General features: G+C 39.7%; 58 protein-coding genes and 1 pseudogene (1 of these 59 running past the window's edge). 21 read left to right on the top strand and 38 right to left on the bottom strand.

Annotated elements, in window-relative coordinates; translation table 11 throughout:
• From P2W72_RS15125 to P2W72_RS15115, 3 genes are all read right to left on the bottom strand, one after another.
• On the bottom strand, positions 1-551 hold the 5' portion of the coding sequence (locus tag P2W72_RS15125) for an alanine dehydrogenase (RefSeq protein WP_276364314.1). 664 nt of this gene lie to the left of the window's left edge; only the first 551 of its 1,215 coding nucleotides appear in the window; it begins with the start codon at positions 549-551; its stop codon lies beyond the left edge, outside the window.
• 61 nt (positions 552-612) lie between these two features.
• A complete protein-coding gene (gene tsaE / locus P2W72_RS15120; RefSeq protein WP_276364310.1) occupies positions 613-1,029 on the bottom strand; it encodes a tRNA (adenosine(37)-N6)-threonylcarbamoyltransferase complex ATPase subunit type 1 TsaE in 417 nt (138 codons plus the stop codon).
• 25 nt (positions 1,030-1,054) lie between these two features.
• The gene (locus P2W72_RS15115) at positions 1,055-2,608 is read right to left on the bottom strand and encodes a PglZ domain-containing protein (RefSeq protein ID WP_276364307.1); all 1,554 of its coding nucleotides are present in this window, start codon (positions 2,606-2,608) and stop codon (positions 1,055-1,057) included.
• Positions 2,609-2,703: 95 nt separating this feature from the next.
• Between P2W72_RS15115 and P2W72_RS15110 the strand changes: the two genes are divergently transcribed.
• The 7 genes from P2W72_RS15110 to P2W72_RS15080 all read left to right on the top strand — a co-directional run bounded on the left by P2W72_RS15110 (position 2,704) and on the right by P2W72_RS15080 (position 9,267).
• The gene (locus P2W72_RS15110) at positions 2,704-3,933 is read left to right on the top strand and encodes an HD domain-containing protein (protein WP_276364305.1); all 1,230 of its coding nucleotides are present in this window, start codon (positions 2,704-2,706) and stop codon (positions 3,931-3,933) included.
• Positions 3,934-3,993: 60 nt separating this feature from the next.
• The gene (gene lpxD / locus P2W72_RS15105; protein ID WP_276364302.1) at positions 3,994-5,031 is read left to right on the top strand and encodes a UDP-3-O-(3-hydroxymyristoyl)glucosamine N-acyltransferase; all 1,038 of its coding nucleotides are present in this window, start codon (positions 3,994-3,996) and stop codon (positions 5,029-5,031) included.
• A 29-nt stretch (positions 5,032-5,060) separates the two neighbouring features.
• Entirely contained in the window at positions 5,061-6,473 is a 1,413-nt protein-coding gene (locus P2W72_RS15100; RefSeq protein ID WP_276364299.1) for a bifunctional UDP-3-O-[3-hydroxymyristoyl] N-acetylglucosamine deacetylase/3-hydroxyacyl-ACP dehydratase, read from the top strand.
• Positions 6,470-7,255 carry an acyl-ACP--UDP-N-acetylglucosamine O-acyltransferase gene (gene lpxA / locus P2W72_RS15095; protein ID WP_276364296.1) on the top strand — a complete coding sequence of 262 codons (786 nt, stop codon included), beginning with the start codon at positions 6,470-6,472 and terminating at the stop codon, positions 7,253-7,255. The genes P2W72_RS15100 and lpxA overlap by 4 nt, the downstream gene beginning before the upstream one ends.
• Positions 7,256-7,284: 29 nt before the next feature.
• A complete protein-coding gene (locus tag P2W72_RS15090; RefSeq protein WP_276364292.1) occupies positions 7,285-7,902 on the top strand; it encodes an ATP-binding cassette domain-containing protein in 618 nt (205 codons plus the stop codon).
• Positions 7,903-8,003: 101 nt separating this feature from the next.
• Entirely contained in the window at positions 8,004-8,564 is a 561-nt protein-coding gene (gene efp / locus P2W72_RS15085) for an elongation factor P (protein WP_276364290.1), read from the top strand.
• A gap of 130 nt (positions 8,565-8,694) precedes the next feature.
• Entirely contained in the window at positions 8,695-9,267 is a 573-nt protein-coding gene (locus P2W72_RS15080; protein WP_276364288.1) for a 5-formyltetrahydrofolate cyclo-ligase, read from the top strand.
• A gap of 56 nt (positions 9,268-9,323) precedes the next feature.
• On the opposite strand, the gene P2W72_RS15075 is transcribed toward P2W72_RS15080, so the two are convergent.
• Positions 9,324-10,091 (bottom strand): exodeoxyribonuclease III, encoded by a 768-nt coding sequence (locus P2W72_RS15075; protein WP_276364285.1) that lies wholly within the window; start codon positions 10,089-10,091, stop codon positions 9,324-9,326.
• 49 nt (positions 10,092-10,140) lie between these two features.
• Positions 10,141-10,479: a hypothetical protein gene (locus P2W72_RS15070; RefSeq protein ID WP_276364282.1), complete on the bottom strand. Its 339-nt coding sequence runs from the start codon at positions 10,477-10,479 to the stop codon at positions 10,141-10,143.
• Between the two features lie 122 nt (positions 10,480-10,601).
• On the opposite strand from P2W72_RS15070, the gene P2W72_RS15065 reads away from it, so the two are divergent.
• Positions 10,602-11,615, top strand: a complete 1,014-nt coding sequence (locus tag P2W72_RS15065; RefSeq protein ID WP_276364278.1) for a Gfo/Idh/MocA family oxidoreductase — start codon at positions 10,602-10,604, stop codon at positions 11,613-11,615.
• Between the two features lie 107 nt (positions 11,616-11,722).
• On the opposite strand, the gene P2W72_RS15060 is transcribed toward P2W72_RS15065, so the two are convergent.
• Entirely contained in the window at positions 11,723-13,060 is a 1,338-nt protein-coding gene (locus P2W72_RS15060; protein WP_276364276.1) for a gluconate:H+ symporter, read from the bottom strand.
• Positions 13,061-13,341: 281 nt separating this feature from the next.
• Positions 13,342-13,896 (bottom strand): energy transducer TonB, encoded by a 555-nt coding sequence (locus P2W72_RS15055; protein WP_276364273.1) that lies wholly within the window; start codon positions 13,894-13,896, stop codon positions 13,342-13,344.
• Positions 13,897-14,138: 242 nt separating this feature from the next.
• On the opposite strand from P2W72_RS15055, the gene P2W72_RS15050 reads away from it, so the two are divergent.
• The 3 genes from P2W72_RS15050 to P2W72_RS15040 all read left to right on the top strand — a co-directional run bounded on the left by P2W72_RS15050 (position 14,139) and on the right by P2W72_RS15040 (position 18,895).
• The gene (locus P2W72_RS15050; RefSeq protein ID WP_276364271.1) at positions 14,139-14,483 is read left to right on the top strand and encodes a hypothetical protein; all 345 of its coding nucleotides are present in this window, start codon (positions 14,139-14,141) and stop codon (positions 14,481-14,483) included.
• A gap of 82 nt (positions 14,484-14,565) precedes the next feature.
• The gene (locus P2W72_RS15045; RefSeq protein WP_276364268.1) at positions 14,566-16,872 is read left to right on the top strand and encodes a TonB-dependent receptor; all 2,307 of its coding nucleotides are present in this window, start codon (positions 14,566-14,568) and stop codon (positions 16,870-16,872) included.
• Positions 16,873-16,957: 85 nt separating this feature from the next.
• Positions 16,958-18,895 (top strand): CocE/NonD family hydrolase, encoded by a 1,938-nt coding sequence (locus tag P2W72_RS15040; protein WP_276364265.1) that lies wholly within the window; start codon positions 16,958-16,960, stop codon positions 18,893-18,895.
• 76 nt (positions 18,896-18,971) lie between these two features.
• Here the strand turns inward: P2W72_RS15040 and P2W72_RS15035 are convergent, their stop codons facing one another.
• The 3 genes from P2W72_RS15035 to P2W72_RS15025 are packed head-to-tail and all read right to left on the bottom strand — an operon-like array spanning position 18,972 to position 20,861.
• Positions 18,972-19,523 (bottom strand): YceI family protein, encoded by a 552-nt coding sequence (locus P2W72_RS15035; RefSeq protein ID WP_276364262.1) that lies wholly within the window; start codon positions 19,521-19,523, stop codon positions 18,972-18,974.
• Positions 19,520-20,395 (bottom strand): DUF5777 family beta-barrel protein, encoded by an 876-nt coding sequence (locus P2W72_RS15030; RefSeq protein WP_276364260.1) that lies wholly within the window; start codon positions 20,393-20,395, stop codon positions 19,520-19,522. Before P2W72_RS15030 ends, P2W72_RS15035 begins: the two co-directional genes overlap by 4 nt.
• Before the next feature lie 19 nt (positions 20,396-20,414).
• Positions 20,415-20,861 (bottom strand): Rieske (2Fe-2S) protein, encoded by a 447-nt coding sequence (locus P2W72_RS15025; RefSeq protein WP_276364257.1) that lies wholly within the window; start codon positions 20,859-20,861, stop codon positions 20,415-20,417.
• A 131-nt stretch (positions 20,862-20,992) separates the two neighbouring features.
• On the opposite strand from P2W72_RS15025, the gene P2W72_RS15020 reads away from it, so the two are divergent.
• On the top strand, positions 20,993-21,973 hold the full coding sequence (locus P2W72_RS15020; RefSeq protein WP_276364254.1) for an alpha/beta hydrolase: 981 nt from the start codon (positions 20,993-20,995) through the stop codon (positions 21,971-21,973).
• A 2-nt stretch (positions 21,974-21,975) separates the two neighbouring features.
• On the opposite strand, the gene hisS is transcribed toward P2W72_RS15020, so the two are convergent.
• The 5 genes from hisS to fumC are packed head-to-tail and all read right to left on the bottom strand — an operon-like array spanning position 21,976 to position 26,608.
• A complete protein-coding gene (gene hisS, locus P2W72_RS15015) occupies positions 21,976-23,364 on the bottom strand; it encodes a histidine--tRNA ligase (protein WP_276364251.1) in 1,389 nt (462 codons plus the stop codon).
• 26 nt (positions 23,365-23,390) lie between these two features.
• Positions 23,391-23,834 carry a low molecular weight protein-tyrosine-phosphatase gene (locus tag P2W72_RS15010; protein ID WP_276364248.1) on the bottom strand — a complete coding sequence of 148 codons (444 nt, stop codon included), beginning with the start codon at positions 23,832-23,834 and terminating at the stop codon, positions 23,391-23,393.
• A gap of 18 nt (positions 23,835-23,852) precedes the next feature.
• Complete coding sequence (locus P2W72_RS15005; RefSeq protein ID WP_276364246.1) at positions 23,853-24,650, bottom strand: S1/P1 nuclease; 798 nt, start codon at positions 24,648-24,650, stop codon at positions 23,853-23,855.
• A 7-nt stretch (positions 24,651-24,657) separates the two neighbouring features.
• Positions 24,658-25,161 carry a fumarate hydratase gene (locus P2W72_RS15000; RefSeq protein WP_276364243.1) on the bottom strand — a complete coding sequence of 168 codons (504 nt, stop codon included), beginning with the start codon at positions 25,159-25,161 and terminating at the stop codon, positions 24,658-24,660.
• A 49-nt stretch (positions 25,162-25,210) separates the two neighbouring features.
• Positions 25,211-26,608, bottom strand: coding sequence for a class II fumarate hydratase (fumC, locus tag P2W72_RS14995; RefSeq protein WP_276364240.1), 1,398 nt, complete (start codon positions 26,606-26,608; stop codon positions 25,211-25,213).
• A 188-nt stretch (positions 26,609-26,796) separates the two neighbouring features.
• On the opposite strand from fumC, the gene P2W72_RS14990 reads away from it, so the two are divergent.
• The 3 genes from P2W72_RS14990 to P2W72_RS14980 all read left to right on the top strand — a co-directional run bounded on the left by P2W72_RS14990 (position 26,797) and on the right by P2W72_RS14980 (position 28,790).
• Entirely contained in the window at positions 26,797-28,011 is a 1,215-nt protein-coding gene (locus P2W72_RS14990) for a serine hydrolase domain-containing protein (RefSeq protein ID WP_276364237.1), read from the top strand.
• A 74-nt stretch (positions 28,012-28,085) separates the two neighbouring features.
• A complete protein-coding gene (locus P2W72_RS14985; RefSeq protein ID WP_276364235.1) occupies positions 28,086-28,466 on the top strand; it encodes a response regulator in 381 nt (126 codons plus the stop codon).
• An 18-nt stretch (positions 28,467-28,484) separates the two neighbouring features.
• Positions 28,485-28,790, top strand: a complete 306-nt coding sequence (locus tag P2W72_RS14980) for a YbaB/EbfC family nucleoid-associated protein (RefSeq protein WP_276364232.1) — start codon at positions 28,485-28,487, stop codon at positions 28,788-28,790.
• A 14-nt stretch (positions 28,791-28,804) separates the two neighbouring features.
• On the opposite strand, the gene P2W72_RS14975 is transcribed toward P2W72_RS14980, so the two are convergent.
• From P2W72_RS14975 to trmB, 7 genes and pseudogenes are all read right to left on the bottom strand, one after another.
• On the bottom strand, positions 28,805-28,990 hold the full coding sequence (locus P2W72_RS14975) for a hypothetical protein (protein WP_346429780.1): 186 nt from the start codon (positions 28,988-28,990) through the stop codon (positions 28,805-28,807).
• Positions 28,991-29,019: 29 nt separating this feature from the next.
• Positions 29,020-29,106, bottom strand: a pseudogene (locus P2W72_RS14970) (glycogen/starch synthase); the annotation flags it as partial.
• 148 nt (positions 29,107-29,254) lie between these two features.
• Complete coding sequence (gene polA / locus P2W72_RS14965) at positions 29,255-32,068, bottom strand: DNA polymerase I (RefSeq protein WP_276364231.1); 2,814 nt, start codon at positions 32,066-32,068, stop codon at positions 29,255-29,257.
• Positions 32,069-32,079: 11 nt separating this feature from the next.
• On the bottom strand, positions 32,080-32,649 hold the full coding sequence (locus P2W72_RS14960) for a DNA-3-methyladenine glycosylase I (protein ID WP_276364229.1): 570 nt from the start codon (positions 32,647-32,649) through the stop codon (positions 32,080-32,082).
• A 40-nt stretch (positions 32,650-32,689) separates the two neighbouring features.
• Positions 32,690-33,034 (bottom strand): carboxymuconolactone decarboxylase family protein, encoded by a 345-nt coding sequence (locus P2W72_RS14955; RefSeq protein ID WP_276364226.1) that lies wholly within the window; start codon positions 33,032-33,034, stop codon positions 32,690-32,692.
• A gap of 41 nt (positions 33,035-33,075) precedes the next feature.
• Positions 33,076-33,411, bottom strand: coding sequence for an MGMT family protein (locus tag P2W72_RS14950; protein WP_276364223.1), 336 nt, complete (start codon positions 33,409-33,411; stop codon positions 33,076-33,078).
• Entirely contained in the window at positions 33,412-34,062 is a 651-nt protein-coding gene (gene trmB, locus P2W72_RS14945; RefSeq protein WP_276364221.1) for a tRNA (guanosine(46)-N7)-methyltransferase TrmB, read from the bottom strand.
• Positions 34,063-34,118: 56 nt separating this feature from the next.
• Between trmB and P2W72_RS14940 the strand changes: the two genes are divergently transcribed.
• Positions 34,119-35,045 carry a GDP-L-fucose synthase gene (locus tag P2W72_RS14940; RefSeq protein WP_276364218.1) on the top strand — a complete coding sequence of 309 codons (927 nt, stop codon included), beginning with the start codon at positions 34,119-34,121 and terminating at the stop codon, positions 35,043-35,045.
• 34 nt (positions 35,046-35,079) lie between these two features.
• Here the strand turns inward: P2W72_RS14940 and P2W72_RS14935 are convergent, their stop codons facing one another.
• The 6 genes from P2W72_RS14935 to P2W72_RS14910 form a co-directional block, all read right to left on the bottom strand.
• Positions 35,080-35,547, bottom strand: a complete 468-nt coding sequence (locus P2W72_RS14935) for a hypothetical protein (RefSeq protein ID WP_276364215.1) — start codon at positions 35,545-35,547, stop codon at positions 35,080-35,082.
• Positions 35,544-35,891 carry a phage holin family protein gene (locus P2W72_RS14930; protein WP_276364213.1) on the bottom strand — a complete coding sequence of 116 codons (348 nt, stop codon included), beginning with the start codon at positions 35,889-35,891 and terminating at the stop codon, positions 35,544-35,546. Before P2W72_RS14930 ends, P2W72_RS14935 begins: the two co-directional genes overlap by 4 nt.
• A 12-nt stretch (positions 35,892-35,903) precedes the next feature.
• Positions 35,904-36,221 carry a YtxH domain-containing protein gene (locus tag P2W72_RS14925; RefSeq protein ID WP_276364210.1) on the bottom strand — a complete coding sequence of 106 codons (318 nt, stop codon included), beginning with the start codon at positions 36,219-36,221 and terminating at the stop codon, positions 35,904-35,906.
• Between the two features lie 221 nt (positions 36,222-36,442).
• Positions 36,443-37,843 (bottom strand): sigma-54 dependent transcriptional regulator, encoded by a 1,401-nt coding sequence (locus tag P2W72_RS14920; RefSeq protein WP_276364207.1) that lies wholly within the window; start codon positions 37,841-37,843, stop codon positions 36,443-36,445.
• A gap of 110 nt (positions 37,844-37,953) precedes the next feature.
• A complete protein-coding gene (locus tag P2W72_RS14915) occupies positions 37,954-38,736 on the bottom strand; it encodes an enoyl-CoA hydratase-related protein (RefSeq protein ID WP_276364204.1) in 783 nt (260 codons plus the stop codon).
• A gap of 51 nt (positions 38,737-38,787) precedes the next feature.
• On the bottom strand, positions 38,788-39,207 hold the full coding sequence (locus tag P2W72_RS14910; protein WP_276364201.1) for a cobalamin B12-binding domain-containing protein: 420 nt from the start codon (positions 39,205-39,207) through the stop codon (positions 38,788-38,790).
• 140 nt (positions 39,208-39,347) lie between these two features.
• On the opposite strand from P2W72_RS14910, the gene P2W72_RS14905 reads away from it, so the two are divergent.
• On the top strand, positions 39,348-41,018 hold the full coding sequence (locus tag P2W72_RS14905; RefSeq protein WP_276364198.1) for a glutamine--tRNA ligase/YqeY domain fusion protein: 1,671 nt from the start codon (positions 39,348-39,350) through the stop codon (positions 41,016-41,018).
• Between the two features lie 4 nt (positions 41,019-41,022).
• On the opposite strand, the gene P2W72_RS14900 is transcribed toward P2W72_RS14905, so the two are convergent.
• From P2W72_RS14900 to P2W72_RS14890, 3 genes are all read right to left on the bottom strand, one after another.
• The gene (locus P2W72_RS14900; RefSeq protein ID WP_276364195.1) at positions 41,023-41,829 is read right to left on the bottom strand and encodes an N-acetylmuramoyl-L-alanine amidase; all 807 of its coding nucleotides are present in this window, start codon (positions 41,827-41,829) and stop codon (positions 41,023-41,025) included.
• Positions 41,830-41,961: 132 nt separating this feature from the next.
• Complete coding sequence (locus P2W72_RS14895; protein ID WP_276364192.1) at positions 41,962-42,417, bottom strand: Rrf2 family transcriptional regulator; 456 nt, start codon at positions 42,415-42,417, stop codon at positions 41,962-41,964.
• Between the two features lie 44 nt (positions 42,418-42,461).
• Complete coding sequence (locus P2W72_RS14890) at positions 42,462-42,857, bottom strand: group III truncated hemoglobin (RefSeq protein ID WP_276364189.1); 396 nt, start codon at positions 42,855-42,857, stop codon at positions 42,462-42,464.
• 102 nt (positions 42,858-42,959) lie between these two features.
• On the opposite strand from P2W72_RS14890, the gene ric reads away from it, so the two are divergent.
• Complete coding sequence (ric, locus tag P2W72_RS14885; RefSeq protein WP_276364187.1) at positions 42,960-43,685, top strand: iron-sulfur cluster repair di-iron protein; 726 nt, start codon at positions 42,960-42,962, stop codon at positions 43,683-43,685.
• The gene (locus P2W72_RS14880) at positions 43,685-44,008 is read left to right on the top strand and encodes a 2Fe-2S iron-sulfur cluster-binding protein (protein WP_276364184.1); all 324 of its coding nucleotides are present in this window, start codon (positions 43,685-43,687) and stop codon (positions 44,006-44,008) included. Before ric ends, P2W72_RS14880 begins: the two co-directional genes overlap by 1 nt.
• A gap of 9 nt (positions 44,009-44,017) precedes the next feature.
• Here the strand turns inward: P2W72_RS14880 and P2W72_RS14875 are convergent, their stop codons facing one another.
• Together P2W72_RS14875 and P2W72_RS14870 are read right to left on the bottom strand one after the other, a co-directional pair.
• Complete coding sequence (locus P2W72_RS14875; RefSeq protein ID WP_276364182.1) at positions 44,018-44,821, bottom strand: DUF4249 domain-containing protein; 804 nt, start codon at positions 44,819-44,821, stop codon at positions 44,018-44,020.
• Between the two features lie 36 nt (positions 44,822-44,857).
• Entirely contained in the window at positions 44,858-47,188 is a 2,331-nt protein-coding gene (locus P2W72_RS14870; protein ID WP_276364179.1) for a TonB-dependent receptor, read from the bottom strand.
• A 197-nt stretch (positions 47,189-47,385) separates the two neighbouring features.
• On the opposite strand from P2W72_RS14870, the gene P2W72_RS14865 reads away from it, so the two are divergent.
• Positions 47,386-49,029 carry a Zn-dependent hydrolase gene (locus P2W72_RS14865; protein WP_276364176.1) on the top strand — a complete coding sequence of 548 codons (1,644 nt, stop codon included), beginning with the start codon at positions 47,386-47,388 and terminating at the stop codon, positions 49,027-49,029.
• A 19-nt stretch (positions 49,030-49,048) separates the two neighbouring features.
• Here P2W72_RS14865 and P2W72_RS14860 read toward each other — a convergent pair whose 3' ends face one another.
• The 5 genes from P2W72_RS14860 to P2W72_RS14840 all read right to left on the bottom strand — a co-directional run bounded on the left by P2W72_RS14860 (position 49,049) and on the right by P2W72_RS14840 (position 55,922).
• The gene (locus tag P2W72_RS14860; protein WP_276364173.1) at positions 49,049-49,447 is read right to left on the bottom strand and encodes a response regulator; all 399 of its coding nucleotides are present in this window, start codon (positions 49,445-49,447) and stop codon (positions 49,049-49,051) included.
• A gap of 1 nt (position 49,448) precedes the next feature.
• Complete coding sequence (locus tag P2W72_RS14855) at positions 49,449-50,540, bottom strand: hybrid sensor histidine kinase/response regulator (RefSeq protein WP_276364170.1); 1,092 nt, start codon at positions 50,538-50,540, stop codon at positions 49,449-49,451.
• On the bottom strand, positions 50,541-52,688 hold the full coding sequence (locus P2W72_RS14850) for a 7TM diverse intracellular signaling domain-containing protein (protein ID WP_276364168.1): 2,148 nt from the start codon (positions 52,686-52,688) through the stop codon (positions 50,541-50,543).
• A gap of 42 nt (positions 52,689-52,730) precedes the next feature.
• Positions 52,731-55,043 carry an Rv1355c family protein gene (locus P2W72_RS14845; RefSeq protein ID WP_276364165.1) on the bottom strand — a complete coding sequence of 771 codons (2,313 nt, stop codon included), beginning with the start codon at positions 55,041-55,043 and terminating at the stop codon, positions 52,731-52,733.
• A gap of 69 nt (positions 55,044-55,112) precedes the next feature.
• The gene (locus P2W72_RS14840; RefSeq protein ID WP_276364162.1) at positions 55,113-55,922 is read right to left on the bottom strand and encodes a hypothetical protein; all 810 of its coding nucleotides are present in this window, start codon (positions 55,920-55,922) and stop codon (positions 55,113-55,115) included.
• A gap of 143 nt (positions 55,923-56,065) precedes the next feature.
• On the opposite strand from P2W72_RS14840, the gene P2W72_RS14835 reads away from it, so the two are divergent.
• Positions 56,066-56,530, top strand: a complete 465-nt coding sequence (locus tag P2W72_RS14835; protein WP_276364159.1) for a response regulator — start codon at positions 56,066-56,068, stop codon at positions 56,528-56,530.
• Positions 56,531-56,879 lie beyond the last annotated feature (349 nt).

The raw sequence follows: 56,879 nt of genomic DNA, 5'->3' as shown, positions 1-56,879 counted from the left end.
CCTTCAAAAACATTGCTCAGGTATTCAGCAGCAATCAGAACAGAAGTTGCTCCGACAATCTCGCTCATTGCCCGTACCACACTCAAAATATTGCCTTCATCACGCAGATATTCAAATGAAAGCGCAGTAATGTTTTTCTTCATTAGCGAATGAAGAAAATCAGGTTTCATGGTTGACATCTGCAAAGCTGAGAATAGAACCTGTCCGGTTTTCATCATTCCTACTTCATCAGGCGTTGGCGGAGCAATTTTGATGATCAGATCGGCTTTATAAACCTCTTTTTTATCGTAAACAATTCTTGCCCCCTGTTCGCTGTAATGATTATCATTGAAGTTAGCAGCAATTCCTGCACCGGCTTCAATAACTACTTCATGTCCGTTTTGAACAAGTAAGCCAACTGATAAAGGAGTTAAAGCAATTCTGTTTTCCTGAAAGGAAGTTTCTTTAGGAATGCCGATATAAAGACTGTTCTTCTTGTTTTTAACCTCTAACATCGCCTCCTGCGGTTGCATCATGGCCTGTTTTGCAATGTCAGAAAATTCACTCTTCATTTAGGTTTCAATAAGGAAATGGAAGGTACGAATTTTTTAAAAAAGCGGGGAAGAAAGAGGCTTATATTTTGTCAGCACAGATGATGCGGCTGCCATCTTCATCCTGATCAATTCTGATACGAATGTAATGCAGGGGCCAGAGGTTACTAATCATGTCAGGCCACTCTATAAAGCAATATTCTCCTGAGTCCAGATATTCTTCAAAACCGATATCGAATGCTTCAATTTCGTTTTTTATTCTGAAAAAATCGAAATGATAGACTTTGCCTCCGGGGTATTCATACTCATTGACAATAGAATAGGTCGGACTGCTTGCCGTATCCGAGACACCAAGATTCCGGCAAATTGTTTTAATCAATGTGGTTTTACCGGCGCCCATTTCTCCCTCCAGAAGAAAGACCTTTTCATCACCTGCAAAATTCAGAAGAGCAGATGCCGCTTCAGGCAATTCAAGCTCGCTGTTCAGTTTAATTTTCATAAACACAATAGTATTCCGGATGGCTTTATTTCGGACTATAAGTTGCGTAAGGAACGATCATTTCTTCCATAGAGATTCCGCCATGCTGAAAAGTTTCGTTATAATAGTTTACGAACTGATTATAGTTGTTTGGATAAACGAAATAGCTGTCTTCTTTGGCAAAGATAAAACTTGAACTCATATGAAGTTTTGGAAGTTTTGCTTCATGCGGATTTTTGATATGGAAGACTTCTTTGGCATTGAAATTCAGGTTTTTACCCTGCTTGTATCTTAAATTCGAATTGGTATTCCGGTCGCCGATTACCTTGCTCGGATGTTTTACCCTGATGGTTCCGTGATCTGTGGTAATAATCAGTTTTATATTTTTCTGAGAAAGTTTTTTCAGCGCCTCCAGTAATGGCGAATGTTCAAACCAGGAAAGAGTCAGGGAGCGATAAGCAGCTTCATCATTTGCCAGTTCGCGTATCATTGCCATATCTGTGCGGGCATGTGATAACATATCCACAAAATTATAGACGATCACATTCAGATCGTTACCCATCAGATTATTGAGATTATCTATAATATTTTTCCCTTGCTCAAAAGTCAGAATCTTATTATACGAGTATTTACAATCTTTACGCATTACCCGTTGAATCTGATCTGCAAGAAACTTCTCTTCAAACAGATTCTTTCCACCTTCATCCTCATCATTTTGCCACATATCCGGAAAACGCCGCTCCATTTCAAGAGGCATTAGCCCTGAGAAAATGGCGTTTCTGGCGTACTGAGTTGCAGTAGGCAAAATACTGTAATAACTATCTTCCTCCTCAATCCGGTAATAATCCATCAATAATGAATTGATCATTTTCCACTGATCGTATCTCAGGTTATCTATCAGAATAAAGAAAGTTGGTTTTTTAGGTTCAAGTGCCGGAAACACTTTCTTAACGAAAAGCTGATTGGATGTTACGGGTCCTTCTTCCGGTTTTTTGCACCAGTTGAGATAATTTTTTTCGATAAACTTTGAGAACTGAACATTGGCTTCTGATTTCTGCACGGTCAGGATTTCATGCATGCCCTCATCTTCCAGTTTTTCAAGTGAAAGTTCCCAGTATACCAGTTTTTTATATACATCAACCCATTCTGAAAAACTCAGTTTTTCGTTGAGTGTCATACCCAGGGTGCGAAAGTCCTGACGGTATGCCATAGAGGTTTTTTCACTGACCAGCCTTTTGTTGTCTATCAGTTTCTTGATGGTCAGAAGAATTTGCTTCGGGTTAACCGGCTTGATGAGATAATCATCGATTTTAAAACCGATTGCATCTTCCATCATGTATTCTTCCTCATTCTTGGTGATCAGAACAATGGGAACATCAGGGTCAATGGTTTTTATTCTGGCCAGAGTTTCCAGACCGGTCAGACCCGGCATATTTTCATCCAGAAAAACAAGGTCAAAATGTTCCTTATTGAAAATCTCCAAAGCATCATTACCGTTTGTTACAGTACTGATCTTATAGCCCTTTTCATTCAGAAATAATATGTGTGGCTTTAACAGATCGATTTCATCATCGGCCCATAATATCGTTGTTTCCTGCATTTCAATGTAAAATTAACAATTTCTGAACCTACTGACTCATAAATACACTCAATTGTCATTAAAATTAACAATTTTTGTGCCTTTAGATTCACATCTTGAATAAGAAGAAAATAATCAACGATCCGGTATACGGTTTTATTACCATTCCTTCCGAACTGGTGTATGACCTGATACAGCACCCTTATGTGCAGCGATTGCGTTATATCAAGCAATTGGGAATGACTCATCTGGTTTATCCCGGAGCTCTTCATACAAGATTCCATCATGCTTTAGGTGCTCTTCATTTAATGGGCCTTGCGGTTGAAACCATCCGAAGTAAAGGCCAGGCGATATCTTATGAGGAAGAAGAGGCTGTCAGTATTGCTATTTTACTTCATGATATTGGTCACGGGCCTTTTTCTCATGCCCTGGAACACACCATTGTAGACGGAGTTTCTCACGAACATATTTCCACTCTGCTGATGAATAACCTGAACCGTGAATTTGGTGGCAGGCTTTCAATGGCACTGGAAATTTTTAATAACAGATATCACAAGAAATTTCTCTATCAGCTTGTTTCGGGGCAGCTGGATATAGATCGTATGGATTATCTGAACCGGGATAGTTTTTTTACAGGTGTATCGGAGGGGGTTATCAGTTTTGACCGTATTATCAAAATGCTTGATGTGGTAGATGATCAGCTGGTTGTAGAAGAAAAGGGTATTTACTCAGTTGAAAAGTTTCTGATAGCACGAAGGCTGATGTATTGGCAGGTATATCTGCATAAAACAGTTATTGGTGCCGAGCAAATGCTGGTAAAGATTCTGGAAAGAGCAAAGGAACTTTCTTTAGAAGGAAGAAATCTGTTTGCGAGTCCGTGTTTCTCATACTTTCTGAAAAACTCGATCGGAAGAAATGAATTCAGTAATGATCCAGGGAATATTGAAAGGTTTACCAGACTTGATGATAATGACATTTTCACATCCCTGAAAGTTTGGGCTGACGATGAAGATGAAATACTTTCAACGCTTTGCAGTCACCTCATCAGCAGAAATCTTTACAAGGTGGAGATTACAAATGAGCCTCCCTCGTCAGAAAAGGTCAATGAATTATCAGAAAAGGTGATTAATGAGTTTGGAATTTCAGAAGATGACAGCTCATATTTCGTATTTACTGATACGATCAGGAATAATGCATATAGTGTAGGTGATGGAAGCATCAAAATCCTGATGAAAGACGGCTCCATTCAGGATATTACCAAAGCTTCAGATAATTCCAACCTGGAAGCTCTGGCCGGAACGGTGCAGAAATACATACTTTGTTATGTTAAGGAGCTAAAAAATTAATAAATGAACGGCGAACATTTCAAACTTTGTTCGTTAACTAATAACACATAAATTTGCCAGATGCAAATAACTGCACATCAGATTGGAATTTTACTCGAAGGAACTGTTGAAGGTAACCCTGAGGTGACAGTAAATAAGCTAGCCAAAATAGAAGAGGCAACCACAGGTTCTTTATCATTTCTGGCGAACTCTAAATATGAACAGTACGTTTACAGCTCAGGAGCCTCAATAATTATTGTAAATGAGGATTTTGTGCCGGCTCAGCCGATCAATGCAACACTGATCAGAGTTAAGAATGCATACAGTGCATTTTCTGTACTGTTAGAGAAATACGACGAATTAACCAAATCAAAAAAGGTCGGGATTGAAGATCCCAGCTTTATTCATCCTACAGCGAAGATTGGGAAAGATGTTTATATAGGTGCTTTTGCTTACATCGGGCCTAATGTTGAGGTTGGCGATGGCAGTAAAATTTATCCGAATACTTATCTGGCAGATAATGTGATCATAGGTAAAAATGTAACTTTGTATGCCTGTGTAAATGTATATTTTAACTGTGTCATTGGCGATAACAGCATCATTCATTCGGGTGTGATTATTGGCAGTGATGGTTTTGGTTTTGCAAATAATGGAGATGGTGCTTATCGAAAAGTTAGTCAGATTGGTAACGTTATTATAGAAGAAAACGTTGAAATAGGATCTAACACTACTATTGACAGAGCTACTATGGGTTCAACAATCATTCGTAAGGGAGTAAAACTTGATAATCTTATCCAGATTGCGCATAATGTTGAGATTGGCTCAAACACGGTTATCGCAGCTCAGACCGGAATTTCAGGCAGTACTAAGGTTGGTGAGAATTGTGTTATCGGAGGTCAGGTAGGTATAGTTGGGCATATCACTATTGCCAACGGTAGTAATATCGGAGCAAAATCAGGAGTAAATAATTCAATTAAGGAAGAGAATAAAAGTTGGAATGGCCATCCTCTGGCAACTTACAGAGACTCTTTAAAATATCTGGTAGTTACCAAGCGTTTGCCTGAGCTTGAGAAGAGGATTGAAGAACTTGAAAATATCTTAAAAGAACGTTTAAAATGATCAGTTTCTGACTAGATCAGATCAATGTTATGAATGTAAAACAAAGAACAATTAAATCTGAAATTTCTGTTAATGGGGTTGGTTTGCATACCGGTCAGCCGGCTACGATGACCTTCAAACCTGCACCGGAAAATCATGGTTATAAGTTTAAACGAATTGATCTTCCGGGTTCTCCGGTAGTTGATGCGGATGTTGACAATGTAACGGATACCTCCCGTGGTACAACCCTTACTCAGAATGGCGCAAGCGTACATACTGTTGAGCATGTACTTGCCGGTTTGGTTGGCGTAGAATTGGATAATGTACTTATTGAGCTCGATGGACCTGAGATTCCGATTATGGACGGTAGTTCTATCGAATTTGTTGAGGCACTGGAGAAAGTTGGTTTTTTAGACCAGGATGCAGACAGAGAATGCTACAGTATTCCACATAACATTCATTATTCTGAGCCTGACCGTAAAGTTGAAATGGTTGCTATGCCATTGGATGATTACCGTTTCACTTGCATGATCGATTATAACTCGCCTGTTCTTGGTAGTCAGCATGCAGCAATTACCACCATTTCGGAATTTAAGAAAGAGATTGCTTCATGCCGGACTTTCTGTTTTCTTCATGAACTTGAAATGCTTTTGAAGAATGACCTGATTAAAGGCGGAGACCTGAATAATGCAATTGTTGTTGTAGATAAGGAGGTGAGTAAGGATGAATTGAAGGGTCTTGCCAAGTTATTTAATCGCGATGATATAGATATTGCAAGAGAAGGAATTCTGAATAATATTGAACTTCGTTACCAGAATGAGCCTGCCCGTCATAAATTATTGGATATGATTGGGGATCTTGCTTTGGTTGGTGTTCCTTTGAAAGGGCATATCATGGCTGCAAGGCCCGGTCATGCAGCGAATGTTGCATTTGCGAAAAAGATCAAAGCACAAATCAAAAAAGACAGAACCAAAAAGCATGTTCAGATATATGATCCGGCTGCAACCCCATTATATGATGTGGTTCAGATCATGAATATTCTGCCACACAGGCAACCTTTTCTGTTCATTGATAAAATTCTTGAACTTTCTAAAACCCATGTTGTGGGAGTTAAGAATGTTACAATGAATGAAGAGTTTTTTAAAGGACATTTTCCGGGTGCTCCGGTTTTACCCGGAGTTGTTCAGATTGAGGCTATGGCACAAACCGGAGGAATTCTGGTTTTGAGTACTGTGCCTGATCCGAGGAACTACCTGACTTATTTCTTAAAAATAGATAAAGTAAGATTCCGTGCGCAGGTATTGCCCGGTGATACAATAGTTTTCCGTTGCGATTTAATGGAACCTATCAGACGAGGCATTTGTCAGATGAGAGGTACCGGTATGGTTGGCGAAAAGGTTGTAGTGGAAGCAGAAATGATGGCACAAATTATCAGAGTTAAAGAAACTGAAACAAAAGAATGATCCAACCCTTAGCATACATCCACCCTCAGGCCAGAATTGCTGAGAACGTAGTGATCGAACCATTCGTAACCATTTACAAAGACGTTGTCATTGGTGAAGGGACCTGGATTGGATCAAATGTAACTATTATGGACGGTGCCCGTATCGGCAAAAATTGCCGTATTTTTCCGGGCGCTGTAATTTCTGCTCCTCCCCAGGATTTGAAATACAAAGGTGAAGCATCTACCGTGACAGTGGGTGATAATACAATTATCCGCGAATGCGTTACCCTGAACAGGGGAACCGCGCTGGATAAAAACACTACTACAATAGGATCTAACTGCCTGTTGATGGCCTATGTTCATATTGCCCATGATTGTGTGATCGGAAATAATGTGATCATTGCCAATTCGGTACAGCTTGCCGGACATATTGAAGTACAGGATTATGCATTTATTGGCGGTACATCAGCTGTTCATCAGTTTGTATCAATCGGTGCACATTCTATCATTTCTGGTGGTTCTCTTGTGCGTAAAGATGTACCTCCCTATACTAAAGCCGGAAGGGAACCTTTGTCTTATGTTGGAATAAACTCAGTTGGTTTGAGAAGAAGAGGATTTACTTCAGAGCAGATCAATGAGATTCAGGATATATACCGGACTATTTTCCTTAAGAAATATAATATTACCAAAGCATTGGATATTATTGAGACTGATCGCGAGCCTACAGAAATCCGTGATGAGATCCTTGATTTTATCCGCAACTCGAACAGAGGGGTAATGAAGGGCTTTGGTAATTCCTAAACCCTGTTCCTGAAAGACCTGCCGCCGATATGAAAATTAGTCTGGAAAAAATTGGACGCCGGTTTAACCGCGAGTGGATCTTCAGAAATATAAGCTATGAATTTGAGAGCGGTAACTCATACGCTATTCTGGGTGCCAATGGAGCAGGTAAATCAACATTGCTGCAAATCATTTCAGGAAGCCTGAGCAGTTCTGAAGGAAGCATTAGTTACCATCATTCCGGAAAGGTAATAGAGCAGGAGAATATTTTCAGCAATTTAAGTCTTGCTGCCCCTTATCTGGAACTAATTGAAGAATTTACGCTTCATGAACTAATTGAATTTCATTTCAGGTTCAAAAATTATCGTGCAGGACTTGACAGAGATGGCCTTATTGAACTCCTTGGTTTCAAAAGCTCAGAATTTAAGATAATAAAAAATTTTTCTTCAGGTATGAAGCAAAGAGTTAAGCTTGCTTTGGCTTTTGCTTCAGATACCGATATTATTATGCTGGATGAGCCTGCATCCAATCTTGATAAGCAGGGTTCTGAATGGTATCTTGATCTTGTTTCAGAATTTTCTTCAGACCGTTTATTAATCGTATGCTCCAATCAGGAGCAGGAGTATAGCTTCTGTACTTCCAGCTTGAATGTAACAGACTTTAAATAAGCTCTGACCCTCAATAATTTACTGTATTCCGGAAATTAAATTCGCTGTTGGATTTTTTGTTTTTTGCCCTTATCTTTGCGGCTCGAAACCAGCATTACATTATGGCAAAAGCTTCAGAAATAAAATCCGGAAATATTCTACGTTACAATGGTGAATTAGTGACGGTTGATGAAATTATTCACCGTACGCCCGGTAAAGGTGGCGCTTTTTACATCGGTAAACTGCGTAACATCAAAACAGGAAAAATAGTTGAAGCCAGATTAGGAACAGATGAGCAGGTTGAAATTTGCCGTGTTGAGACTAATGATTATCAGTATTTATACGAAGAAGGTGATTACTTTATCGTAATGGATAATAATACTTTCGAGCAGATCAGTGTTGAAAAGAAATTATTCGGTCCTTCAGCTAAATTCCTGAAAGAAGGAATGAATGTGATTGTTTCTATGGAGAGTGATGAGCCGATCATGGCGCAGGCACCTACAAGTGTTGAATTGGAAATTACATATACAGAACCGGCGGTTAAGGGTGATACCTCAACCAATGCGTTGAAAAGTGCAACCGTATCAACGGGTGTTGAAATACGTGTGCCTCTTTTCGTAAATCAGGGTGATAAGGTTAGAGTTGATACCCGTACCGGTGACTATATTGAAAGAGTAAAATAGTTTAGTGTTTGGTTTAGGTTGATTAGACGGTCTTTTCAGAGGTGGAGAGGCCGTTTTTTATGTTCTGTTTTTTACAGGAATTTATCAGCTATCTTTATCCGAATTTCAGATTGTTTTTTACATTCGTATTGTGGACAAAGCTACCCTACGAAAACAATTTCTTGAAAGACGGCAAAATTTATCTCGCGCCCGCTACTGGATGCTGACTGAAGAGTTGATGGAACAGGTAAAGCTTGTGGATTGGTCACAATTCAGAACAATTCATGTTTTTCTGCCAATCAGAAAACATAACGAGATCGATACCTTTTCCATTCTGAATTATTTTAAACAAGCCTTTCCTGACTTAAGGATTCTGATACCAAGAACCAATTTTGAGAAGCTTGAAATGGAAAATGTTCTCTACGATCATGATTACACCATCCTCGGCCGGAATAAGTTTGATATTCCGGAACCAATTCACGGTAAAATTATTTCATCAGATCAGATTGATCTGGTATTTGTTCCTTTAATCGTTTTTGACAAAAAAGGCAACCGTGCAGGTTATGGTAAGGGTTTTTACGACCGTTTTCTAAGCAAATGCCGTCATGATGTACATAAAATGGGTCTTTCATACTTTGACCCTGTTGATGAAATAACCGGTTTGAATGAGTTCGACATTAAACTGGATTCCTGCATCTGTCCGGGAAAGATCTGGGAATTTTAAGTTTCTGTTAATCTCTATCCTGCAGTACCTTATTATCTGTTTCCTCAAATTCTTGTCTATAAACTCAGTTCCAGCAATACCGGACAATGATCTGAATGCCTTGCTTCCGGCAGGATAGCCGCACGTTTAAGTTTATCACGAAGTCCTTCAGATACCATATTATAATCAATGCGCCAACCCAGGTTTTTGGCTCTTGCATTTGCCCTGAAACTCCACCAGGTATAATTATGTGGCTCGGTGTTGAAATGTCTGAAAGAATCGATGTAGCCGGAGCTAATGAAATCTTCCATCCATTCGCGTTCTTCCGGAAGGAACCCGGAGGAGTTTGCATTCGATTTGGGGTTATGAATATCGATCGGACGATGGCAAATATTATAATCTCCTGATATCACCAGATTTGGATAATCAAGTTTCAATTTATCCGAATACTCCCTGAAATCTTCCAGAAAACGGAATTTAAAATCCTGACGTTCCTCTCCGCTTGATCCGGATGGGAAATAGGTGCTCATTACAGAACAACCTTCAAAATCGGCTCTGATTATGCGTCCTTCACGATCGTAGTCTTCCATTCCGGAGCCATATTCAACATGTTTAGGACTCACTTTGGTGAAGATGGCTGTACCGCTGTAACCTTTTTTTTCTGCCGGGTTCCAGTAATGTTCGTAGCCCATTTGTTCAAGCAGCAGAAGGTCTGTAAGCTGATCGGGTGTTGCTTTGATTTCCTGCAGGCAAACTACATCGGGATTAGCCGCCTGTAACCAGGAAAGCCAGTTCTTGCTTAATGCAGAACGAATTCCGTTGACGTTATAAGTAATGATCTTCATTTGTTAAATTTCTTTTCAATAAGCAGCTGATTCCCTTTTCTTTTTAATTCTAAAGTGTGTCAAAATAGGAAACCATCAGAGATTTCATAATCATTTCCTGCTCTAACAGAGTGTAGGCAGGAATAGGCTTTATCAGTTTCCAGTGAGGCCATCCATCCTGGTCTGTTCCTTCCAGTTCATAGAATCCCATCTCACCGAACAAACGGCAGGTAGCAATATGCATAAGCTCTTCTTTCTGACGTTTGCTGAATTTAGCGGGTCCTTTGCCAAGTTCCTGAACACCGATCAGGAAAAGCATGACTTTCATATCGGGAATTTCTGAATCAAAGTCGCTGGCTATGCGCTCCTGAAGTTGTTTCCATTTTGCATTTATTTCTGCTGGGGTCATGCACAAATGTCTGTAAAAAAAAGGAATATCAGCGGAGCATTTCTATCCTTAAAGTATAGTTTAGGCTGTAATGTTCATCGCTTAAATTGGTACAGTATTCCTCCCAAATACTATATTTGCTTATGCAAAAACCTATCGTTACCGCTATTTTATCGTATGGAATGTCAGGAAAGATATTTCATGCCCCTTTCGTAAACCTTCATGCAGGATTTCAGCTAAAGGGAGTACTGGAGCATAACACTAAGAAAGTTCATGCTGATTATCCTGATATTATCAGTTATGATACGCTTGACGAAGTATTAAGCGATCCTGAAATAGAGCTGGTGATTGTAAATACACCCAGTAATACACATGTAGATTATTCGCGCAGAGCCTTGATGGCCGGAAAAGATATTCTGGTTGAAAAGCCTTTTGCACCAACGGTTGAAGAGGCCCTGGAAGTTTTTGAACTGGGAAGAGAGCTTGGCCGAAAGGTGATGGTGTATCAGAATCGTCGTTTTTCAAGCGATTTTGCAGTAACACGCGATATTATTAACAGCGGCCGCCTGGGACAAATCATTGAGGTTCATTTGCGTTATGACCGCTATCGCGCAGAAATCGGTCCGAAAGTATTTAAAGAGACGCCAATTCCTGCTGCAGGAGTTGTTTATGATCTGGCTGCACATTTGCTCGATCAGGCGATATGTATTTTTGGTGAGCCGGAAGAATTTATTAAAACCACCGGGGTTTATCGTAAAAACTCTCTTGTTGATGATTACGGCCATATTCATTTGATTTATCCCAATCACACTAATGTATTCATTACAACCAGTTTGCTTGTAGCTGATCCTTTGCCGGGAATTATCATTAACGGGACTAAAGGCACATTTATCAAAGCATTCTGTGATACTCAGGAAGATCAGCTGCTTGCAGGAGGTAAGCCTTCTGATGAAGGTTTTGGAGTTGAGAAGCCCGGCATGGAAGCTAAACTGACCGTTTACAGTGATCAGGGAGAAAAGACCGTTGAATATATCCCGTCTGCTGTTGGAAAATATATGGATCTTTTTGATTGTGTGGTTCAGACTGTCAGAAATGATGCTGAGTTTCCGGTGAAAGAATTTGAAGTGCTGGCACAGATCGGAATTCTGGAGAGTTAAAAGAGGGTATCCTTAACTCAGCGATTTTATCACGAATGAGTAAAGACTGCTTTTATGCTTTTTTTATTGCTTCCAAAATGCATTTTTCTATCGATAAACGAATTTGATCAAACGATAAGAGTGGCGATATAAACAAATATTGCCGTTGAAACCCCCACCACTAATGTACCAAGTGTATAAGTACGATATCCTGTTTTTACATCGATTCCTGAGAACTGAGTAGTAATCCAGAATCCACTGTCGTTTGCATGGGATACAGACATTGCCCCGGCTCCAATGGCCATAACAATCAATGCCTTGTCAATTTCTGTTTCAAATCCCATACCCGGTAACATGGGAGCGATGATAGATGCGGTAGTAATCAGTGCAACAGTAGATGAGCCCTGTGCTGTTTTAATGGCAGCACACAATAAAAAGGGCAGCCATATTCCGATATTAGCTTCTGATAATCCATTAGCCATTGTGGCGGCTATTCCACTGTTCTGAAGGATGGCGCCAAAAATTCCGCCGGCACCCGAAATAATAATGATTGTTGAGGCATCATTGATTGCTTTCCCCACCCATCCCGTAGTTGAAAGTATTTCCTTATCCAGTTTCTTAGGTATCAGGAATACAAAAAGCATCCCGGCCAGTAGGGCAATTACCGGAGTACCCAGAAAGCCAATCAATTTAAACCACCAGTCATCCTGATTCTCTCCTGCAAAAGCTAACTCCACCACAGATTTTCCGATAATCAAAATTATTGGTGTTATGATTGGTAGAAATGATTTGAGTGCCCCCGGTGCATTTCTGATTTTTTCCTGTATAATTTCTTCAGATAACTCAGGACTGGGATCGATATAAGTTTTTGCAGCATACAATTTTGAGTAAATGATGGCTACTACCAGCGAAAAGGATCCTATGATAAGTCCCATGAGCATCACTAAACCCACATCAGCTCCAATAATGCCGGCGGCGGCAATCGGACCAGGAGTTGGCGGAATTAAAACATGAGATATCATCAGGCCAAGAATCAAAGCTACTGCCGTTCCAACAATTGAAAGGCCCGCTTTTTTAGTTAAACTTTTATTCAGCGGGCTTAGAATGATGAATCCGCTATCGGCAAATACCGGAATGGAAACAATAAATCCTGCAATACCCATAGCTTCGTGTACCCGTTTTTTACCAATTAAATTCAGGACAATTTCAGCCAGTTTGTAAGCTCCTCCTGAATATTCCAGAAACGCTCCGATGATTACCCCCAGGGCAATCACAATACCAATTTTACCCAGGGTATTGCCAAACCCATCATTTACAGACTTAATAATGGTATCTGCATCCATTCCTGAAACAAATCCAAAGAACAGGGCAACGAATAATAGTGCTAAAAATGGATGAAGGTGCCATTTTGCGGTGAGTAGAATAAGCAGTATAACACTGACTACGAGTAGTATAAATGATAGCATAACTGAATTTAACAAGATTATATTCAAATTCTGAAATTTATTTCCTGATCGGAGCTGCCGTGCATATCATCTGCTGACCAATATCAGTATTAAAAGATTGAGGTGAATTGATTCAAATCTTTATTTTCATTCCGCTCTTTCTTTTTATTAACCTGCTGATTGGCCATGCCTGTGCCTGATTTGCTGCTATCATTCGAAAACTCATATAGACGAAAAAACAACCTGATTGCATGCCTGAGACTAAATTATTCAGGTGAGACAACGGGCAAGACAGCTGAGTATTACCCTAACCTGAAAAACACCGGGATTGTATAAATAGTACTTACTCTTTTACCATTTAAGATACCCGGATACCATTTATTATGGATTAGTTTGATCACTCTGAGAGCTTCTTCATCGCAAGCACTTCCAATGCCCGTTTGGATCTTAAAATCAGAAGCCTTTCCGTCAGACGCAACCATAAATGAGATGATCACCCTGCCCTGAATTCTTCTTTCCCTGGCTTCGGGTGGATATTTAAGGTTATTTGTTAATGTTCTCATTACCACAGCTGAACCACCAATTAAAATCGGAGGAGTATCCAATTTTGTTAAAAGAGTATCAGATCCGGTTATTGCCCGATATTTTACATTAGAAGCCTGAGGAAAGGTTTTCTGATAAATAAGGCTATCCTTTGTAAAATCATAAGTTTGTTCTAACTCTCCCTTGAAGTCATAAAATTCCCATACGCCTGAAGGTTTTCGTGGAAAGGGATCTTTCCAGAAATTTTTTTGTACTTTTTGTCCAAATACCGGGCCTGAAAGCAGGACGAATAGAATGATTGCTTTAATTTTCATGTTTAGAATTCAAGACTTTGATGAAACTTTATCCCTTACGGTTTATTTCTCAGATTGCTGTAGTGCTTGTTCCCTGATACCCGAATTTTAATTAAATATGCCCATTATCATAGTCTTATCCAAATGCTTCAGAGGTATCCGATGTCAGCTTACATGCAGTCTCATATAGAAATGTTACAGCATACTTTTAGCATCATTATATAATTTCTCCCTTTTTTAGTAAATTTGTTTTGAAGACTGTAATGAAAGCATTTAAAAAGAAGTTTGGATTAAGCTTCTCGGTAATACTCTTACTGAGCTTTTCTACTGTGCTGCTTCCCCTCGATTTCTTTCACAATCACGATCCAATTCCTTCTTCCTCTTCAGCAGATCAGTTATATTCCAGTAGTAAGGAGAAGGTTAATGTTCAGAACAAAGCAGATTATTGCTGGGTATGTGCTGTACATATCGATAAGACTTTTACCAAAACATCATTTAATGAAAAGATCAGACTTACTCCAATGATGTCTGTTTTTCTGAATAATGAAGTTACTTCCTATTTTGCGGAACTGCTCCTCAGCAGTTTAAGGGGTCCCCCAACCGAATAAGTATTTCCTTTCTTTATTGTTATGCGGTGTTTTTGCACCTGCATGTTTGTTCAATTTATTTACTTATTCATATAAAATAGAAATGAAGTCTATTTTTTTATACTTTTTATTATTATTATCATATACAGGCGTTTATGCTAATTTAATTCCAATCGAAGGCAGGGTAATCGATGGGAATACCAGAGAGTCATTGCCTGCAGCTATTGTTACTATACCTGATCTTAAAATATCTGTATCTACAGATATTGATGGTAAATTTATGTTTCGTAATATGCCTGATAAGGGGAAGTTCCTGATCGAGATTAGATATGTTGGCTATAAGACCCTGATCCAAACCATTGATTTTTCGCAGAATCAGGCTCTTGAGTTTGAATTGTTCCCAAGTATTATTGAGGCTAAGGAAATTGTGGTTACCGGTACCGCATTCAGTTCTGATAACCGAAAAAACAGTACTGCTGTTTCTTCGGTTACCAAAGATCAGTTAATTAATCGTCCTTCCTCTAACCTCATTGATGCAATTGCCAGGATTCCTGGAGTTTCGCAGGTAAGTACCGGTGGTGGTATTTCAAAGCCGGTTATTCGCGGACTAAGCTATAACCGTGTGGTTACCCTTGTTGATGGCGCCAAACAGGAGGGTCAGCAATGGGGCGACGAGCATGGAATGGAGGTTGATCAGTTCAGTGCTGACCGTGTGGAGGTTTTGCGTGGTGCTGCCAGTTTATTATATGGTTCAGATGCTTTAGGGGGGGTTATTAATGTGCTTGAGCCATTGCCATCTCAGGAAGGACAAATTCGGGGTGAACTGATCTCAAGCTATCAATTAAATAATGGGCTTAGCTCAAGTACGGCTATGCTTCAGGGAAATAGTAAAGGCTTTATCTGGCGTGGACGTGCATCTTTAAAGAGCGCATATAGCTACAATGCTCCGGGTGGAAGAATTGCCAATACAGGATTTGATGAAACTAATTTCAGCGGACAGCTTGGATTCAATAAAAAATGGGGTTATGCACATCTTAACCTTTCAAGTTTTAACAGTAATGTTGGTCTGCCTGATTTTGCCAGAAATGCAGATGGCCAGTTTGAAGATGAGAATGGATCTGTTCTCACAGATAATCAATTAAAAGATCGTTCCCTTTTATTGCCTTTTCAGGATATCCGTCATAACAAAATAGCACTGAACAGTCATGTTTTGCTTGGAAACGGAAGATTGAGAACAATAATGGCTTACCAGAATAATCAGCGCAGAGAGCTTGAAGATGACAGAAGCAGCCCTTCCCTGTTTTTTGATCTGAAAACGTACAGTACTGATTTCAAATATTATTTCAATGAAAATAATGGCTGGGAACCGGTAATTGGTTTGGCGGGCTCATTGCAATACAATAAGAATAAAGCAGAAGAGCTATTGATTCCTGATTATAAATCTAAAGAACTCGGACTTTTTGCTTATGCAAAGAAATCATGGGAAAGCATTACGTTTAATCTTGGATTACGTTTTGATACCCGTAGTATCAGTGCTGATCAGATGATGGAAGATGGAAGCCCTAAGTTCAGTAATTTCAGAAACAGCTTTTCCAATATGAGTGGTGCTGCCGGATTTACAAAGGAGTTTAATGATCATTTTAATTTTAAAGCTAACCTTGGATCAGCATTTCGTTCGCCGAATATCGCTGAATTAAGTTCTGACGGTGTTCACGAAGGAACATTCCGTTATGAGATTGGAAACAATGATCTCAATCCGGAAAACAGTTATTATGCTGATTTTGCCTTTGAATTCAATAATAATGTGCTGAGCGCGAGTCTGGGAGCATTTAATAATTACATTGATAATTACATTTATAATCGTCAAATCAATAATGAAACAATTTTGATTGATGCCGATCGTTTACCAGTACATCGTTTTGTGCAGGATCATGCAAACTTGTCGGGGATTGAGGCGGGATTAACCCTGCATCCGGCTGAGCTCATTCATTTTGAGAATAGCTTTTCTTATACCCGGGGGCTTAACCGTGCAACTGATAAACCTTTACCCTTTATTCCGGCAGCTGTGCTGAGAAATGAGGTGAGGTTAGAGCCCCAATTTAAAGGCCTGAAGAGAACATATTTTTCAATCACTCTGGATAATGTTTTTAAACAGAACAGGATTGATGCCTTTGAAACCCCAACAGGATCTTATACCCTGCTTGGCCTGGGCGTTGGCACCACTGTTATGATGAAAAATCAGCCTTTAAGGCTGAATATTTCTGTTAATAATCTGTTTGATAAAGCCTATTATGATCACCTGAGCCGTTTCAAACCTGGCCGCTTAGATGAGGCAGATCGAAATGCAGGTTATTTCAATCAGGGCAGAAACGTTTCGTTTGGACTTTATTTGCCGTTGAGAATCAAATAAATAACAGGTTCTATTGCTGAGTTTAAGGTATTGGAATCACGGATTTATTTTTTCATATTTATTTAAGCCATTAATCTTAAAAAACATGAAAAAATTTAAATCCCTGATTCTAATCCTTTTTTTCTCTCTGGCTGTAACTGCTTTGGCTCAGGCCGATAAGCTGGTCAGTACAGGCAATGAGATTGCTTCTTATCTAAAGAACTCGTTTGGTATCAACAACCGGTTCGAAATTGCAGAACCTGCTTCTGAAAAATCAGAACTTGTTACTGTAAATCCTCAGCAAACAGCCAATTCAATTCCCGGGCTCCTCAAAAATTCTGTTAACAATGAGATTAAAATAGAACGCTTCAAACCTGTTCCTATGCGCGATGGGGTAAAGCTCTATGCTGATGTGTATATGCCTGCAAAACCAGGCAAATATCCAACAATTGTAATCCGTACCTGTTATGGTGTACAGCGTGATGGCGGGCATCAGGATAAGATCAGATTTGCACAGCAGGGATATGCAGTTGTTTTTGCTGATGTGAGAGGAAGATACGAAAGTGAAGGGCAGTGGTATCCGTTCAAGGATGAAGGTAAAGATGGTTATGATATTATAGAGTGGGCAGCGAAACAGCCATTCTCTAATGGAAAGGTTGCTTTGCAGGGTGGAAGTTATCTGGGTCATAATCAATGGGCAGCAATGAGCCAGACGCCTCCGCATCTTGTGGCTACTTTCCCCGGTGTTGCTTCAACCAATATTTACGCAAACTGGTTAACTATGGGCGGAGCTTTCCGTTTAAGCTTTAACTATGGCTGGGGTGTTGTACGTATGCCTAACCGTATCATGCTTCCACAGTACTGGCATACAGAAGCATATACTCCTGAAGAGCTGAAATATGAAAATATATTATGGCATCTTCCGCTGAAGGATGGCGATCTGAAAAGCGCGGGCTATGCGGTTAAACATTATCGCGACTGGATTGATCATGAAAGCTATGATGATTACTGGAAATCAATCAGTGATGAAGAGAATTTTTCGAAGATGAATGTTCCGGCCCATACCTATGGAGGCTGGTTTGATATTTTCCTGATGGGAACGATCAATGGCTATATCGGTATGAGGAACAAAGCTGCCACACCCGAAGCGCGTGCCAGTGCCCGTATGATTATTGGTCCATGGGGTCATGGCCCTTCACAGGCTTTTGGTACTGTTGATTTTGGTCCGACAGCGAACATGAAAATGTTTGAACGGGAATTACAATTCTACGATTACCATCTGAAAGGAATTAAGAACGGAATTGAGAGCGAAGATCCGGTGAAATTGTTTTATATGGGGGTAGATAAATGGAGAAGCGAAAAGGATTATCCTGTTCCGGGTACTCAGTATAAGAATCTTTATCTGACCAGTAATGGAAATGCAAATTCAGTTCGGGGAGATGGTGAATTAAGCTTTGAGGCGCCTAAAAAGGCTGCTGCCGATAAATACACTTACGATCCTAAATCTCCTGTTATGACTTTGGGTGGCAATAATTGCTGCGGTACTCCAACTCAGGCGGGGCCTTATGATCAGCGTCCTTTGGAGCGCCGGGAGGATGTACTGGTTTATTCTTCCGATTTCCTGAAATCAGCTGTAACCATTGCTGGTCCGGTAAAAATGAAGTTGTTTGCAGCAACTGATGGTCCTGATACTGACTGGATGATCAAGCTTGTTGATGTTTATCCTGATGGAAGGGCAATGCCAATTTCTGAAGGTATTTTAAGAGCAAGATTCCGTGAGGGTCTGGATAAGATCAAATTGCTTACTCCAAATCAGGTTTATGAGTATGAAATAGAAATGACAGGTACTGCCAATGTGTTTAAGCCAGGTCACCGTATGCGTGTAGATATTACCTCAAGCAATTTTCCTCAGTTTGACAGGAATCCAAATACCGGAGATCCTTTTGGAAGCAGCGACAGAGTTCGTGTTGCTCAGCAAACTATTCATCATGGAGGACCTCGTCTGAGCAGTATTGTACTGCCAATGGTTCGCGCGGTAGAATAATTGTAATCGAAAGTATTTAAAAAGCAAAAACCCGGCATCATACCGGGTTTTTGCTTTTTAGGATTTATGGAATTAACTATTTCTTAAGGGGGACATAATTAAGGCTGGCACTTACTTCAATTTTTTCAGCAATTTTTTTAAAGACCAGTTTGGGCACCTCAATTTGATGGTCTGCAAGCATCACCTCAAATTTTGTTTCAAGCTGCATGGAGTTTTCACCCACACTAAGTTTGGCGGTCAGCTTCCTATTCTGGTCAACGCCATGAATGTTCAGTATTCCATTTGCACTTACCGAATAAACACCTGATTTACTCAGATCAATTATTTCATTGATTTTACCTTTGAAAGTGGCGTAAGGATATTTCTCACTTTCCATATAGTTTTCATTAAAATGCTGCTGCATAAGCTTGTTGCTGAACTGAAACTGGGATACAGGGATACGTACCACCACCTCTCGGTTTGAAGCATTGATGATCGAAGCTGCGCGTGTATTTTTTGCTTCGATATCCTCAAGGGGTGCTTTGGAGAAAAAACTAAACTCACTTTTTATTGCGTTGTACAAAATACCCTGAGCCATGGCAGTATTCAATGCCATAGAAAATGCCATTACTAAAATATAGCGTGTCATGGTTTTAATTTCTTTTCTTTTCCGAAAGAAAACGTTCTTGAAATATTAAACCCAAAATGAATATCTCCGCTGCCCCAGCTTCCGTTTGTTTCCGTAATGAATTGCCGCTCAGTCATTCCAAATGAATTAGTAAACAGCAGTTGAAAAACATGTCCGCCTGTTTCAAGATCAAAGCTGAACGAAAGGTTGTTGGTATAAGAGTCATCAATCTGATTGGGCAATACATAGTTGTATTCACCATTAACTGAGGTTCGTTTGGTTAATTTCATTCTTCCTCCGATCCCGGTTGCCAGAACTGTTTTATTATCTGTAAAAATATCCGGCCTGTTTCTGTGGATCAGGGTAGGCGAAAGCTGTAAGGAAAGGGATTCACTGAATTTTCTTGCAATCAGGATCTGCGCGGTATAACTGCTTCGGTTGTTTGATGAAAGCTGCGGACTGGTATTTTGCGTGCGTATCATATACCCGCTTAATAATGATACAGATACAGGAACATTTGCTGCACCGGATGTTTGACGAATCAGTTTATACTTTGCAAAATAGTCGAAGGTTTTCTGAAATGAACTTCTGCCTATTCCCAGCATCAGCCGGTCATTGATTCCGTATTCCAGGCCAAGCCGGTTTGTTGCAGCATCAAGTCCGAAAAATTCTTCAAAACCACGATTTACCCGATCAAAACGATGAGATATAATAAAGTCTAAATTATTTTTACCCACCGTTTCCACAGAATGTCCATTAATGACCCGTGTGGCTTTGAACGTGGCGGTCCTGACAAAAACCTCATTGCTGTCTGCAATGAGCTTCATCAGATCATCCTGTGCCAATGCACTAAAAGGAATGATAAAACATATCATGAAGATGATCTTTCTCATATTCGGAAATTATTTAGAATCAGGCTTCAAATACTCTTAATGAATTTCCGCTTAATGTTGTGCTGTATTTTTTTACATTGGAAGTGGCCGGTCCCTGAACTTTTGCACCATTGGAATCAAAAACAGAACCATGTGCGGCATCGGTGAGTGAGCAAGGGAAAGTATTATTTGAAGAGTTATAAGTGAGAGGATTCCCCTGATGAGTACAAACTGAGGATAAAGCAATGTAGCTTGATCCGTTTTTAGCGATGATTACACTATTCATAATAGTCCATCCCCTGGTACTGATGTCTGTATTAGTACTCACATCCAAAGTGAAATCTACCTTACTCCCCGGTATTGTGGGGGTAGGATTGTTTGTAGTTGGGGATCCGGTATCACCTTTACCGCAAGCTCCGAGGCAAGAAGTGATAACTAATGAACCGGCACTTAAGCCTAAAGCGGCAAGAAAATCTTTACGTTCCATAATTTTTTGGTTTAATGCTTATTAATTGTCTAATTTCAGATTGATTCGGTTTTTATCAGTTACGTTAGAATATTCAGGATGGTTTACCGGGGGTGCAATTAAAATCCTATTTTTATTATAAAATATTGATTATGAGAAGATTATTTACTGCTTTATTATTGATTACATCGTTAACGGTATACTCTCAATCTGCTCAGGTTTTATCTGTTACTCTTGAGAATGTTGATTATCCATATCCCATTAGTTATCTGCCGCTGAATATTGACGGTGAGGATGTGCGTATGATTTATATGGACGTGAAGCCTCAAAAACCTAATGGTAAAACCCTGATGCTTTTCCATGGAAAGAATTTTGCAGGGTATTACTGGACAAATGTTATTAAAGCATTTAGTGAAAAAGGTTACCGGGTGCTGGTTCCTGATCAGATCGGATTTGGAAAATCTTCGCGACCAATTGTGAATTACAGTTTTCACAGAATGGCATCATATAACAAACAGCTGATGGATAGTCTGAAAATCCAGCAAGCTGTTATTATGGGGCATTCAATGGGTGGGATGCTTGCTACACGTTTTGCGTTGCTCTATCCTGAAAGAACTTCTCAGCTGGTTCTGGAAAACCCGATCGGACTTGAGGACTACCGGATGTTTGTACCTTATGCCAGCAATGAGGCATTATATCAGACAGAGCTTAAGGCAAGTGCCGAAAGCATAAAAAGATATTACCAGAGTTCTTATTTTGTACAATGGAAACCGGAGTATGATGAGCTGGTGAGGATCGCAGCCGGGATCAATGGCAGTTCCGAATTTCCAAGGTATGCTAAAGTTTCTGCTCTGACTGCTCAGATGATTTATGAACAGCCTGTTGTTCACGAGTTTCCCATGCTTAAGGTTCCGGTACTTCTACTTATCGGTACCCAGGATAAAACTATCGTAGGAAAAGCAAGACTTAGTGCAGAAAATCAGAAAAAGTACGGACTGTATAATCAGCTGGGCAAACAAACAGCGGCTAAGATACCCGGGGCAAAACTCATCGAATTCAATAATTCAGGACATATTCCACATCTGGAAATTCCGGAGGATTTTATGAAGGCTCTGGCTGAAAATATCAAATAGACTTAACCACCTAAAAGAGCAATGATCTCTTCAACAGATACTTTTTGCTGCTCTCCGTTTTTCATATTCTTTAAGGTTAAGAGTCCTGATTCCATTTCATCACTTCCTATCAGGATGACATAAGGAATGCTCTTATCATCAGCATAAGCCATCTGCTTTTTCAATTTTGCAGATGAAGGATAGATTTCTGCACTGATTCCTGCATTTCTGATTTGCTGAAGTACCGGTAATGCATATTTCTCTGCCTCTGCATCAAAATTGCTGATTAGTACTTTTGTACTTTCGGTGGCACTTTCCGGGAACAGGTTTAATTCTTCCAGTACATCATAAATGCGGTCGGCACCAAATGAAATCCCAACACCTGTCAGATTGCTGAGTCCGAACATGCCTGTTAGGTCATCGTACCTGCCACCTCCGCCGATACTGCCCATAGCCACTTCATTGGTTTTAACTTCGAAAATGGCACCGGTATAGTAGTTCAGTCCGCGTGCGAGGGTAATATCAAGTTCTACATTGAGTATTGAGTATTGAGTATTGAGTATTGAGAGCCGGGCCAGATATGAAAAGATGGTTTCAATTTCAGAAATTCCTTTCAAACCGGTTTCGGATACTGCAAGGACTGAACGAAGGCTGTTCAATTTCTCTTCATTCGATCCTTTTAAGGCAATGATAGGCTTAAGTGTTTCGATATCTGCATCAGTAAAACCACGTTCGATGAGCTCTTTGGTTACACCTTCAAAGCCGATCTTGTCAAGTTTATCGATTGCAACAGTCATATCAATGATCAGCTCTGGCTTTCCAATGATCTCGGCTATTCCGGATAGGATTTTACGGTTATTGATTTTAATGGTAAAATCTTTCAGTCCCAGTTTACTTAATGCCTCGTGGTAGATCAGTACAAACTCTGCTTCATTGATCAGACTTTCTGAACCCACTACATCGGCATCGCACTGATAAAATTCGCGATATCTTCCCTTCTGAGGGCGATCGGCACGCCAAACCGGCTGGATTTGGAACCGTTTAAATGGAAAGGATATCTCGTTACGGTGCATTACCACATAGCGTGCAAAAGGGACGGTCAGGTCGTAACGCAGGGCCTTCTCACAGATGTCTGATATTAATTGTTGTGAGTTGCGGCCGGTAAGTTTTTCTTCAGGGATATTCGAAAGGAAATCTCCTGAGTTTAAAACCTTAAAAATCAGTTTATCTCCTTCATCCCCATATTTTCCGGTAAGAGTTGTGAGATTTTCCATTGTGGGAGTCTGAATCTCCTGGTAGCCAAATTTCTTAAATACCGAGCTGATGGTATTGAAAATGTGGTTGCGCTTCACCATTTCTGATGCAGAAAAATCGCGGGTTCCTTTAGGTATCGATGGTTTGATAATTGCCATACATTAATTTTATAATTTGCTGATGATTATATCGAGACTTTAAATTCCTCAATAATTTCACTGCATCGTTTTTCAATCATTTGGTAGACCGGGTCAAACTGATCATCATTATAATAAGGATCAGGAACAATGCCTTTTTTTAAAAATAAACTGACTTTTTGACGATCTGATTCATTTCTTGCCATGCTTCTTACATCCTCAAGATTATTCAGATCCATTACCAGAATCTGATCAAAAGCTTCAAAGTCACTGTTGTCAAATTTTCTGCAGACCTGACCGCTGATATCCACACCATATTTTTTTGCGACAGCTATCGATCGGCTATCCGGTTGCTGGCCAACATGCCATCCACCGGTTCCGGCAGAGTCGATTTGCCAGTTAAGGCCGTGTTCTTTAACCATATATTCCATCACACCATGCGCCAAAGGTGATCGGCAAATGTTTCCCAGACAAACCATTAATATCTTCATGGCAATGATCGGATTATTTTATTTAGAAAAAATGTTATTCAGTGTTGCAGCAAGGTGAATTCCTCCTTTCAGCAATTGCTGATTGGCAGTTTCGATATTATCGTAAATGTATCTGTAGCTTAATTTATCACCTGATTTTACATTTGCATACAATTTTTCACTGATCTTGTATGAATCAGCTACCCATTGAGCTGCACCCTGTGATTGCAGGTTGTGGAGTTCATTTTTATCAATAAAATTAACTGAGCTGGCGTATTCTGTATAACTGAGCTGCTGATGTTCAATCATATCGCTGTCCCAGATGCGGTGAAGGTTTGTATTCTGTCCGAACCAGGTTAACTGAATTTTATTTCCTCCCAGATCTTCGAAACGACCGGTATGCATAGGCTGATGAATGTCGCCAACCAGATGGATCAGAATTCTCAGATACATTACTTTTTTCTCCTGTGCAAGGGCCTTATTTTTCAGTTCGGCACTAAGGAAGTTTATACGGGTAAATGCATCGGTAACGGTATCCTGTGCTAAAGCATAGTTTAGCTGTTCAGATTTCAATCCGGCCGGCAGGTTAATATAATGCCAGTTGCTCAGGTAATTATAGGAAGGCTCAGACTTAATGAAGTCGGCCCAGTTGCTTGCCATTGCCAGACTCTCGTTACCCAGAATTTTTTTGATTTCGTTTGTTGTTTTTTTGTTCAGATAAGTTTCAGCGATTTGCCCTACAACCCTGTGTCCAAGCATTCCCCAGGCCATACTTTGAAGTGGAATATAAAACAAGAGGCATGAAAGGAGTAATTTTTTTATTGAACAGTATCTCATGATTGGTTTAGTTTAATGGCTTCTGAACACAAACAATTTTTTCCTTCAGCGACATTTTGATCTGCTGGTGTTGCTGAGTGCTTTCCAGGTACAAACTGTCGGCAGTATTTTTTTTGATCACAAAAGCAGGCAGATACTGACCAATACGGTAACAGCCTGATATCTTTTGCTTGAAATTGGATTTTGTGAAGGTAGTATTGAAAATAAGAGTGTCGTTTTGTGTGAGGTATGTTCCTTTGGCATATTCTGTCCAGCTTCCATTGTTGAAACAGGAATCAGGATAGGTATTTACTTTAGTGAAGGTCTTTATTGTGATGTAAACGGAATCGCAGGTAATGCGAAATTGATGTTTGGAATACTGCAAACGTTCATTCTGATAATCAACGCTGTCTTCTTCCCAGATCCCCTGAAGCGAATCAGTTCCTTTTCCCTGAAGGTTCGGATTGAATCTACAGGAGCTAAAAGCAAGAACGCTCAGTATGGATATCAATAAACAAGCGTATTTTGCCATAGTTAGGTTTTAAAACACTCCGCCCGGTAAGAGCGGAGTGTGTTGATTATTACTTTAATCCGCCAATCATATCTTCAGGACGTACCCACTGATCAAACTGCTCATTGGTCAATAAGCCAAGCTGAATAGCAGCTTCTCTGAGTGATTTATTTTCTTTCAAAGCTGTTTTGGCAATTTTAGCTGCATTTTCATAGCCGATATGCGGATTCAAGGCTGTTACCAGCATCAATGAATTTTCAAGGTGTTTCTTGATACCGTCATAGTTAGGCTCAATTCCCTCTACGCAATTTACGGTAAATGAAACACATGCATCACCAATCAGGCGCGCTGACTGGAGGAAGTTTGCTGCCATAACCGGCTTGAACACGTTCAGTTCATAATGTCCGTTTGATCCGCCTACGCTGATTGCAACATCATTACCCATCACCTGTGCTGCAACCATGGTTACTGCCTCATTTTGTGTAGGATTAACTTTTCCCGGCATGATGGATGATCCCGGCTCATTATCCGGAATATGGATCTCGCCGATACCTGAACGTGGACCCGAAGCCAGCATACGGATATCATTGGCAATTTTCATCAGGGAAACGGCGATTTGCTTCAATGCACCATGGCTTTCAACAATTGCATCATGAGCGGCCAAAGCTTCAAATTTATTTTCAGCGGTGATGAAAGGAAGGCCTGTGAATTGTGCGATATAATCAGCAACTTTCACATCATAGCCCTGCGGGGTATTGATTCCCGTACCCACAGCAGTTCCGCCAAGTGCAAGTTCTGATAAATGATCCAATGTATTTCTCAGGGCTTTTAATCCGTGGTTAAGCTGAGAAACATAACCCGAAAACTCCTGACCCAGAGTAAGCGGTGTTGCATCCATCAGGTGAGTACGACCAATTTTTACTACATCCTTAAATTTATCAACCTTGATCTGAAGTGCATCACGAAGTTTTTCAACTCCGGGAATAGTTACTTCAGAAACCATTTTATATGCTGCAATATGCATTGCAGTTGGGTAAGTGTCATTTGAAGACTGAGATTTATTCACATCATCATTAGGGTGAACAAAAGTCTTGCCTTCTCCAAGCTTATTGCCCTGTAAAACATGAGCGCGGTTAGCGATAACCTCATTAACGTTCATGTTCGACTGGGTTCCTGAACCCGTTTGCCAGATTACCAGAGGAAACTGATCATTTAATTCCCCGGCGAGGATCTCATCACAAACCTGAGCGATAAGGTCGCGCTTTTCAGCAGGTAAAATTCCGCTGTCTGTATTAGTATAGGCAGCTGCTTTTTTCAAATATGCGAAAGCTTCGATAATTTCTTTCGGCATTGATGCCTCAGGACCAATTTTGAAATTATTTCTTGAACGTTCGGTTTGTGCACCCCAGTATTTATCAGCGGGTACCCTTACCTCGCCCATGGTATCATGTTCTACTCTGTAACTCATTGGAATAGGAATTTAAATTTTGCTGCAAATTTAGATTTTTTTACCTTCTGTTAAGGCCAAAAATTCAGATTTTCCAATATGATGTTTGTAAAAAGTATAAGAAATTCAGACGTTGTTTATAACTCTTTTGCCGGGCTGTTTATAATATTTTCTAATTTTCCGCATTAATCATATTCCATATCCATTCAATGATTCATTATTTCCGTAAAGCCGCGGTATTATTTGCACTTGCTGTTACTGTACAGTCATGCAGCTCAGACCCAACAGTAAGCAGAAAAAAAGAGAGAAGCTCAGTTGATGATCAGATTGACAGCACTGTTCTTAAATATGATCCGGCGAAAGCAGACAAAAGGATAGATGAGTTTATGATGAACCTGCATCGCAGATCCGGATTTAATGGGAATATTCTGGTAGCCAGGAAGGGAAAAATTATTTACGAAAGGGCTATCGGCTGGGCTGATCATCTGCACAGAGATAGTTTGAAAATTAATTCAGTGTTTGAGCTGGCCTCTGTTTCCAAGCCCTTTACTGCAACGGCTATTATGATGCTTGTTGAGGATGGAAAACTTAAACTGAATCAGGATGTGAAAGAGTTTTTCCCGGATTTCCCTTATGACAGTATAACTGTTGAAAGGCTTTTAACCCATCGTTCAGGGATGATGAACTATGTCTATTTTGTAGACGATCTTTGGAAAGCACAAAAAAAGGATGAACGCCCCGGAATTACGAATCAGGATGTGATGAAGCTTATCGCTGAGCATAAGCCAAACCCATACATGAAACCTGACAGAAAATTCCATTATAATAATTCCAATTACATGGTTCTTGCAGCCATCATTGAAAAGGTAAGCGGAAAAAAATTCTCTCAGTTTATGGCTGAAAGTATTTTTAAACCTCTTGGAATGAAGCAAACTGCCGTTTATTCTAAAGCGGAGTATCCTAAAATTCCTGTCGATGTGGTTGGGCATGACCGGACATGGAGACGATCAGTTGCTCAGAATTTTCTTGATGGACCGGTAGGTGATAAAGGCATTTACAGCACTTTACATGATCTGTTTCTTTTTGACAGAGCTATGCGTAAAGGAATGCTTTTAAAGAAGTCGACCCAGGATTCAATGTATGCCCCGCATAACGAAATGCAGAGAGGTCATTTTAATTATGGATACGGATGGCGTACTTTTGTTAATGGAAAGCATAAAGTAGTTTACCACACCGGGTGGTGGCATGGTTTCAGGCATATTTATCTGCGACAACTGGATAAAGACGTCACGATTATATTGTTAAGTAACCTGACTAATGGAAGTTTACTAAAACTTGACGGGCTTTTTAATCTCGCAGGAATGCCGGTGGTAAGGCGAAGTGCATACACCGGTAATGGTGAATCCCTGTCTGATGATGATTAACTTTATTTGAGAATCTATTTCTTGAGTAAGGATTTAATTTGCGTAATTTTATATAAATATAACAGTGAGAATAGATGAGCAGAGTGTTTATAATTGACGATGATCCTATTCATCAGCGTATAGCACAGATCATGATTGCTAAGCACCGCATTTATGATGAGTATGTCAGCTATACTGAAGCAGAAAAGGCACTCGAGTTTTTAAATCAAAATGCTGGTAATAAAGAATTACTTCCTGATGTAATTCTGCTTGATCTGAATATGCCTGTAGTAGATGGATGGGATTTTCTGCAAGCTTTTGAAAAAATCGTTAAAGACTTTAAAAAAGAAGTTCGTATTTACATCGTTACTTCTTCTGTGGATGATAAGGATAAGCAAAAATCTCAGGATTTTACAACAGTGAAGGGATTTATTTCGAAACCTCTCTCTCCTGAAATGATCAGGACTACCCTTTGATTAAGTACCTTTATTGATATGTTCGACAAACTATTACAGGCTCAGCAAAAAGCCGAAGAGATAAAAAAACGTCTCGATAATATTTCTGTTTCTGCGGAAGTTGAAGGTGGGAAGATAAAAGTGATTTCTACAGCAAATAAACGTATAACCGCTATATCTCTTGACCCCGATTTTATGCGCTCTGCAGATCAGGAAGAACTTGAGGAACTTCTTGCTACTGCAGTTAACAAGGCACTTGAGCAGGCAGAAAATGTTAACCAGACAGAAATGCAGGCAGTTACCCGCGATATGATGGGTGGACTTGGTGGTTTATTTGGTAAGTAATATTCTTTAACTTTTCAGATTACCGTTCCGTTTGGAATGATCGCCAGTTTTTTCACCACCACAATACCCTCTTTTATGGTATGTGTCTTGAAATCGCCATTACTTAAATGCGGATCACCATTGATACGAACGTCGTTTCCTATGAAGCAGTTTTTATCAATTATTGCATTTTTGATATAACAGCATTCACCTATTCTCATAACCGGGGCTCCTGATTCACAAAGATACCTCTGGGCAGGGCACCAAGAAGAACATCACCCAATCCGCCAACTTTGGCAACAGGATAACATTCTGCGCTGAGATGTATTACATTCATAAATTCAATAGCTAAAGAAAAATGAATTAAATTGCTTTGGCTCAGACTGATTTTTAGCATAGCGTAGCCTTCTGTCATTTTCATAAAAAGCTACAAATGTTTGATTACAGCCTCAAATAAATCGAATAGTGCCCTTGTTTTCTATGATTTAATGTGCTTCCAGCCAGTTACTGCCTTCTCCAACTTCCACCAGGATCGGGACTTTCATTTTTATGGCATTTTTCATACGATCGGTAATGATCTGCTTCAAAATTTCTTTTTCAGACTTCAGTACATCAAATACCAATTCGTCATGCACCTGCATAGTCATTTTTGACAGTAATTTTTGATCCCTGATATCCTCATGGATTTTGATCATGGCAATTTTGATCATGTCGGCAGCAGATCCCTGAATAGGCGCATTAATGGCATTTCGTTCGGCAAACCCCCTGACAGTCTGATTAGCTGAATTGATATCTCTCAGATAGCGTCTTCTGCCCATTATTGTTTCAACATAACCATTTTCACGTGCAAAATTCATGGTATCGCTCATGTATTTTTTAATGCCGGGATAGGTATTGAAGTAGTTCTCTATAATTTCGGCAGCTTCTTTTCTTGGTATACCGAGGTTTTGTGAAAGTCCGAAGGCAGACTGTCCGTAAATTATTCCGAAGTTCACTGCTTTTGCATTTCTTCGTTGGGTAGAATTAACATCTTCCAAAGGTATTCCATAAACTCTCGCCGCTGTTGCTGTGTGAATATCCTGTCCCAGAACAAAAGCTTCCATCATATTCTCATCTTTACTGATTTCAGCTATGATTCTTAGTTCGATCTGGGAATAATCAGCAGACAGTAAAATATGATCATCATCTCTGGCAATAAACGCTTTTCTTACTTCACGGCCACGTTCTGTTCTGATCGGAATATTCTGTAGGTTGGGGTTGTTGGAACTTAATCTCCCGGTTGATGCAACTGCCTGATTATAAGAGGTATGAATACGGCCCGTTTTCTTGTTAATCATTAATGGAAGAGCATCCACATAGGTAGATTTCAGTTTTTGCAACTGTCTGAAATCCAGGATATCTGCCACGATATCACTTTTGCCTGCAAGCTGGGTAAGCACATCTTCACCGGTTTGGTACTGACCGGTTTTTGTTTTTTTTGCTTTCGGATCCAGCTGCAGTTTATCGAATAACACCTCTCCAAGCTGTTTTGGGGAAGCAATATTGAATTTTACACCTGCCTTTTCGTAGATATTTTGTTCAATCTGTCTGACCTCCGTTTTGAGGGTTTTAGAAAACTCTGTCAATGCATTCTGGTCTATTTTTACTCCTTCGTGCTCAATATCAGCCAGCACATAAATCAGTGGATTCTCAATATCATGGGCCAGCTTATCTGCATTGACATTTTTTAGAATAGGCTCAAAGGTATTTTTCAGCTGAAGCGTGATGTCAGCGTCTTCAGCAGCATATTCCTTAAGCTTTTCCAATTCAACATCTCTCATATTACCCTGATTCTTACCTTTTGAACCTATCAGAGTGGTAATACTTACCGGAGAATAGCCCAGATAGTTTTCTGCCAGTAAGTCCATATTATGCCTCGAATCCGGATCAATCAGATAGTGGGCAAGCATGGTATCAAATAGTTCACCCTGAATTTCTATACCGTACCATTTTAATACCAGAATATCATATTTAATATTCTGACCAACTTTTGCTATCCCTTTATTTTCAAGAACTTCTTTGAACTCATTAACTACTTTTCTGCATTCATCCTGATTTGCAGAAAGCGGGATATACCATGCCTCTCCGGGTTTGATGCTGAATGAAAGTCCCACAAGCTCGCAATCATTGGCGTCCAGTCCGGTTGTTTCTGTATCGAAACAAATTTGTTTCTGCAATTTAAGTGTGGAGATCAGCTCAGCTCTTTTTTCGGGGGTATCAGCCAGCTCGTAAGTGTGATCTGTATTACTTATGTTTTTAAAATTGACAGGCTTTACAATATCGTCAGTTTCATTGTTTGAGATCGTTTCGGAAGGAGTAGAAGAGCTATATGAGCCAAATAAATCCATTTGTCCGCTTGCCGGTACAGATTTCATTTCCAGCACATTAAACTCCTCTCCAAAAACCCTCTTTCCGAGTGTTCTGAATTCCAGTTCTGCAAAAAGAGGCTCCAGAACCTCGCGGGTGGGTTCGTCAACATGTAATGCGTCAACATCAAGTTCAACAGGAGCATTGAGCATGATGGTTGCCAGTTTTTTGGAGATCAGACCCTGTTCTGCAAAGGTCTCTACGTTTTCACGAAGTTTCCCTTTCAACTCATGACTGTTTTTGATAATATTCTCCATCGACCCGTATTGTTTGATCAGCTGCTTGGCAGTTTTTTCGCCTATGCCCGGAATTCCGGGGATATTATCCACAGCATCGCCCCAAAGCCCAAGAATATCAATGACCTGCTCAACATGATCGATCTCCCATTTCTCGAGGATCTCTTTAACACCCTGAATTTCTACCCCATTACCCATCCGGGCCGGTTTATAGATAAAAATATTTTCAGATACCAGCTGTGCATAATCCTTATCCGGTGTCATACAGAATACGGTAAATCCTTCTTTTTCTGCTTTTTTTGCCAGTGTTCCGATCAGGTCGTCAGCTTCATAACCATCAGAAAAAATAACCGGAATATTAAATCCTTCGACCAGTCTGATAATGTATGGAATGGCTGCCGACAAATCTTCGGGCATAGCCTGACGGTGTGCTTTATAATCACTGAAATCGGTATGGCGTTCAGTAGGAGCATCGGTGTCGAATACCACAGCCATATGACTTGGTTTTTCCTTTTTAAGAACCTCCAGCAGGGTATTGGTAAAGCCCATAATGGCCGATGTATTCAATCCGGAAGAGGTAAATCTTGGGTTCTTGCTCAGTGCAAAATGAGCACGATATATTAATGCAAAAGCATCTAAAAGAAATAGTTTTTTCATTTATGTATAATTTATCGGGCTATGCATCCTTCAATATGGTCATTTATCATTCCTGTGGCCTGCATATGGGCATAACAGATAGTGGTTCCGAAAAATTTAAAGCCCCTTTTTTTCATATCGGCACTGATCCGGTCAGAAAGCTCTGTTCTGGCAGGAAGTTCCTTTAAGCTTTTCCAGTGGTTAGTGATTGGGATTTTACCCGGAAGGTATCCCCAAATGTAATCAGAGAATGAACCAAATTCCTTTTGAATATCCAGGAATAATTGTGCATTTTGTATGGCAGAAGTTATTTTAAGGCGGTTTCTAATAATTCCTTTATCCTGTAATAAGCGTTCGACATCTTCTTCAGTAAAGGCAGCTACCTTTACAGCATCAAATTCTGCAAAAGCTTTTCTGTAATTTTCACGTTTTCTAAGAATGGTGATCCAGCTTAAACCAGCCTGTGCGCTTTCCAGTATCAAAAATTCAAAAAGAGTTGGGTCATCATAAACCGGCTTCCCCCATTCCTGATCATGATAATTGATGTAAAGAGGGTCGTTTCCGCACCATCCGCATCTGATAATCTTTGATTCCTGCTCCATTTTATGGTTTAAGTAATGAAATCTAATAAATTCTTTCGGATTATTGAGCGTTCAGTTCGTCCCAGTATTCAACAGCCCTGCGATAATGAGGAATAACGATCGAGCCCCCAACAAGGTTTGCAATCATAAAGATTTCATTCATTTCTTCGCTGCTTACTCCTTCTTCATGGCATTTGCCCAGGTGGTATTTAATGCAATCGTCGCATCGTAAAACCATAGATGCCACCAGTCCCAGCATTTCTTTAGTTTTAACATCCAGAGCGCCATCGGCATAAGTGGTGGTATCCAGAGCAAAGAAACGTTTGATATTGGTATTAGCAGATTCCATGATGCGCTCATTCATTTTACTGCGATAGCTGTTGAATTCTTCAATCATCTTTCCCATATCTTCAAATTTGGTTTTAATTGGTTCTGTGAATTTTCAGTTTAAAGTTCAAGCTCTATAGCCGGGTCCCAGAATAAGTTTTTAAAGTCGGCTACTTTGTCATCTTCAATTTTCACCCCTTCGTTTTCAAGCAATTGCTGCATCAGGTTGGGGCTGCCAAAGTGGAATTTCCCGGTAAGCATACCGTTTCTGTTTACTACTCTTTGAGCCGGAACCGGAGGAGAAGCTGTATGTGCTGCATTCATGGCGTAGCCTACCATTCTTGCAGAACCTTTTGTTCCCAGATAAGACGCGATGGCTCCATAGGAGCTCACTCTTCCTTTTGGAATTAATCGTACAACCTGGTAAACCTGATCATAAAAGCTGATATCTTCCATTTATTCAAAGCTGAACTTCAGATAGTTAATATTTTTGTTGTGGGCAAGATACTTCTTCTCGTAATATGTTTTTATTGAAAGCACTTCATCAGGCAGGGCCGAAGCATACAGATCATCAGTTTGTATATGGGCGATGAGTCCGAGCTCTTTAATTTTTTCACTCGTGTAAGCATACAGGAGGTCGCTGTCTGTTTTAAGGTGTACCGGACCGCCATTTTTGAGGATACTTTTATATTTTTCCAGAAAGCGTGGTGAAGTCAGACGTTTTTTTTCACGGCTGATTTGGGGCTGCGGATCAGGAAAGGTAATCCAGATTTCATCCACCTCATCTTCTGAAAAGTAGTCGAGCAGGTTTTCGATCTGAATCCTAAGAAAGGCAACATTCGGAATATTTTCCTCAATAGCAGTTTTAGCGCCTCTCCAGATGCGGTTTCCTTTATAGTCTATCCCTATAAAATTCTTATCAGGGTATAGCTTTGCAAGATTGACAGTATACTCGCCTTTTCCGCATCCCAGTTCCAGAATCAGCGGCATATTATTTTTGAATTGCTGCTTTGCCCAGTTACCTTTCAGCGGCTTTCCGTTCTCCAGCTCAATAACATTATCGAAAGTTGCGATCTCAGCAAACCGCCGTAGTTTATCCTTACCCATTTCTTATAATAAAGCCTGTAAAAATAGTTTTATCTTTGCTTTCATAGTCTATAATATTGGAAAAAGCTGCTAAAATATATATTGCCGGTCACCGAGGAATGGTTGGCTCTGCTATTCACCGCAAACTCGAAAAGGAAGGTTATCATAATCTTTTGTTAAGAACCTCGTCAGAGCTCGACTTAAGGAATCAGCAGGCAGTTGCTGATTTTTTTGCTGCTGAAAAGCCTGATTATGTTTTTCTTGCTGCCGCAAAAGTGGGTGGTATCCTGGCTAACAGCACGTACAAAGCTGATTTTTTGTATGAGAACCTTGCTATTCAGAATAATGTAATCCATCAGTCTTATCTGAATAATGTAAAAAAACTGATGTTTCTGGGCTCAAGTTGTATCTATCCTAAGTTTGCTCCGCAGCCGCTTAAGGAGGAATATCTGCTTACAGGTTTGCTTGAACCTACCAATGAGCCATATGCTATTGCCAAGATTGCCGGTATTAAAATGTGTGAGGCTTACAGGACGCAATATGGCTGTAATTTTATATCAGCAATGCCTACCAATCTTTATGGTTTTAATGATAATTACCATCCACAGAATTCACATGTTTTGCCAGCTCTGATCCGGAAGTTTTATGAGGCAAAACTAAACTCTTCAGCGGAGGTTGTTGTTTTGGGAACCGGAAATCCGCTCCGCGAATTTTTGTTTTCTGATGACCTTGCTGATGCCTGTTTTTATCTGATGCAAAATTATGATGAAGCTGAATTTATCAATATTGGTACAGGGAAAGATATCTCTATTAAGAATCTTGCTTTGCTGATTAAGGAGGTATCAGGATATGAGGGCGAACTTGTTTTTGATACCAGCAGACCGGATGGTACGCCCCGTAAGCTGATGGATGTTTCCAAACTTCATGCAAGAGGCTGGAGGCACAAGATTGAACTTGAAGAAGGAATCAGGATCGTTTACAGTGATTTTGTAAAGAATTATTAAGAAGAAAACTCCGGAGTTTCTTAAGTGCTTTTTTTTAATAGGTTTCGCTGTCGGGCGGGATACCGTAATCGGCCAGCTCCGGACCATTTTTTTTCCTGCTTTTAGGGAGTTTAATAACCTCTGATATTTTATCTATTATACCGCTTAACAGATCTTTGTTGACTGTATTGGCAGCTTTGTCAGTTAGAAATCCAAGTATGGTCTTAGTTAAATATCCTGATTTAGGGAATACGAACCTATTCATCAGAAACGGTAAACCTACTCTGAAAATGCCCGAAATCCAGTCGCCGCCTTCAGAAGTACCATCCTTGTTCATTTTCACACCTGCAAATGCACCCGCCCAGTCGCTCAATTTGCCAATAAGCATGAGAGGCATTTTGAATTTTGATACAATCTTGTTCACCTCAACCTGCATATCCGCTTCCATTTCAACACGCTGTTCTCTCAGTCGAAGAATTTCAGCTCTCAGCTCATCAATATTCCGGATTTTTGCTTTCATCATCTATCCCTGAAAAATTTTTCGATTATAACATTAATGATCCTCTTCTCAATGAATTTCTCTTTGATGGAATTCAGAATCAAAGCGGCTAATAAATAAATTCCCGCAACGATAAGAAATCCGGCATAGGAATTCCCGAGAATCTCAGACAGATAAAAGCCCAGAGCAAGGCTGGCAAATAAAAATGCGAGAACCGCAAGAATGAGTACCAGTCCATCGGTAATCAATCCTGCCATTAATTGCGATCCCTTGTCTACAGCATTGAGTATGGTCAATTCCTTGCGAACATGCACATATTCTTTTACCTTTTCAACAAGTTGTTCCGGATCTAAATCCTGCTCTGCCATAAAAAATAAAATTTAAGAATGGGTAGCCTTTTTTATTGTTTTCTCTGCCTTTTGAGCTGCATGACTTAGGGCATCGCCGGCACTTGTATACTCTTCTTCAGCAGACTTTAGTTTTGACTTTATACCTTCTACAACTTTTTCTTTAAATTCTGTCAAATTGCCGATTTCATCAGCCGCCCGGTCTTTGATACTATCACCAAGGTTTTTGAGTGAATCATTCAATTTGTCACGGGTTTCAGATCCTTTATCAGGAGCAAATAATATTCCTATTGCTACACCTGCAGCCAGTCCTGCCAGTAATGCTGCTAGAATTTTGGAGTTGTCGCTCATGGTTCAAATTATTTAGAATATCGGTTAATTGGAGTTTCTTAAATATACTGATTTTATTATTCAGAATACAGTTTTACATATTAAGATACAATTTTAGCACTCTAATATTAGCCCTGTATTAAATTGTAATATTGGCTGAATAAATATTTTCAATCTTTTATTTTCTGATATTTCCTCGGGCATTAAAGGATCATACATATATTTTTTTCAAGAAGGCCCTGTTATTCCAGATTGATCGCTTTCATTTTATTATACAATGTTTTTCGGTCAATATTTAAAATCTTTGCTGCTTTACTTTTATTGAAATTAACCTCTCTGAGTACATTCAAAATGGTTTCATATTCAGCTTCCAATGCCGCGCTTTTAAGATCATGTTTATTTGAATTCACGGGAATAGTTGTACCCAAAGCATTCTCAATAGCTGAAGCTTTTGCAAAAGTTGAAATTTCAAGAGGTAATGCTTTCAATTGTATTTCATTTCCTTCACTTAAAAGTGTGGCACGCCTGATTACATTTTTTAATTCCCTGACATTTCCGGGCCAGTTATAGGTCATAAGGCATTCAACAACATCGGCAGCAAATTCAGAAACATTTCTGTTCAGTTCTGCATTTGCCTCTTTCAGAAAATGTTCTGCAAAAATCATGATATCTTTTCCACGTTCACGCACAGGTGGTACAGTAATATTAAATTCATTAAAACGGTGGAAAAGATCTTCTCTGAACCGGCCTTTCTGAATAGACTCAGTAAGATTTTCGTTTGTTGCAACCAGAATACGGACATCCAGATCAATCTCTTTGGTACTTCCGATTCGTTTTACTTTACGTTCCTGAACAGTTCTGAGTAGTGCTGCCTGAATTTCATAAGAAAGGTTTCCTACTTCATCGAGGAAGAGAGTACCGCCATTTGCCATTTCAAAATGTCCGATCTTTGTGTAAAGAGCACCCGTAAATGAGCCCTTTTCATGACCGAAAAACTCACTGCCGGCAAGATCTTTGGTTAGGGAACCGCAGTCCATGGCGATGAATGGTTTATCTTTCCTCGGACTGTTATAATGTATGCTTTTGGCAACGGATTCTTTGCCTGTTCCGCTTTCACCATTAAGAATAACACTGTAATTGGTTGGTGCAACCAGTTTAATCTGTTTAATCAGCTCAAGCGAGGCGGCACTTTTTCCAACAACAAACTCCTCAGGGATGATATTGGTATCGCGGTTTTTATTCTCATTTTCAGCAAGACTGCTGCCTGCCTGATTGATAATTTTTTGAGCCTCAATGGCTTTATTAATTGTATTCAGTATCTCATCAGGATAAAGGGGCTTCGTGATATAGTCAAAGGCTCCCATTTTGATTAGTTCTACTGCGAGTTTGATATCTGAATAACCTGTAATGATAATTACTCCGGTTTCAGGGTATGAAATTTTTATTTTACGGAGCATTTCTCTTCCATCTGTATCTTCCAGACGGAAATCACAAAGTACCAGATTGAAAGGTTCTTTGCTCATTATATCAAGGGCATTCATCCCACTGGTACAGGTACGTACTTCAAACCCATTTTTTGTAAGAAATCTGGACAGAAGTAAACCTATATTAATCTCATCGTCAATTATTAATATTTTATTCATTAGTTAGTTTCAGAAAAAAGCGGGTGCCTGTTGGATAATTCAGAGCAATTTACGGATTTTAATAAAAAGCGGGAAATTTTTTCTACACTTTTATCGATGGCCGTTTAGTTTTACTTGCCAGTAAATTCAGCTTTTCGCTTTTGAAGGAATGCTGCAACTCCTTCTCTGAAATCATCTGAATCAAAGCAATTTGAGAATTCGGTAATTTCCGTTTCATATCCGTTCTGACCCTCTGTGAATGCTGCATTTACCGCTCTAATAGCACATCCCACTGCGAATGGTGAACGTGTCATGATTTTTTTCATGATTTCTTCTGCTTTATGCATTAGCAGGTCAGGCTCAACAACATGATTGACCAGTCCGGTTCTGAAAGCTTCTTCGGCATTTACCATATCGGCAGTAAGAATCATCTCCATGGCTTTGCCTTTGCCAACCAAATATGAAAGACGCTGTGTTCCTCCGTATCCCGGAATCAGTCCCAGACTTACTTCGGGTAAGCCCATTTTGGCAGTTGAAACAGCCAGCCGAATATGGCATGCCATAGCCAGTTCAAGTCCTCCGCCAAGAGCAAAGCCATTGATGGCTGCTATCACCGGCTTTTCACTGTTTTCAATAACATCAAATACCTTACTTTGTCCTTCGCGGGCCAGTTCCCGGCCTTCATCTGCATTGAAATCTGCAAATTCTGAGATATCAGCACCGGCAACAAAGGCCTTTTGTCCTGCTCCGGTAATAATAATTCCGGCTACTTCTTCATCGTGAAAGGATTCGGTAATGACGTCGTGAATTTCAGCAAGCGTGGCCTTGTTGAGTGCATTTAACTTGCTTTCGCGGTTTATTGTGATGAATAAAATTCGGTCGCGCTTTTCTACGAGCAAATTGATATAGTCCATAATGTTTAGATTAAAATGTTCTGAGCCCCCGAAAAATTCTTTTTTAAATGCTCAGAATACCCTCTTATCAGCAACCTGACCAGTGATGTAATCTACAATTTCGTGGGTATTTGTTCCCGGCTGGAAAAGTTTACCAACACCCATTTCATTCAGTAATTTCATATCCTCGTCAGGTATAATACCACCACCCGTAAGTAAAACATCGTTCATGCCTTTTTCTTTCATCAGGTGGATGATTTTTGGAAAAACAGTCATATGTGCACCTGAAAGGATAGATATTCCAATTGCATCCACATCTTCCTGAAGTGCTGCATTAACTACCATTTCGGGCGTTTGCCTTAATCCGGTATAAATTACTTCCATGCCGGCATCCCTCAGGGTGCTGGCTATGATCTTTGCGCCGCGATCGTGCCCATCCAGGCCAACCTTGGCAACAAGTACACGAATAGGGCGATTTAAAGACCTTGTCATAATTGATTTCATGTAAAAGTAAGAAGAAAATTGTATTGATAACTTTTATTAATTCTCTGCTGGCTGACAAAAGATAAGAACCTAATTTGCTGTAAGCTAAACTTAAATTTTGCTACTTTTGTCCCCTCTTAAATCAGAGTATGAGTGAAGAAAGATCATTAAATTTTTTAGAAGAGATCATTGAAGAGGATCTGAGTAATGGTAAACATGGTGGTCGTATTCTTACGCGATTCCCTCCTGAGCCTAATGGATACCTGCATATTGGTCACGCAAAGTCTATTTGCCTGAATTTTGGTATTGCCAGAAAATATAATGGTAAAACTAATCTGAGGTTTGACGATACCAATCCAAGTACAGAGGATGTTGAATACGTTGACAGTATCAGAGAGGATATTAAATGGCTTGGATTTGAGTGGGAAAAGGAATTGTACTCTTCTGATTATTTTGATAAGCTGTATGATTTCGCCATGAGTCTGATCAGGATGGGCCTTGCCTATGTGGATGACAGTACTGCTGAAGAAATTGCCGCCGCCAAGGGTAGCCCAACTGAACCCGGAAGGCCTACGCCTTACCGCAGCCGCAGCATTGAAGAGAATATTGCTCTTTTTGAAGAGATGAAATCAGGAAAGTATCCGGATGGTGCTAAGGTTTTGCGTGCAAAAATAGATCTGGCTTCGCCCAATATGCATTTGCGTGATCCCCTGATGTATCGCATCAAGCATGCCCATCATCATCGTACCGGAGATAAATGGTGTATCTATCCTATGTATGATTTTGCACATGGTCAGTCTGATGCAATTGAAGAAATAACTCATTCTATCTGTACGCTTGAATTTGTTCCTCATCGCCCCCTGTATGAGTGGTTTATTGAACATTTAAATTTATTCCCTTCGAGGCAATACGAATTTGCCCGTCTGAATATCAACTATACTGTGATGAGCAAGCGTAAACTACTTCAGCTTGTAAATGAAAAGTATGTAACAGGCTGGGATGATCCGCGCATGCCTACAATCAGTGGTTTAAGACGCCGCGGTTATACCCCTCTGTCGATACGAAATTTTGCTGAACGGATTGGCGTTGCTAAACGTGAGAACCTGATTGATCTGAGTCTGCTTGAGTTTTGTATCCGTGAGGATCTGAATAAAACTGCCTGGAGAAGAATGGTCGTTATGGATCCGGTGAAACTTATTATCAGCAATTATCCTGAAGGACAGATTGAACTGATGGAGGGAGAAAATAATCCGGAAGTTGAAGGGGGTGAAGGTTCACGGACTATTCCTTTCAGTTCAGAGCTGTGGATTGAGAGAGATGATTTTATGGAAGAGCCTGCCAAAAAATATTTCAGACTGGGGCCCGGACTTATGGTTCGATTGAAACATGCCTATATCATTCAATGCGAAAGATTTGTTAAGGATGAAACAGGAAAAATTTCTGAAATCTACTGTACCTATATTCCTGAGTCGAGAAGTGGTAGTGATACGAGCGGTATTAATGTAAAAGGCACCATACACTGGGTTAGTGCTGCGGGTGCAAAAACTGCCGAAATTCGTTTATACGATCGTTTATTTCGTGTTGAGGATCCCTCAAATGAGGAAGGCGACTTTAAGGAATACATTAACCCTGACAGTTTATCTGTAATCAGCAGTGCTATCATTGAGCCTGATCTTATCAATGCAGAACAGGGTCGTGGTTATCAGTTTATCCGTAAGGGTTATTTTACTCTCGACGTTGATTCAAGTCCTGAAAAACCGGTATTCAACCGTACAGTTACGTTAAAAGATGCCTGGGCCAGGGAAGTAAAGAAGGGCTGATCCTTTACAGGTATTTTTTGTATAGATTGAACAGGATCTTTTTCTCTTCCTCGTTTAAAATGCCTGTAATTTCTTTCTGCACGAAATGCAGTTGAAATGATTTGATGGTATTTTCCGGGGTTTTGATGTCATAACCAATGATGCGAAGTGCCTCAAGCGGATTAAATGATTCAGGAACCTCTTCTGTAATAAGGGAGTCCTGCCATAGGCCATATCCATTCCCGGCAAGCTTTTTCCAGGGGAAACTAACATTGGGATCTACTTTTCTTCCCGGTGCAATATCTAAATGACCAATGAAATTTGCAGCAGGAATATTATGTGTCTTTTTCAAATTTGCCAGTACACCCAGCAGACTATTGATTTGCGAATCTGAAAAGGGTTCAAATCCATTATTATCCAGCTCTATTCCGATAGAGGATGAGTTGATATCTGTTGCATTACCCCATTTTGCTGCACCACCATGCCAGGCTCTCAGGTAATCATTCAGCATCTGATAAACCGCTCCGTCTCTCCCGATTACATAATGTGCACTTACCTGTGTCTTAGCTGTTGTGAAGGTTTTTAGTGTTTGTTCAGTAGAATTCTGCGCTGTATGGTGAATGATCACATAGTTTGGCTTGCGCAGATTGAAATTTGTAGTACCAACAAAATCAAGTCCTGTTGGATTTACAGGTTGTTTGCGTATGGTTTTACTTAATTCTTTGCTTTGTTTTTTATAGATTTTATTACTCGAACGGTAAGGACCCGATGCACAGGATGCCAGTACCAGGATTGCCAGAGAAAAGAGGATGGTGTTATATGTTATTTGCATGATGCCAATATTATTGCTGGCAATTTACAAAAATGTATAGCCCATGATTAATAAACTTAAAATGTATTACTATTTATTTTACAGATTTAATGATTATAGAAATTAAGATCTGAAAAGGAAGCAGGAAATTAACTAAATATTTTCAGCCAGTACATTCTGGTTATTGATATAAAAGCCTCCTTCATTAAGCTGTTCAGCCAGTTGGCGGATGCTTGTTTTTTGAAAAGTATTGAGCAGGGCATCACGTGCAATTTTATACTGATCATGCATCGGGCAGGGATAAACAGATGAACACTGCTTTAAACCCAGACCGCATTCTTTGAAGACTGACATACCATCAATTGCATTTACAATATTGATGATGGGCTGATCAAGCTGGTAATCTTCAATAAAAAACCCCCCATACGGACCTTTAAGAGAGGTAATCACGTGATTTTTATTTAAAAACTGCAGAATTTTTGCTGTAAATGCTTCCGGTGCATCAACCTCTCGTGCTATCTGTTTGATATTGAACTTTAAACCTTCTGTCTTTTTTGAAGCAACAAAAATGACAGCACGTATCCCGTATTTGCAAGCTTTGGAAATCATTGAATAAATCTTGGTTAATGATAATCTGGTTAAGATTTTGCTCGTTAAAATACGGGTTTTATATTATTTTGTTCAATAAATTTCAGTTTGTTCATGAACATATGAGCCATTATTGCTGCCCTGTGTTTGGCATCCTCTGCTACAGGGCCCTCAAAATGTGTATCAATAGTTTCATTGAACATACTTATCCAATGATCGAAATGCTCTGTTCCCAATTCCATGGTAGCATGTTTAATGAAGGGATTTCCATTATATCCCTTTACACCAAAAAGTGCGGCATTCCAGAAAGTATACATTTTTTCAAGGTGTGGCCCCCAGTGCGTAGACAAACGGAAGTTAAAAATAGGTGCCAGAAGTTCATCCTGCTGAACTTTTGAGTAAAAGTCATCTACCATGAGCTTAATATCTTCTATTCCGGATATGTCTGTTTTCATTTCCATTGAATTAATTTAAGCAAATGTATTGATTTTTTATAAAAGATAAAATTGTCTTTTTTGAAATTATTTCTAACTTTGATTACAGGTTCATCTAATTTATAAGCAATGGAGGCATTAACTAACTATACTGTCGGTTCGTTGGTGGCTGCAAATTTTAAAGCAGCCAGCGTTTTTCAAAAATTTGGAATAGATTTTTGCTGCAGGGGGAATATGACTATTGCAGAGGCATGTTCTGCTAAAAATCTGGATCCGGAGCAGGTTGAGAAGGAGGTTTTTGCTGTCCTGAATTCAGGTGGACAAACATCCATTGATTTTAATTCGTGGCCAATTGATCTGCTGGCTGATTATATTGAAAAGACTCATCATCGTTATGTTACAGAGAAGATTCCTGAACTGAACCTTTTTCTTTCTAAGCTATGCAGGGTTCATGGTGAACGTCATCCAGAGTTATTCGATATCTACAAACATTTCATGGCTTCTTCAGAAGAGCTAAGCATGCATATGAAGAAGGAAGAAAATATTCTGTTCCCGTATATCCGCAATATGGTAGAGTCAGAAAGGCAAAACAGAGAGCTTGAGCAGCCACATTTTCGTACTGTTCAAAATCCAATTGCCATGATGATGCAGGAACATGAGGTGGAGGGAGACCGGTTCATAGCCATTTCAGAGCTAAGTAATGGCTATAATCCACCTGCAGACGCATGTACTACTTATCGTGTAGCATTTCAGATGCTGCAGGATTATGAGCAGGATCTTCATACTCATATCCATCTCGAGAACAATATACTTTTCCCAAAAGCAGTTGAACTTGAACAAGCAATGATCAGTTAATGCCCCTTAAGATCTGCCTGACTGTTTTATATGATTCAGAGGAACATTATATCCAAACCTTTCAGGGCGAATACAGAGACCTGAAATGCCTTATTGCAGACCGCCTTTTTACAGAAAATTTTGGCGACTGTGGAGGTATGGGCAGATGCGGTACCTGTATTGTAGAGATTGAAGGCTTACGTGCTTCTGCTGCTGCATTGAAAAGAAATGAGTCAACCACCCTTGGACGTTCAGCGCAGAATGGGCAAAACATCAGGTTGGCTTGTCAGATTCCTGTGGATGATTCACTGTCCAATCTGATTATTAAAGTTATTGGAAGCTAGATCTGTATTTTATTTCAAAGTTATTGTAACAGACGATTTGGTGAAGGCATTAAAAATACCTAAAGTGCCGTTGCTGAAATTTGATTCAGGATTTGCAGGAGCAACCGGGGGGCCATTCTCTCCTTTGATCTGACCTATAGCGTAATAATATTTGAATACATTTCTGTCAATGGTCTGCATTTCAATATTTAGTACATCACCCGGTTTCAGGTCATCTTCACTGTCATAAATGATCAGATCAGAAACATTATTACCATCATTAAAACGGTCTTCAAAAACGATGTCAGCCTGCTGTTTATCATTAACCTTCAGGATATAGCGATACTGATTCTGAACTTTTGCAGGATCTTTGTAATACACATTGGGATAAATCCTTGTATTGCCAAAGAAACTAAGCTTTTTAAAGGAAATAGAATCTGGTAAAACCGGATACGGCATGGTGGAACTGGCGGTATAAACCCTGCCTTCTGCTATTACTTCGAGTTTGTAGGTCATTCCGGGTGTCCCTCTGAACTGAGGGCTTCTGTATATGCCATCACTGATCTCGCTCAAACTCACTGATGTTCCGCCGGGGGTAATCAGACTTACTTTCGCTCCTTTAAGTCCGTTGAAAGTATTGGGTGCATCAAAAGGGATGGTTTTGGAGATACGTACGACGTGATTTTCATTCTGATTGCTGATACTGCCATCAATTACGATGCGTGGCCCGGCTTTCTGAAGATCCAGGTCGATCACTTCTTCACAGGATGTAAGCATCAGAAATCCTGCTAAAAGCATAAGTATACTTTTATGTTCTACACCTATTTTTCTCATTTCCCGTTTAAATTTAAAATAGAAACCTCCCATCACTTAAAATTTAAAATTCCAGGTTACTGAAGGAATTATTCCAAACAGAGTGGTTCTTACAGCCTGTGTTTTACTTGCATCATCAGGATCGTCTCTGAAGTCGATTGAAAATGCATTCTTCCTGTTGTAAAGATTATAAATGCCAAAAGACCAGCTTGAATTCACTTTCCGGCCAGGTTTTCCTTCTAATGTTGCAGAAAAATCTAACCGGTGATAGTTTGGCATTCTGTCTGAGTTTCTTTTCGAATAATAAAAGACAGTATTGTTATTCAGCTGATATTTTCCGGCAGGAAAAGTTACTGCATTGCCCGTATTATAAACAAAAGTCGACGATAGTGTCCATCTTTCACCGGCCTTGTAAATTCCAACTACTGAAAGATCATGGGTGCGATCCTGTTTAGCCAGAAACCAGTTTTCATTTTCAATTTCATCGAATTTTCTTTCTGTTCTTGATAAAGTGTATCCAAGCCATCCATTCAGTTTACCAAAACGTTTTTTAAGGAAAAATTCAATTCCATATGCACGTCCATCTCCATAAAGCAGATCGGCTTCCACATTTGTATTTGCCCTCAGATCTGTACCGCTTCGGTATTCGATCTGTCTTTGCAATTTTTTGTAGTATACTTCAGTAGAAAACTCAAATTTATCATCATTGAAATTTCTGAAATAGCCGAGCGATATCTGATCAGCAAGTTCTGGCTTTACATTATTACTGCTCATGATATACAAATCTGTTGGCGAGCTGGCAGTTGAATTAGACATTAAATGCAGATTCTGACTGTTTCTGGTGTAAGATCCTTTAAATGAAGCTTCTTCATTCAATTGATAAGCGGCAGAAATCCTTGGTTCAAGGTTGAAATAACTTTTAACAAGTTTCCCATCCTGATAAAAACTGGTTGCAGTAATATTACCGGATCTGTCAAAAGATGAAAAATTACCCGGTCCTAAAAGCATGAATGAGCTTGTCCTTAATCCGTATACAATATTTAGTTTTTCATTTACCTCCCATTCATCAGAAATATATGCGGCAATTTCACTTCCTTTCCTATCTTCAACCGCGATCAGATTAACACTGGATTTTTCACCCGGCTGCACTTCGCCCGGCCTGATTCTATGATAGATCAGATCCGTGCCAAAGCGCAGGTTATGGCTGTTATTAAGGGATAGTTGAAAATCTTGCTTAAGATTCAGATCGCGAATACTTGAATTTACTTTGAAGCTGTTCTCTTCGAGGAAATTCTCAATTTTGTAATCATAATTGCTGTATATCAGGGATGTGTTTGAGAATAAGCGATTGCTGAATAAATGATTCCAGCGTAAGGTAGCGGTTGCATTTCCCCATCCAAAGCCGAAAGTTTCATTGAGCCCGAGTTCATCCCGGCCGAAATATCCCGACATGTAAAGGGTATTCTTACTGTCTATCTGGTAGTTTGCCTTGGCATTCAAATCGTAAAAATAAAGGGTATTATTCTTGATGGAACTGTCTCCTGAAAAAGCTAAAAAGGCATCTGCATAGGTACGCCGTCCGCTAATCATGAATGAGCTTTTGTCTTTGGATAAAGGACCTTCTACTTTCAGCCTTGATGAGATCAGTCCGATACCTCCTTCGGCAGTGTATTCTTTTTTATTTCCGTCATTCATCCTGATATCCAGAACCGATGATAACCTTCCCCCATATTGTGCAGGCATACCGCCTTTATAAACACTAACGTCTTTAATTGCGTCAGAATTGAAGGTAGAGAAGAATCCTAAAAGGTGTGAGGCATTGTAAACCGGAGCTTCATCCAGCAGAATCAGGTTCTGATCTGCAGCACCTCCTCTTACATAAAATCCGCTGTTTCCTTCTCCTGCAGGTTTTATACCCGGAATAAGCTGGATGGTCTTTAAAATATCACGTTCACCAAACAGAACCGGGACATTTTTAATCTCCGAGAGATTTACTTTGGCAATGCCCATTTGAGCATTGATTAAATTATCATTTCTTTTTTCAGAGCTGATGATAATTTCGTCCAGTACATTATCGGGTATCATTTTTAAATCAAGCCTGATGTCTTTATCAACATTGATCTTTTTATTAACAGATCTGTAACCGATATAACTTACACTTAGGGTGTATTCCCCCGGACTTAATTTATAAGAATAAAAGCCATAGGCATTAGTGCTTGTTCCCAACTGGGTTTTGCCGGTAAATTTCAGGCTAACACCGATAAGGGTTTCTCCTGAAAGAGAGTCGGTTATAAGTCCGGTTATAGTAAAGTTTTCCTGAGCTTTAACATTAATGGAGAAAACCATAAGAATGATAAATACTCTTAAGATGTTTTTAATTCGAAGCATCAGCAAAAAAATAATCGGATATATCTGAAAGGTTAATTCAGATTTCAATTTCTAACAGCTCTGCAAAGCTAAACACTTTAGCTCATCAATTTTACAAATGATTGTAAGCTGGACGTAAGATATTTGCATGCTATTTTCAGGATACCCTTGCCGGATTTTTTATATTTATTCTTTTTAAACCAACCAATATGAAAAGAATGTTGATAATTGGAACTTTTGCCATGATGGGAATGGCATCCTGTTCAAATAATTCAGAAAAAAAGGCTTCTGAAGGAAATAAAGACAGCTTGCAATTGTATGTAGAAGAGCGTCTCCCTATGTATGCTAAAGTAAAGCTTAGTACAGATATATCTAAACTTACAGAAGCTGAACGTAAAGTTTTACCCCTGTTGATTCAGGCTGCACAGATTATGGATGAATTGTTCTGGAAGCAATCTTATCCGCAGCGTGATAGCTTGCTCGCTACTGTAAAAGATGAAAAAACGAGAGCGTTTATCATGATCAACTATGGACCCTGGGACCGGCTAAATGACGATAAGCCATTTGTTGCAGGTATCGGGTCAAAACCTGAAGGATCCGGATTTTACCCTGCAAATATGACTAAGGAAGAACTTGAAAAGTCTGATGTAGTTGACAAAAAAGGACTTTATTCCATGATTCGCAGAGATGGTTCAGGGAAATTGATTTCAGTGCCATATAGTGTCTATTTTAAAGATGGGCTTTCCAAAGCTGCCGGGCTGCTCAAAGAAGCAGCAAAGATATCTGAACAGCCCGAGTTGAGGAACTATCTCAATCTTCGTGCAGAAGCATTACTCACCGATAATTATACAGCCAGCGACTATGCCTGGATGGATATGACCAATAGCGGACTGGATATTATCATAGGACCAATTGAAAACTATGAAGATGGCTTGTTCAATGCACGTGCTGCATTTGAAAGTTATGTTCTGGTTAAAGACAGGGAATGGAGTAAGCGTCTGGAAAAATATGTAAGTATGCTTCCTGAACTTCAAAGAGGTTTACCGGTTGATGCGGCTTATAAAAAGGAGCGGCCGGGGACTTCTTCTCAGCTGGCAGCCTTTGACGTGGTTTATTACGCAGGAGATGGTAATTCAGGAGGTAAAACTATCGCTGTGAACCTGCCTAATGATGAGCAGATTCAACAGAAAAAAGGAACGCGGCGTTCACAACTCAAAAATGCGATGAGGGCTAAGTTTGATAAGATTATGGTTCCGGTTTCTCAGGAACTAATCGATAAAAGCCAGCGTAAACATATCAATTTTGATGCCTTTTTTGCGAATGTGATGTTCCATGAGGTTGCCCACGGATTGGGGATTAAATCAACAGTTACCGGTAAGGGATATGTCCGCGAAGCACTTCAGGAGCAATATTCATGGCTTGAAGAGGGTAAAGCAGATATCCTGGGATTGTATATGGTGAGCAGCCTCTTAAAAAAGGGAGAACTTGAAGGAGATATTAAAGATTATTATACCACATTTATGGCCGGTATTCTGCGTTCAGTTCGTTTTGGCGCGGGTGAGGCACATGGCAAGGCGAATATGCTTTGCTTCAATTTCTTTAACGATCAGGGTGCTTTTGAGCGTAGTCAGGATGGAACTTACAAGGTAAATTGTCAAAAGTTCGAATCTGCCATGAATGAACTGAGTAATAAGATTCTGACGCTTCAGGGTAATGGAGACAAGGATGCAGTTGAGAAAGTGCAGAAAGAAATGGCATTAATTCATGCAGACCTTAAATCTGATCTGGATCGTTTGGGTAAAAAAGGTATTCCTGTAGATGTAATTTTTGAACAGGGGATTGATGTTCTTGGCTTGAAATAATATAGTTTTTATACCGGTATCAAAGCTGCTCTATCATTCTTGCTACAGTATCCTTTGATATCGGTTTACCATAAAAGCGTCTGATTGAGGGATAATTTTCCATTCTGTTCTTGTCATTTTCATTGATCGATGAGCTGAACATGAAAATAGCGTAGTTTGATTGAACTTCTGAAGGGAGTTGTTCGAAGGCCTCAACAAACTGAAACCCATTCATCAGGGGCATTTGTATGTCGAGTACAATAATGGTTACGGCATCAATTTTTTCACCCAAATCTTTTATTGATTCAAGTGCATCTGTAGCCTCAGTATAAGATTTTACACTGGAAAAAGTTCCTGTATTCTGAATGATCTTTTCAGCGATAAAACAATCCAGCTGACTGTCATCAATAATTATAAAATGTGGAAATGGTGCTGACATCTCACTTATTTTGTATGGTAACCCTGAAACATGTTCCTTTATTAAGTTCTGAATCTACGGTAATTTTTCCATTTAATTTAGTTACAGCAACTTTTACATTATAAAGGCCAAACCCTGAACCAACTTCATGTGAATTTGCTCTGAAGAACATATTGAAGATATCTCCCAGAAGATTCTCGGCAATTCCTACTCCATTATCTGATACCTCAATTATTGCCGATCCATTTTCAACCAAAATGTTCAGATCAACAAATTTATCTTTATTATCTTTTTTCTGGTACTTAAAAGCATTGGATAAAAGATTATTGAGGATAAGCTTAATTGATAATTCATCTCCCCTGAAAGTTTCCTTTTGTATTATTGAGGTATTAAATTTAACATCACTAACAAGGTAAGTAAAGCTGAAAATACGGATCTGCTCCTCTACAAGTTCCTTAAAATCAATTTGTTTGATCTCAAGTTCACCCCTGTTAAGATTATAATAATCATGAATACTCTGAATAAAATCATCCAGATTACGAACAGAGGTTTTCATCATCATCAGCATATCCCTGATTTCAGAGATGTTTTCCATATGCTGTGCTGCTTCAATTGCACCAAGAATGCTAAGAAGCGGACCACGCATATCGTGTGTTACGCTGTAAGAGAATTTATCCAGCTCATTATAAGCTCTCTGAAGTTCCTCATTTTTTACTGCCAGCAGGGAATTGGATACGTAAAATTTATTTGCTTCGTTAATTGCACCCAGAATATCTGCATCTGTCCATGGTTTCTTAACATATCTGAAGACATTACCCAAATTTATGGAATCGATAACCGAATCAATATCTGTGTATCCTGTTAACAGAATTCTGATGGGTTTTGGGTAGCGGCTTCTGATCTCTTCAAAAAACTGTACACCGGTTTTTCCCGGCATACGCTGATCACAGAATATCACCCTGATATCGGGGTTTGAGTTGAGATGTTCCATAGCATCTATTGCATTTACTGCAATCATAATGTTATAGTTCATTCTGAATGAAGCCTTGAAACCCGTCAGGTTATTGATCTCATCATCAACGTATAAAATTTTAATTTTGTCTTGCTTTTCCACTTAAATATCTTCTGTAATTTCAAGTACTATAGGCAGTTCAAGGATAAACTCTGTTCCAAGTCCCGGGGTACTGTTAACCTGTATTTCTCCCTGATGCCTCCTTATTGTGTTGAAAGCAATTGACATGCCCAATCCGGTGCCTTCGCCAACATCCTTGGTAGTAAAGAATGGCTCAAAGATCTTTTTCTTTGTCGCCTCATCCATACCAATACCATTATCTTCTATTTTAACAAACACGCTTTTTTCGTTGCTGCTTGTGCTGATTTTAAGAATTCCTCCGGGATTATCGCCAAACTTCTTATTAATCGCATAGATAGCATTCGAAATAATATTTAAAAATACCTGGTTCAGCTTTCCCGGATAGCAGTCAATCATTGGAATCGCACTGTATACCTTCTCGAGCTTTATTTTGTTACTTAATAAATTATTTACAATAATGAGGGTCGAATCCAGACCACCATTCATATCTGCTTTTTTCAAATCATCTTCATCCAGACGAGAGAATACTCTCAGGCCTTTTACGATTTCAGACGTTCTTGAAGCTCCTTCGTAAATACCTTTGAGAAGCTGTGCAATTTCGATCTTCAGATAATCATAATCAAACTCTTCTTTCTGTTCTTCGATCTTTCTTTTCTTCTCTTCAACAGGAAGATCAGAAAGTCCGATTTTCTCCATTTCCGAAATAAAATCGATGAGAATATCGACATCCCGGTTAAGTGGAGTAACATTTGAAGTTACGAAGTTTATCGGATTGTTTATTTCATGAGCAATTCCGGCAGTCAGCTGACCTAAAGAAGCCATTTTTTCTGCTTCAACAAGCTGACCCTCAGCTTCTTTCAGATCTATTAACGTTTGATTTAACTCGGTGTTTGTCTCACTTAACTCAAGTGTACGTTCGTTTACCTTTTGTTCAAGGATTACATTTTGCTCCCTGATTATTCTTTCATTTTCTTTTAATGCTTTTAATGTTTCTTCCTGCGACCGTTCTTTTTCCCGTTTAAAGGTGTTGATCTTGTCGGCAAGTGCAAAGGCAAGTAAAACAACATCTAAAGCGATACCAAACTCTTTGGTATAATTGCTGAAGTCATTATAAGGCACGATTCCCAGGTTCCTCAGAACGAATAGCAAGAGCCCGGTAAAGAACATACTAAATGCGATCAGGAATAGAATTGCAGGTCTGTACCCTCTTCTTGAAAGTGAAATAGTTACGGTAAATGTAAGCAGTACTGTTGTGATGGCTGCAATATCTATTGCTCTGTAACTTGCCTGATCATAACCCAGTATTCTTAAAATAATGGCAGTACTGTATATCAGAAAAGGAACATAAATTGCCTTATGAAGTTTTGGCGTATTATCCTTGGTTTGCAGGAAGTTCATCATGAACAGATTTCCAGTTATACCTGCCAGGCCGGGAAATAAGATTATTCCCAAATGATTCCATGAAGGATGGTCAAACAGGACAAAACGATAGGTAAATCCGCCGAGGGTTATCTGGGTTAGTCCAATGAGTAAGCTGTAGGCAACATAGTAGAGATAACTTGAATCTTTAACCGAAAGGTAAATAAACAGGTTATAGATTACCATCACCAGGATGAGTCCGATAAAAATACCCCAAACCAGATCGTTGGTCAGCATTTTTTCAGCCATTTCTTTAGGCGGTCCCAGAATCAGTGGGAGTACCATCTGCTCCGAGCTTTTTACCCTGATAAAATAACTTGCAGTTTCGCCTTTAGGCAGGTCTACATCAAAAATAAAGTTCTGATGTTTGTATTTACGTTTAGAAAAGGGATCATCATAGCTCATGCTCTGAACTTTCCCATCTCTCATCGAATAAAATTCGCAGACACTGAGCATCGGATATTCAAGCGCAAGAATGATCTTATTCAGATCGCTCTCATTTTTAATGCTGAATTTGATCCAGAAATCTGAACTGCTTAACTGAAGATTTGGAATCGGAACACTTGAAGGGATAAAAGCATCTGATTTCTGAATGTCTTTCAGGCTCAGGCTATTACTGGGATCCTCTAATATTGAAATATGGTTTCCAATAACTATGTTTTTACCTTTGAATATTACAGGTTCCTGTGCTGATAGGTGTTGAATACATATCAGTGTAAATAAGAACAGAATACTGTAAAATCTCTTCATTCCTTAATGTTTATTCGGGATCTGGGCTATAGATAATTTGAACTAATCTTCAAAGAACAGAATATCCTTAACCGGCAAACGGTGTGCTTTCAATTTCGGCTCTTCGGCTATTGCAATTTTGGTTAGGAAAACTTCTGCATCGCTATTCCCTGTTCCGGTAATTTTGTTGAACTGTTCTCTTAAAAAATGAAGCTCTTTAATGTTTTTTTCATCAAGTCCTTCGCCATTTCCATGCAAAATACGCGAAAAAAGATATAGCGGAGAAATAACAGGATGGATTGCCAGATTTAAATTTGTAGCCTCCAGCCAGAATCTTTCCATTGAACGGCCTCCTTCAAAGAAATTCCGGAGTTCATAGCCGGGTATACTGATCATGCATAAGGCTGATGCGGTTGAAACAGTGCGCATGGCAAGCATCCCCAGGGCATTGCCTCCGCCAAGATCCTTAACGGCATTAATTACCTTTTCACTTTTGATAACACTCATTGCTGCCAGTAAAGAATTTCCGAGTTCAAGGGTTCTGATGTCAATGCCAGTCAGTGTTTTTTCTGCATCTTCAGGAGTCCAGCGCATTTCCCTGTGAACAAAATCATAATGTCCTTCGGGATGCATGAGGCGCATTCTGTCGCAGGCACCTATAATCCTTGCCAGGCCTTTCATGTCATTTTCATCTGTGAAACACCTCATTCTGGCTCCCGGGACAGATTCTGCAAGTAAAGCCAAACGGGAGTAAATATCCTGAGGAATTGCAGTCCTGGGTGCCATTACCCGATTAGTATGACGCTTGTAAATTGCCTGATCCAATGGGCTTAAAAGTTCTGTCAGTGCATTGGGTGCATGTTTCTTAAAACGTATTGCAGCTACCAGTTTTTCATTTGATTTATCCGGGAAAAAGCTGTAATAGGGCTCTATTCCCAAGCTTAAGGCATGAATAAACAGATTTTCGTAGGCTGCTCCAAAAGTGATGAAAGAAGCAGTTTTCTGGAAATCTCCAAAAGAATGCGACCTGAATTCATCATGAAACAGGTATAGGGTGCCATCTTTGTAAAGCCATTTCCATGGCTGATCGTTTCCTGTTGATGGGGCAGCAGCAGCAGCAGCTACTAAGCTATTGATACTATCCTTATCCGGAGAAATATCATCACCAGCGGCTACAAGACTACATTTTGAAGCCATTTGCTTCATTTCCTCAACTTTAAGAAGATGGTAAGGGTTTACTCTGCTCTGCGGTATTTCTGCTTCAGTTTTGTTATCCCCAATCAGTTCTTCAAGGTCAATATAGTATCTTCCGGAGGCATGATATTGATCCAGCAATATCCTGCGGCTTACATCAGCTCCCACAGCACCGCCAAGGGCTACCGAACTTGCGAGCTGAGGCCAGGTATTGATGGTTTGTTCCACTTCTATCATAGAGGCCTTTGCTCTCAGCGAAATGTTTTCCACCCCAAGCATTTGAAGCATGATTGGAATTTTATCTTCTGTGCTAAGTCCCTTTATAGTATGAGGATCTACATTCTCAATGCTTCCGTGAAGCAGCGGACGGTTTGGCTCCAGGTCAAAACGTTCTACATCAAGCATTCCCCGGTCGCTGGTGTCCATAATTACCGGAATGCCAAGTTCGCGGGCTTTAAAACGAGCCATGATTTTAATATCCAGACCATCACATTCATCTACCAGAAGATCGAGTTTGCCGTTTGTACTGAAAAAATCATTCATATTTTCTTCAGTAAGGCCGTTAAAAAAACAGCTTACCTTAAGAAATGGATCCATTTCAGCAATTTCCCTGGCTGTGATCACTACTTTGGGAACACCAAGATTATGAACAGATGAACGGATGCGGTTCAGGTTACTGAGTTCGAGAGTATCAAAATCAGTAAGGCGAAGTTCACCGAATCCCCTCTCCATGGCCAAAGTCAGGGCGATTGACTGGCCAACTGATAATCCAATGATGCCGATGCGTTTTGTACTTAATATTTCCTGTTCTTTTACAGTTATCTTATACTGATTGCGGTTGGTTCTTACCTGTTTGAATTCTTCTTCATCAAGCATGTGAACCAACCTGCGGCTCCAGGGATAATAAACCCATACACCATAGGCATTAATGTCGCGGCCGGCTAGGTGCTTTTTGATGAGTTCAGGATAATCTTCGGGCCTGATGCGTTGTGCAGGACTCTTCATTTTAACAAGTTCCTGCAGTTGCCCGTAAATTTCGTCGTGAAAAAAAGAGACATTATTCTCGATCAGTTCATCAAGAGCAGTCTTTTCTGAGTGATCAGTGATCCTCAGAAATACAGGTTTATAGACAAGTTGCATTTGTCCGGATGCTTTTTTCAGCTCAGAAAGCCTGTTATTCATGGGGTTTGAATATTAAGTAGTACTACTGGGTGAATTTACTGCTTATCAGATCATGTATGAAATGCTAAACTAAAGTAAATTTATGTTGCGTTCGTCGATCTTTTGACTGGATACAATTTTCTTTGCATTGGCAATGGTAGCCTGAAGGTCCCACTGATCCATGTTCGGAATTTCAATATCATAGTGAATCTCGATTTTTTTCTTCCGGAGCTCTTCAATACGAACACCCTGAAGATTATCACGGAGTGCCATGATAGCCCGTTTATTTTCTTCATCAGCTGCACTCAGATTTTTCAAGTCCCTGAGGATAAGTACCGTTGCAACCAGATCAAGTTTGGGGTAGTAGAAGGTGCCGTTATTTCCTATTCCATATTCTATTTCATAACCCACACTCTGAGCCATTTTTACAGTATAAGGAGCACAAAGACCGAATAATGAATCCAGCCCGATCTGAGTTGACATGGCTACACCAACTCTGGTAAGGAATATACTTCCAATGCCGTATCCTGCAATCTCACGCGAGTTCCACAGTCCGCAACCCTCACCCGTACCATTCTGGGCATATTGCCAAACCAGATCATAAATTGAAGGGTCAAGCGCTCCGGTAGCCTGTTCAATAGGTAGCGGTTCTGAACCACCGGCAACATGAATGCGGGCTCCACCGTAAATATTTTTTTTATCCAATGATTCAACAATCATCACGAATGCTGCAGGGTTATTCATCCATTCGTTGTTCGAGGATGTTACTTTTTCAACTCCTATGCTGGTAAGTACTTTCCTGTGTCCTTCAATAAACAATTCACATGATCTGGGATCATCAATTGCTCTGAACGCTCTCAACCTGACTACCGGGTTACCATTGTTAAATTGAATTTCCATTCTTACAGTCGCAAATCTTTGCTGAATATGCTATATTTAGTATCTAAAACGTTTAAAATGTTATTGCAATGCAAATTAATTGATAAATACCTTGTTTTTATTAATTATACTTATTTTTGCTAAAATATTAATGTTACCCCCAAATGTCTGACAAAAAGATCGATATACTGTATGTTGATGACGAAGAAAATAACCTTATTTCTTTTAAGGCAACTTTCCGGCTTAAATATAATATATTGATTGCTTCCAGTGCAGACGCAGCGATGAAATTATTGGAAACGAAGCCCGTAGAGATTATCATTACGGATCAGCGTATGCCCAATATGACAGGTATCGAATTTCTTGAAAAGGTAATTGAAAAATATCCGGAACCGGTTCGTATTCTTTTAACCGGGTATGCCGATATGAATGCAGTTATTGATGCAGTAAATAAAGGGAAGATCTTTCATTATTTAAGTAAACCCTGGAGTGAGCAGGAGCTTGACGAAACCATTAAAAAAGCATTTGAAGCCTATACAGCTGCCAAAGAACTGAAGGAAATGAACAGTAAGCTAGCGGTCTCCAATGATCAGCTTGAGTTTTTACTTCGTCAAAAACTTCTTTCCTAATTCAATCTTTCTCGTATTTCTGATTTCCCGTAGCCTGGTTCAGGAGTAAATATCCGGTTTTTAGAGCTTTCAAATAGAGTCAGGCACTTTTACCGACAATTTCCCCTTTTTTACCGAGTTCTTCTGTTTCCCCACCTAATTGTCATTTAGCAAGACCGTGAGGCACCTTACTTTTGGGGAAACAAAACAAAGAAATATGAAGCCATCATGATTTTGCCCAAACCCGCAGGGGTATGATGATTAAATCATGATCAATTCTTCACCATTAAAAACAAAAAATAAACAGATGAAGCGAACATGAGATTTTAGCACACACAGGGGCATGTAAATAAGAGTTGGTAACTTTCTA

The organism is Daejeonella sp. H1SJ63, from assembly GCF_029360775.1.
In the GTDB taxonomy this organism is placed as follows: Bacteria; Bacteroidota; Bacteroidia; order Sphingobacteriales; family Sphingobacteriaceae; genus Daejeonella.
Note: the sequence above shows the minus strand (reverse complement) of the source record. Positions and strands in the feature narration are given on the sequence as shown.

What these genes read in the sequence shown, in the direction of transcription:
- tsaE (WP_276364310.1), bottom strand. Translation starts at nt 1,029, where the DNA reads ATGAAAATTAAACTGAACAGCGAGCTTGAATTGCCTGAAGCGGCATCT.
- P2W72_RS15115 (WP_276364307.1), bottom strand. Translation starts at nt 2,608, where the DNA reads ATGCAGGAAACAACGATATTATGGGCCGATGATGAAATCGATCTGTTA.
- lpxD (WP_276364302.1), top strand. Translation starts at nt 3,994, where the DNA reads ATGCAAATAACTGCACATCAGATTGGAATTTTACTCGAAGGAACTGTT.
- P2W72_RS15100 (WP_276364299.1), top strand. Translation starts at nt 5,061, where the DNA reads ATGAATGTAAAACAAAGAACAATTAAATCTGAAATTTCTGTTAATGGG.
- lpxA (WP_276364296.1), top strand. Translation starts at nt 6,470, where the DNA reads ATGATCCAACCCTTAGCATACATCCACCCTCAGGCCAGAATTGCTGAG.
- P2W72_RS15090 (WP_276364292.1), top strand. Translation starts at nt 7,285, where the DNA reads ATGAAAATTAGTCTGGAAAAAATTGGACGCCGGTTTAACCGCGAGTGG.
- efp (WP_276364290.1), top strand. Translation starts at nt 8,004, where the DNA reads ATGGCAAAAGCTTCAGAAATAAAATCCGGAAATATTCTACGTTACAAT.
- P2W72_RS15075 (WP_276364285.1), bottom strand. Translation starts at nt 10,091, where the DNA reads ATGAAGATCATTACTTATAACGTCAACGGAATTCGTTCTGCATTAAGC.
- P2W72_RS15070 (WP_276364282.1), bottom strand. Translation starts at nt 10,479, where the DNA reads ATGACCCCAGCAGAAATAAATGCAAAATGGAAACAACTTCAGGAGCGC.
- P2W72_RS15065 (WP_276364278.1), top strand. Translation starts at nt 10,602, where the DNA reads ATGCAAAAACCTATCGTTACCGCTATTTTATCGTATGGAATGTCAGGA.
- P2W72_RS15060 (WP_276364276.1), bottom strand. Translation starts at nt 13,060, where the DNA reads ATGCTATCATTTATACTACTCGTAGTCAGTGTTATACTGCTTATTCTA.
- P2W72_RS15055 (WP_276364273.1), bottom strand. Translation starts at nt 13,896, where the DNA reads ATGAAAATTAAAGCAATCATTCTATTCGTCCTGCTTTCAGGCCCGGTA.
- P2W72_RS15050 (WP_276364271.1), top strand. Translation starts at nt 14,139, where the DNA reads ATGAAAGCATTTAAAAAGAAGTTTGGATTAAGCTTCTCGGTAATACTC.
- P2W72_RS15045 (WP_276364268.1), top strand. Translation starts at nt 14,566, where the DNA reads ATGAAGTCTATTTTTTTATACTTTTTATTATTATTATCATATACAGGC.
- P2W72_RS15040 (WP_276364265.1), top strand. Translation starts at nt 16,958, where the DNA reads ATGAAAAAATTTAAATCCCTGATTCTAATCCTTTTTTTCTCTCTGGCT.
- P2W72_RS15035 (WP_276364262.1), bottom strand. Translation starts at nt 19,523, where the DNA reads ATGACACGCTATATTTTAGTAATGGCATTTTCTATGGCATTGAATACT.
- P2W72_RS15030 (WP_276364260.1), bottom strand. Translation starts at nt 20,395, where the DNA reads ATGAGAAAGATCATCTTCATGATATGTTTTATCATTCCTTTTAGTGCA.
- P2W72_RS15025 (WP_276364257.1), bottom strand. Translation starts at nt 20,861, where the DNA reads ATGGAACGTAAAGATTTTCTTGCCGCTTTAGGCTTAAGTGCCGGTTCA.
- P2W72_RS15020 (WP_276364254.1), top strand. Translation starts at nt 20,993, where the DNA reads ATGAGAAGATTATTTACTGCTTTATTATTGATTACATCGTTAACGGTA.
- hisS (WP_276364251.1), bottom strand. Translation starts at nt 23,364, where the DNA reads ATGGCAATTATCAAACCATCGATACCTAAAGGAACCCGCGATTTTTCT.
- P2W72_RS15010 (WP_276364248.1), bottom strand. Translation starts at nt 23,834, where the DNA reads ATGAAGATATTAATGGTTTGTCTGGGAAACATTTGCCGATCACCTTTG.
- P2W72_RS15005 (WP_276364246.1), bottom strand. Translation starts at nt 24,650, where the DNA reads ATGAGATACTGTTCAATAAAAAAATTACTCCTTTCATGCCTCTTGTTT.
- P2W72_RS15000 (WP_276364243.1), bottom strand. Translation starts at nt 25,161, where the DNA reads ATGGCAAAATACGCTTGTTTATTGATATCCATACTGAGCGTTCTTGCT.
- fumC (WP_276364240.1), bottom strand. Translation starts at nt 26,608, where the DNA reads ATGAGTTACAGAGTAGAACATGATACCATGGGCGAGGTAAGGGTACCC.
- P2W72_RS14990 (WP_276364237.1), top strand. Translation starts at nt 26,797, where the DNA reads ATGATTCATTATTTCCGTAAAGCCGCGGTATTATTTGCACTTGCTGTT.
- P2W72_RS14985 (WP_276364235.1), top strand. Translation starts at nt 28,086, where the DNA reads ATGAGCAGAGTGTTTATAATTGACGATGATCCTATTCATCAGCGTATA.
- P2W72_RS14980 (WP_276364232.1), top strand. Translation starts at nt 28,485, where the DNA reads ATGTTCGACAAACTATTACAGGCTCAGCAAAAAGCCGAAGAGATAAAA.
- P2W72_RS14975 (WP_346429780.1), bottom strand. Translation starts at nt 28,990, where the DNA reads ATGAGAATAGGTGAATGCTGTTATATCAAAAATGCAATAATTGATAAA.
- polA (WP_276364231.1), bottom strand. Translation starts at nt 32,068, where the DNA reads ATGAAAAAACTATTTCTTTTAGATGCTTTTGCATTAATATATCGTGCT.
- P2W72_RS14960 (WP_276364229.1), bottom strand. Translation starts at nt 32,649, where the DNA reads ATGGAGCAGGAATCAAAGATTATCAGATGCGGATGGTGCGGAAACGAC.
- P2W72_RS14955 (WP_276364226.1), bottom strand. Translation starts at nt 33,034, where the DNA reads ATGGGAAAGATGATTGAAGAATTCAACAGCTATCGCAGTAAAATGAAT.
- P2W72_RS14950 (WP_276364223.1), bottom strand. Translation starts at nt 33,411, where the DNA reads ATGGAAGATATCAGCTTTTATGATCAGGTTTACCAGGTTGTACGATTA.
- trmB (WP_276364221.1), bottom strand. Translation starts at nt 34,062, where the DNA reads ATGGGTAAGGATAAACTACGGCGGTTTGCTGAGATCGCAACTTTCGAT.
- P2W72_RS14935 (WP_276364215.1), bottom strand. Translation starts at nt 35,547, where the DNA reads ATGATGAAAGCAAAAATCCGGAATATTGATGAGCTGAGAGCTGAAATT.
- P2W72_RS14930 (WP_276364213.1), bottom strand. Translation starts at nt 35,891, where the DNA reads ATGGCAGAGCAGGATTTAGATCCGGAACAACTTGTTGAAAAGGTAAAA.
- P2W72_RS14925 (WP_276364210.1), bottom strand. Translation starts at nt 36,221, where the DNA reads ATGAGCGACAACTCCAAAATTCTAGCAGCATTACTGGCAGGACTGGCT.
- P2W72_RS14920 (WP_276364207.1), bottom strand. Translation starts at nt 37,843, where the DNA reads ATGAATAAAATATTAATAATTGACGATGAGATTAATATAGGTTTACTT.
- P2W72_RS14915 (WP_276364204.1), bottom strand. Translation starts at nt 38,736, where the DNA reads ATGGACTATATCAATTTGCTCGTAGAAAAGCGCGACCGAATTTTATTC.
- P2W72_RS14910 (WP_276364201.1), bottom strand. Translation starts at nt 39,207, where the DNA reads ATGACAAGGTCTTTAAATCGCCCTATTCGTGTACTTGTTGCCAAGGTT.
- P2W72_RS14905 (WP_276364198.1), top strand. Translation starts at nt 39,348, where the DNA reads ATGAGTGAAGAAAGATCATTAAATTTTTTAGAAGAGATCATTGAAGAG.
- P2W72_RS14900 (WP_276364195.1), bottom strand. Translation starts at nt 41,829, where the DNA reads ATGCAAATAACATATAACACCATCCTCTTTTCTCTGGCAATCCTGGTA.
- P2W72_RS14895 (WP_276364192.1), bottom strand. Translation starts at nt 42,417, where the DNA reads ATGATTTCCAAAGCTTGCAAATACGGGATACGTGCTGTCATTTTTGTT.
- P2W72_RS14890 (WP_276364189.1), bottom strand. Translation starts at nt 42,857, where the DNA reads ATGGAAATGAAAACAGACATATCCGGAATAGAAGATATTAAGCTCATG.
- ric (WP_276364187.1), top strand. Translation starts at nt 42,960, where the DNA reads ATGGAGGCATTAACTAACTATACTGTCGGTTCGTTGGTGGCTGCAAAT.
- P2W72_RS14880 (WP_276364184.1), top strand. Translation starts at nt 43,685, where the DNA reads ATGCCCCTTAAGATCTGCCTGACTGTTTTATATGATTCAGAGGAACAT.
- P2W72_RS14875 (WP_276364182.1), bottom strand. Translation starts at nt 44,821, where the DNA reads ATGAGAAAAATAGGTGTAGAACATAAAAGTATACTTATGCTTTTAGCA.
- P2W72_RS14870 (WP_276364179.1), bottom strand. Translation starts at nt 47,188, where the DNA reads ATGCTTCGAATTAAAAACATCTTAAGAGTATTTATCATTCTTATGGTT.
- P2W72_RS14865 (WP_276364176.1), top strand. Translation starts at nt 47,386, where the DNA reads ATGTTGATAATTGGAACTTTTGCCATGATGGGAATGGCATCCTGTTCA.
- P2W72_RS14860 (WP_276364173.1), bottom strand. Translation starts at nt 49,447, where the DNA reads ATGTCAGCACCATTTCCACATTTTATAATTATTGATGACAGTCAGCTG.
- P2W72_RS14850 (WP_276364168.1), bottom strand. Translation starts at nt 52,688, where the DNA reads ATGAAGAGATTTTACAGTATTCTGTTCTTATTTACACTGATATGTATT.
- P2W72_RS14845 (WP_276364165.1), bottom strand. Translation starts at nt 55,043, where the DNA reads ATGAATAACAGGCTTTCTGAGCTGAAAAAAGCATCCGGACAAATGCAA.
- P2W72_RS14840 (WP_276364162.1), bottom strand. Translation starts at nt 55,922, where the DNA reads ATGGAAATTCAATTTAACAATGGTAACCCGGTAGTCAGGTTGAGAGCG.
- P2W72_RS14835 (WP_276364159.1), top strand. Translation starts at nt 56,066, where the DNA reads ATGTCTGACAAAAAGATCGATATACTGTATGTTGATGACGAAGAAAAT.